Origin of the sequence: Promicromonospora iranensis (assembly GCF_028994775.1) — a bacterium.
GTDB lineage: Bacteria > Actinomycetota > Actinomycetes > Actinomycetales > Cellulomonadaceae > Promicromonospora > Promicromonospora iranensis_A.
Genome location: NZ_JAJQMN010000008.1, coordinates 112325 through 169995, shown reverse-complemented (window position 1 = coordinate 169995; position 57671 = coordinate 112325). Strand labels below are relative to the sequence as shown.

50 protein-coding genes (2 of these 50 running past the window's edge) are annotated in these 57671 nt (G+C 71.9%); 22 read left to right on the top strand and 28 right to left on the bottom strand.

Going from position 1 to position 57671, the window contains the following annotated elements:
* Both cobA and LUU90_RS16535 read left to right on the top strand, forming a co-directional pair.
* Nucleotides 1–963, top strand: partial view of a uroporphyrinogen-III C-methyltransferase gene (gene cobA / locus LUU90_RS16540; protein WP_275004660.1) — the 3' portion only. Its footprint begins 321 nt before the window's first position; only the last 963 of its 1284 coding nucleotides appear in the window; its start codon lies off the left edge, out of view; it ends in the stop codon at nt 961–963.
* A 240-nt stretch (nt 964–1203) separates the two neighbouring features.
* A complete protein-coding gene (locus tag LUU90_RS16535) occupies nt 1204–4053 on the top strand; it encodes an immune inhibitor A domain-containing protein (RefSeq protein WP_275004658.1) in 2850 nt (949 codons plus the stop codon).
* Nucleotides 4054–4195: 142 nt separating this feature from the next.
* Here the strand turns inward: LUU90_RS16535 and LUU90_RS16530 are convergent, their stop codons facing one another.
* The 3 genes from LUU90_RS16530 to LUU90_RS16520 form a co-directional block, all read right to left on the bottom strand.
* On the bottom strand, nt 4196–5074 hold the full coding sequence (locus LUU90_RS16530; RefSeq protein ID WP_275004657.1) for a hypothetical protein: 879 nt from the start codon (nt 5072–5074) through the stop codon (nt 4196–4198).
* A 205-nt stretch (nt 5075–5279) separates the two neighbouring features.
* Nucleotides 5280–5975: a LuxR C-terminal-related transcriptional regulator gene (locus LUU90_RS16525; protein WP_275004655.1), complete on the bottom strand. Its 696-nt coding sequence runs from the start codon at nt 5973–5975 to the stop codon at nt 5280–5282.
* Nucleotides 5972–7390 carry a sensor histidine kinase gene (locus LUU90_RS16520; protein WP_275004654.1) on the bottom strand — a complete coding sequence of 473 codons (1419 nt, stop codon included), beginning with the start codon at nt 7388–7390 and terminating at the stop codon, nt 5972–5974. Before LUU90_RS16520 ends, LUU90_RS16525 begins: the two co-directional genes overlap by 4 nt.
* Nucleotides 7391–7525: 135 nt before the next feature.
* Between LUU90_RS16520 and LUU90_RS16515 the strand changes: the two genes are divergently transcribed.
* Together LUU90_RS16515 and LUU90_RS16510 are read left to right on the top strand one after the other, a co-directional pair.
* The gene (locus tag LUU90_RS16515; RefSeq protein WP_275004652.1) at nt 7526–9205 is read left to right on the top strand and encodes a PspC domain-containing protein; all 1680 of its coding nucleotides are present in this window, start codon (nt 7526–7528) and stop codon (nt 9203–9205) included.
* A gap of 11 nt (nt 9206–9216) precedes the next feature.
* Nucleotides 9217–9873 carry a hypothetical protein gene (locus tag LUU90_RS16510; RefSeq protein ID WP_275004651.1) on the top strand — a complete coding sequence of 219 codons (657 nt, stop codon included), beginning with the start codon at nt 9217–9219 and terminating at the stop codon, nt 9871–9873.
* Nucleotides 9874–9897: 24 nt separating this feature from the next.
* On the opposite strand, the gene LUU90_RS16505 is transcribed toward LUU90_RS16510, so the two are convergent.
* Nucleotides 9898–10104, bottom strand: coding sequence for a hypothetical protein (locus LUU90_RS16505; protein WP_275004650.1), 207 nt, complete (start codon nt 10102–10104; stop codon nt 9898–9900).
* On the opposite strand from LUU90_RS16505, the gene LUU90_RS16500 reads away from it, so the two are divergent.
* The gene (locus LUU90_RS16500; protein WP_275004649.1) at nt 10094–11311 is read left to right on the top strand and encodes a glycosyltransferase family 4 protein; all 1218 of its coding nucleotides are present in this window, start codon (nt 10094–10096) and stop codon (nt 11309–11311) included. The two genes, LUU90_RS16505 and LUU90_RS16500, sit on opposite strands and share 11 nt — an antisense overlap.
* 104 nt (nt 11312–11415) lie before the next feature.
* Nucleotides 11416–12042 (top strand): prepilin peptidase, encoded by a 627-nt coding sequence (locus LUU90_RS16495; protein ID WP_275004647.1) that lies wholly within the window; start codon nt 11416–11418, stop codon nt 12040–12042.
* 54 nt (nt 12043–12096) lie between these two features.
* Here LUU90_RS16495 and guaA read toward each other — a convergent pair whose 3' ends face one another.
* From guaA to LUU90_RS16475, 4 genes are all read right to left on the bottom strand, one after another.
* The gene (guaA, locus tag LUU90_RS16490; protein WP_275004645.1) at nt 12097–13707 is read right to left on the bottom strand and encodes a glutamine-hydrolyzing GMP synthase; all 1611 of its coding nucleotides are present in this window, start codon (nt 13705–13707) and stop codon (nt 12097–12099) included.
* A 76-nt stretch (nt 13708–13783) separates the two neighbouring features.
* The gene (gene dgoD, locus LUU90_RS16485; protein WP_425596246.1) at nt 13784–14917 is read right to left on the bottom strand and encodes a galactonate dehydratase; all 1134 of its coding nucleotides are present in this window, start codon (nt 14915–14917) and stop codon (nt 13784–13786) included.
* A gap of 49 nt (nt 14918–14966) precedes the next feature.
* On the bottom strand, nt 14967–15575 hold the full coding sequence (locus LUU90_RS16480) for a 2-dehydro-3-deoxy-6-phosphogalactonate aldolase (protein ID WP_275004641.1): 609 nt from the start codon (nt 15573–15575) through the stop codon (nt 14967–14969).
* Nucleotides 15572–16579 carry a 2-dehydro-3-deoxygalactonokinase gene (locus LUU90_RS16475; protein ID WP_275004640.1) on the bottom strand — a complete coding sequence of 336 codons (1008 nt, stop codon included), beginning with the start codon at nt 16577–16579 and terminating at the stop codon, nt 15572–15574. The genes LUU90_RS16480 and LUU90_RS16475 overlap by 4 nt, the downstream gene beginning before the upstream one ends.
* 69 nt (nt 16580–16648) lie before the next feature.
* Here LUU90_RS16475 and LUU90_RS16470 point away from each other — a divergent pair, with 69 nt between their 5' ends.
* A complete protein-coding gene (locus tag LUU90_RS16470) occupies nt 16649–17446 on the top strand; it encodes an IclR family transcriptional regulator (protein ID WP_275004639.1) in 798 nt (265 codons plus the stop codon).
* Here the strand turns inward: LUU90_RS16470 and LUU90_RS16465 are convergent.
* The 4 genes from LUU90_RS16465 to LUU90_RS16450 form a co-directional block, all read right to left on the bottom strand.
* Entirely contained in the window at nt 17425–18084 is a 660-nt protein-coding gene (locus LUU90_RS16465; RefSeq protein ID WP_275004638.1) for an OmpA family protein, read from the bottom strand. The genes LUU90_RS16470 and LUU90_RS16465 overlap by 22 nt on opposite strands.
* Complete coding sequence (locus LUU90_RS16460) at nt 18081–18710, bottom strand: hypothetical protein (RefSeq protein WP_275004636.1); 630 nt, start codon at nt 18708–18710, stop codon at nt 18081–18083. The genes LUU90_RS16465 and LUU90_RS16460 overlap by 4 nt, the downstream gene beginning before the upstream one ends.
* Before the next feature lie 115 nt (nt 18711–18825).
* Nucleotides 18826–20571 carry an ABC transporter ATP-binding protein gene (locus LUU90_RS16455; protein ID WP_275004634.1) on the bottom strand — a complete coding sequence of 582 codons (1746 nt, stop codon included), beginning with the start codon at nt 20569–20571 and terminating at the stop codon, nt 18826–18828.
* Complete coding sequence (locus LUU90_RS16450) at nt 20568–22409, bottom strand: ABC transporter ATP-binding protein (RefSeq protein WP_275004633.1); 1842 nt, start codon at nt 22407–22409, stop codon at nt 20568–20570. Before LUU90_RS16450 ends, LUU90_RS16455 begins: the two co-directional genes overlap by 4 nt.
* 68 nt (nt 22410–22477) lie before the next feature.
* Between LUU90_RS16450 and LUU90_RS16445 the strand changes: the two genes are divergently transcribed.
* Nucleotides 22478–22891: a DUF3817 domain-containing protein gene (locus LUU90_RS16445; protein ID WP_425596245.1), complete on the top strand. Its 414-nt coding sequence runs from the start codon at nt 22478–22480 to the stop codon at nt 22889–22891.
* A 73-nt stretch (nt 22892–22964) separates the two neighbouring features.
* On the opposite strand, the gene LUU90_RS16440 is transcribed toward LUU90_RS16445, so the two are convergent.
* Entirely contained in the window at nt 22965–23777 is an 813-nt protein-coding gene (locus tag LUU90_RS16440) for a hypothetical protein (RefSeq protein WP_275004631.1), read from the bottom strand.
* A gap of 152 nt (nt 23778–23929) precedes the next feature.
* Here LUU90_RS16440 and LUU90_RS16435 point away from each other — a divergent pair, with 152 nt between their 5' ends.
* Entirely contained in the window at nt 23930–25096 is a 1167-nt protein-coding gene (locus LUU90_RS16435) for a MalY/PatB family protein (protein ID WP_275004630.1), read from the top strand.
* Here the strand turns inward: LUU90_RS16435 and LUU90_RS16430 are convergent.
* Complete coding sequence (locus LUU90_RS16430) at nt 25093–25995, bottom strand: SURF1 family protein (RefSeq protein WP_275004629.1); 903 nt, start codon at nt 25993–25995, stop codon at nt 25093–25095. The genes LUU90_RS16435 and LUU90_RS16430 overlap by 4 nt on opposite strands.
* A 178-nt stretch (nt 25996–26173) precedes the next feature.
* Here LUU90_RS16430 and LUU90_RS16425 point away from each other — a divergent pair, with 178 nt between their 5' ends.
* The 6 genes from LUU90_RS16425 (at nt 26174) to LUU90_RS16400 (ending at nt 37333) form a co-directional block, all read left to right on the top strand.
* A complete protein-coding gene (locus LUU90_RS16425) occupies nt 26174–28657 on the top strand; it encodes a phosphoketolase family protein (protein WP_425596251.1) in 2484 nt (827 codons plus the stop codon).
* A gap of 49 nt (nt 28658–28706) precedes the next feature.
* Nucleotides 28707–30884 (top strand): phosphate acetyltransferase, encoded by a 2178-nt coding sequence (gene pta / locus LUU90_RS16420; protein ID WP_275004625.1) that lies wholly within the window; start codon nt 28707–28709, stop codon nt 30882–30884.
* A complete protein-coding gene (locus LUU90_RS16415) occupies nt 30881–32098 on the top strand; it encodes an acetate/propionate family kinase (RefSeq protein WP_275004624.1) in 1218 nt (405 codons plus the stop codon). The genes pta and LUU90_RS16415 overlap by 4 nt, the downstream gene beginning before the upstream one ends.
* 173 nt (nt 32099–32271) lie before the next feature.
* Nucleotides 32272–35562 carry an RICIN domain-containing protein gene (locus LUU90_RS16410; RefSeq protein WP_275004622.1) on the top strand — a complete coding sequence of 1097 codons (3291 nt, stop codon included), beginning with the start codon at nt 32272–32274 and terminating at the stop codon, nt 35560–35562.
* Between the two features lie 118 nt (nt 35563–35680).
* On the top strand, nt 35681–36592 hold the full coding sequence (locus LUU90_RS16405; RefSeq protein ID WP_275004621.1) for a DUF4031 domain-containing protein: 912 nt from the start codon (nt 35681–35683) through the stop codon (nt 36590–36592).
* Nucleotides 36593–36709: 117 nt separating this feature from the next.
* Nucleotides 36710–37333 carry a SanA/YdcF family protein gene (locus LUU90_RS16400; protein ID WP_275004620.1) on the top strand — a complete coding sequence of 208 codons (624 nt, stop codon included), beginning with the start codon at nt 36710–36712 and terminating at the stop codon, nt 37331–37333.
* 42 nt (nt 37334–37375) lie between these two features.
* Here the strand turns inward: LUU90_RS16400 and LUU90_RS16395 are convergent, their stop codons facing one another.
* The 4 genes from LUU90_RS16395 to LUU90_RS16380 form a co-directional block, all read right to left on the bottom strand.
* On the bottom strand, nt 37376–37858 hold the full coding sequence (locus LUU90_RS16395) for a hotdog fold domain-containing protein (RefSeq protein WP_275004618.1): 483 nt from the start codon (nt 37856–37858) through the stop codon (nt 37376–37378).
* Nucleotides 37859–37897: 39 nt separating this feature from the next.
* A complete protein-coding gene (locus LUU90_RS16390; protein WP_275004617.1) occupies nt 37898–39532 on the bottom strand; it encodes a succinic semialdehyde dehydrogenase in 1635 nt (544 codons plus the stop codon).
* A 104-nt stretch (nt 39533–39636) separates the two neighbouring features.
* The gene (locus tag LUU90_RS16385; RefSeq protein WP_275004616.1) at nt 39637–40116 is read right to left on the bottom strand and encodes a GNAT family acetyltransferase; all 480 of its coding nucleotides are present in this window, start codon (nt 40114–40116) and stop codon (nt 39637–39639) included.
* Nucleotides 40113–41237, bottom strand: a complete 1125-nt coding sequence (locus tag LUU90_RS16380; protein WP_275004614.1) for a GuaB3 family IMP dehydrogenase-related protein — start codon at nt 41235–41237, stop codon at nt 40113–40115. Before LUU90_RS16380 ends, LUU90_RS16385 begins: the two co-directional genes overlap by 4 nt.
* 172 nt (nt 41238–41409) lie before the next feature.
* On the opposite strand from LUU90_RS16380, the gene LUU90_RS16375 reads away from it, so the two are divergent.
* Nucleotides 41410–42132 carry an exonuclease domain-containing protein gene (locus LUU90_RS16375; protein WP_275004612.1) on the top strand — a complete coding sequence of 241 codons (723 nt, stop codon included), beginning with the start codon at nt 41410–41412 and terminating at the stop codon, nt 42130–42132.
* Nucleotides 42133–42151: 19 nt separating this feature from the next.
* On the opposite strand, the gene LUU90_RS16370 is transcribed toward LUU90_RS16375, so the two are convergent.
* Nucleotides 42152–42790: a Rid family hydrolase gene (locus tag LUU90_RS16370; protein ID WP_275004610.1), complete on the bottom strand. Its 639-nt coding sequence runs from the start codon at nt 42788–42790 to the stop codon at nt 42152–42154.
* 349 nt (nt 42791–43139) lie between these two features.
* Here LUU90_RS16370 and LUU90_RS16365 point away from each other — a divergent pair, with 349 nt between their 5' ends.
* Nucleotides 43140–44753: a flavin monoamine oxidase family protein gene (locus LUU90_RS16365; protein ID WP_275004608.1), complete on the top strand. Its 1614-nt coding sequence runs from the start codon at nt 43140–43142 to the stop codon at nt 44751–44753.
* Nucleotides 44754–44890: 137 nt separating this feature from the next.
* Here the strand turns inward: LUU90_RS16365 and guaB are convergent, their stop codons facing one another.
* Together guaB and LUU90_RS16355 are read right to left on the bottom strand one after the other, a co-directional pair.
* Complete coding sequence (gene guaB / locus LUU90_RS16360; RefSeq protein ID WP_275004607.1) at nt 44891–46405, bottom strand: IMP dehydrogenase; 1515 nt, start codon at nt 46403–46405, stop codon at nt 44891–44893.
* Between the two features lie 67 nt (nt 46406–46472).
* Entirely contained in the window at nt 46473–47690 is a 1218-nt protein-coding gene (locus tag LUU90_RS16355) for a MerR family transcriptional regulator (RefSeq protein WP_275004605.1), read from the bottom strand.
* 191 nt (nt 47691–47881) lie between these two features.
* Between LUU90_RS16355 and LUU90_RS16350 the strand changes: the two genes are divergently transcribed.
* A complete protein-coding gene (locus LUU90_RS16350; RefSeq protein WP_274993201.1) occupies nt 47882–48169 on the top strand; it encodes a WhiB family transcriptional regulator in 288 nt (95 codons plus the stop codon).
* Between the two features lie 216 nt (nt 48170–48385).
* Here LUU90_RS16350 and groES read toward each other — a convergent pair whose 3' ends face one another.
* Nucleotides 48386–48682 carry a co-chaperone GroES gene (gene groES / locus LUU90_RS16345; RefSeq protein WP_253869104.1) on the bottom strand — a complete coding sequence of 99 codons (297 nt, stop codon included), beginning with the start codon at nt 48680–48682 and terminating at the stop codon, nt 48386–48388.
* 333 nt (nt 48683–49015) lie between these two features.
* Between groES and LUU90_RS16340 the strand changes: the two genes are divergently transcribed.
* Both LUU90_RS16340 and LUU90_RS16335 read left to right on the top strand, forming a co-directional pair.
* Nucleotides 49016–50284 carry a class I SAM-dependent methyltransferase gene (locus LUU90_RS16340; RefSeq protein ID WP_275004604.1) on the top strand — a complete coding sequence of 423 codons (1269 nt, stop codon included), beginning with the start codon at nt 49016–49018 and terminating at the stop codon, nt 50282–50284.
* Nucleotides 50281–51456, top strand: a complete 1176-nt coding sequence (locus LUU90_RS16335; RefSeq protein WP_275004603.1) for a glutamate--cysteine ligase — start codon at nt 50281–50283, stop codon at nt 51454–51456. Before LUU90_RS16340 ends, LUU90_RS16335 begins: the two co-directional genes overlap by 4 nt.
* A 93-nt stretch (nt 51457–51549) precedes the next feature.
* Here the strand turns inward: LUU90_RS16335 and LUU90_RS16330 are convergent, their stop codons facing one another.
* Nucleotides 51550–52164 (bottom strand): malonic semialdehyde reductase, encoded by a 615-nt coding sequence (locus LUU90_RS16330; protein WP_275004602.1) that lies wholly within the window; start codon nt 52162–52164, stop codon nt 51550–51552.
* 111 nt (nt 52165–52275) lie between these two features.
* Between LUU90_RS16330 and tsaD the strand changes: the two genes are divergently transcribed.
* On the top strand, nt 52276–53319 hold the full coding sequence (gene tsaD, locus LUU90_RS16325; protein WP_275004601.1) for a tRNA (adenosine(37)-N6)-threonylcarbamoyltransferase complex transferase subunit TsaD: 1044 nt from the start codon (nt 52276–52278) through the stop codon (nt 53317–53319).
* A gap of 87 nt (nt 53320–53406) precedes the next feature.
* Nucleotides 53407–54129, top strand: coding sequence for a hypothetical protein (locus tag LUU90_RS16320; RefSeq protein WP_275004600.1), 723 nt, complete (start codon nt 53407–53409; stop codon nt 54127–54129).
* A 15-nt stretch (nt 54130–54144) separates the two neighbouring features.
* On the opposite strand, the gene LUU90_RS16315 is transcribed toward LUU90_RS16320, so the two are convergent.
* The 5 genes in view from LUU90_RS16315 to alr are tightly spaced (at most 35 nt apart) and all read right to left on the bottom strand, a layout consistent with a single transcriptional unit that may run on beyond the window.
* Complete coding sequence (locus LUU90_RS16315; RefSeq protein ID WP_275004598.1) at nt 54145–55098, bottom strand: sulfurtransferase; 954 nt, start codon at nt 55096–55098, stop codon at nt 54145–54147.
* A complete protein-coding gene (gene rimI / locus LUU90_RS16310) occupies nt 55095–55658 on the bottom strand; it encodes a ribosomal protein S18-alanine N-acetyltransferase (RefSeq protein WP_275004596.1) in 564 nt (187 codons plus the stop codon). Before rimI ends, LUU90_RS16315 begins: the two co-directional genes overlap by 4 nt.
* On the bottom strand, nt 55655–56422 hold the full coding sequence (gene tsaB, locus LUU90_RS16305) for a tRNA (adenosine(37)-N6)-threonylcarbamoyltransferase complex dimerization subunit type 1 TsaB (protein WP_275004594.1): 768 nt from the start codon (nt 56420–56422) through the stop codon (nt 55655–55657). Before tsaB ends, rimI begins: the two co-directional genes overlap by 4 nt.
* A gap of 35 nt (nt 56423–56457) precedes the next feature.
* The gene (gene tsaE, locus LUU90_RS16300) at nt 56458–57030 is read right to left on the bottom strand and encodes a tRNA (adenosine(37)-N6)-threonylcarbamoyltransferase complex ATPase subunit type 1 TsaE (protein WP_275004593.1); all 573 of its coding nucleotides are present in this window, start codon (nt 57028–57030) and stop codon (nt 56458–56460) included.
* A protein-coding gene (gene alr, locus LUU90_RS16295; RefSeq protein WP_275004591.1) for an alanine racemase crosses the window boundary here: on the bottom strand, nt 57027–57671 show its 3' portion. Its footprint extends 591 nt past the window's final position; the window shows 645 of its 1236 coding nt (coding positions 592–1236); the start codon falls outside the window, past its right edge; its stop codon occupies nt 57027–57029. Before alr ends, tsaE begins: the two co-directional genes overlap by 4 nt.

Sequence of the window (57671 nt, the reverse complement as noted above, 5' to 3'; positions counted from 1 at the left end):
CATCAGGTGTCCGACGACGCCGAGCGCGCCCGGGTCTTCTGCGTCACCGCGGGCGACGCCTCGGTGGGCAGCGCATGGGTCCCGGCAGTGGCCCGCACCACCCTGACCGACGACGCCGAGGTGACCGTCTCGGTGACCGCCGGCCGCGACCCACGGCGCGCGACGGCGATCCGGGACGCCGTGTCGGCGGCCCTGCAGTCCGGCGATCTGCCGCTGCGCCGGCGCCGTCCGACACCGCAGGCCCTCGGCCGGGTCTGGCTCGTCGGCGGCGGTCCCGGCGACACCGGCCTCGTCACGGCGCGCGGCCGCACGGTGCTCGCGCAGGCCGACATCGTGATCATCGACCGGCTCGGCCCACGCGCGCTGCTCCACGAGCTCTCGCCCGACGTCGAGGTCATCGATGTCGGCAAGACCAGCGGCAACCATCCGGTGCCGCAGCACGAGATCAACGCGCTGCTGATCCAGCACGCCCAGGCGGGACGCGACGTCGTGCGCCTCAAGGGCGGGGACCCGTACGTCTTCGGGCGCGGCGGGGAGGAGCTCGCGGCGTGCCGCGCGGCCGGCATCGAGGTCGAGGTGGTGCCGGGTGTGACCAGCGCCGTCTCCGTCCCCGCGGCGGTGGGCATCCCGGTCACGCACCGCGGGGTCGCCCGGGGCTTCAGCGTCCTGACCGGGCACGACGGCGCGGCCGAGGTGCCGGGCGGCGCCGACCACACGCTCGTGCTGCTCATGGGCGTCACCCGGCTGGCCGAGACCGCCGACGCGCTCGTGACCGCCGACCGCCCCGCCGCGACCCCGGCCGCCGTGATCGAGGACGGTTTCGGGGCCCGCCAGCGCGTCACCGTCGGCACGCTGGCGGACATCGCCGAGCGTGCCGCCGCCGTAGGCGTCCGACCGCCCGCGGTGGTCGTGGTGGGCAACGTGGTCCGCCTCTCGCCCGCCTGGGCGACACAAGCTCGTTGAGTGCTGGGTAGCTGCCGGCGCGAAGGCCATCAACCCGGCAGCTACCCAGCACTCAACGTAACTCCGCCGTTTTCGCCCGAATTCATTCTGTGGGTGAATTCGGCCGCCAAAGACAGAAAAGATTCCAACGCCCCTTTCGTCGCCGGTCGAGTTCCGGTAGGCATGCAGACGCCGCCATCTTCGCGGCCTTCTGCCGTGCCGTCACGCGACCAATGTTGACGGCCTGATCGGGGAGAACGCATGAGAACACAGAAACGACGTGCGCTGCGGTGCACGGTGGCCGCGATGCCTGCCATCGCGCTCGCCGTCGCCGGGCTCGCCGCGACCGGAGGAGCGACGACGGCGTCGGCCTCCGGCAGCAGCGCACCGGCCATCCAGCGCTCCGAGCACTACATCAACTATGCGGATGTCGCCGCACAACCCGAGATCGACGACGACGTCGAGATCACGCCCGGCGGCCGCACCATCGTCCACCAGGCCGAGGGCGAGACCGGCGTCGGCGTGGACGCCTCCGTCCAGGCCGCCTCCGACGAGGTCGACAAGAAGTTCGCCGGCGGCAACCCCGCGGCCGCACAGCAGCTGGCCGAGCTCGAGAACCAGGCGGTCGTCACCGGCTCCAGCCCCAAGAAGATCAAGGAGTCCCGGTACAAGCGGGCTCCGAAGACCCAGGAGGCCAAGCTCCTGACGATCCTGGTCGAGTTCAACGAGAACGCGAACGACGACTTCACCGACCAGATGGTGCCCACCTACTGGGGCTCGTCGGAATGCATGCCGGGCAACGTCCAGAACGGCCCGCTGCACAACAACATCCCGAACCCGGCCGACGCATCGCAGCCGGACAACAACACGATGTGGGTCGAGGACTTCTCGTCCGAGCACTTCGACGACATGCTCTTCACCGAGGAGGGCATCACCGAGCGCGTCCGCACGGACCTCACCGGGCCGGACGGCAAGCCGGGCTTCGACATCTCCGGCTACACCATGAAGAACATGTACGAGGAGATGTCCCGCGGCGCCTACACCGTCTCGGGCGAGGCCACGCCCTGGGTCACGGTGCCGCACTCCGAGGGCTACTACGGCGCTCAGCGCTGCTTCCAGAACGACGAGGGCGAGTGGGAGGCCGGGGCCTACCAGTCCATGAACGGCCACCCCGACAACCCCCTCGGACCGGGCCAGCTGCCCATCGACGCCGTGGCGGCGCTCGCCGAGATGCGGCCCGACTTCCCGTGGGCCGACTACGACATCGAGGACCAGGCCGACCGTGACAACGACGGCAACCTCCTCGAGCCGGACGGCGTGATCGACCACGTGGTGCTCGTCCACGCGGGCGAGGACAAGTCGGGGGGCGGCGGCGAACAGGGCACGTACGCCATCTGGGCCCACTCGTCGGCCGTCGCGGGTGGCGCCTCCATCCCGGGCACCGACCTGAAGCTGTCCAACTACATCGTGCAGCCGGAGGACTCCGGCGTGGGCGTGTTCGCCCACGAGTACGGCCACGACCTCGGCCTGCCCGACCTTTACGACACCGCCAGCGGCGGCGACTCCGACGTCGACTTCTGGGACCTGATGAGCTCCGGCTCGCACGCGGGCCCCATCTTCCAGTCGATGCCCACGCACATGGGCATCTGGGACAAGTGGGTGCTGGGCTGGGTGGACCCGGTCGAGGTGAACCCGGGAGACGACAGGACCGCCGTCAAGGTGGGCCAGGCCTCCCGCCCGCTGCGGGGCACCGAGGACGGCGTCAAGGTCAACCTGCCGGACAAGGAGATCACGCTGGGCACGCCGCACAGCGGCGAGAACATGTGGTACTCCGGTGCCGACCAGGACTGGGCCGACGCGCGCCTGTCACGCACCATCGACGTCCCGGTCGACGCGACGTTCTCCTTCTGGGCGGACTACGTGATCGAGGAGGACTGGGACTACGGCTTCGTCGAGGTCTCCACCGACGGTGGCGCCACCTGGGAGGAGCAGAAGGTCCTCGACGACACGGGCGCCGAGGTCACCACACCGGACGGGTACGCGGACCCGAACGGCCGCATGGCCGACTTCGGCCAGAAGAAGTACGGCCTGACCGGCACCACCGAGGGCTGGGCCCACCTGAACGTGGACCTGTCCGCGTTCGCCGGTACCACGGTGGACGTCCGGCTGCGCTACGCCACGGACGCGGCCTTCGTGGAGCGGGGCTGGTTCTCCGACGACTTCGAGCTCACGAGCGGTGACACGGTCGTGTGGAGCGACGACGTGGAGACGACCGACCCGGGCTGGACCGCGGAGACGACGACGTTCGTCGACACCACCGGTGCCGGCTGGCACACCACCTCGGGCTCGTCGGTCCAGGCGCAGTACTACCTGGTCGAATGGCGCAACCTGGACGGCTTCGACGAAGGACTGAAGTACGGGTACGACTCCACGTACGCGGCACCGCAGTCCGACGCGTGGAAGGTCGAGAAGATCGCGTACAACGCGCCCGGCATGCTCGTCTGGTACCGGGACACCACGTACGGCAACGCCAACCACGTGCTGAGCAACCTGTCGGCGCTCCCGAGCACCGGGCCGAAGGGCGGTCTGCTGCTGGTGGACAGCCACTTCGACCCGCTGCGCCGCGACGACTCGGCCACGCCGGACACGTCGGTGCTGAAGAACGTCCCGTCCCGTGCGCAGTCGTCGAACGTGGCGTTCGGCCTCCGGCCGACGTACCCGTTCACCGAGTGCATCACGGGTACGGACACCACGGAGGAGTTCTGCACGGACTTCGGGGCGCAGGCACCGGTGCGCACGTTCACGGACGATTCCGGCTGGTACCCCGGGCTCGAGCTGAACGACAACGGCGGTCTGTACTACCGCGACAACGACGCGTCCACCGTGGTGCCGTCCGTCGACAACTCGCCCTACACGGTGCGGATGGTCGACGAGCGCGGTCAGCTCCTGCCGGACGAGTTCGGGAACGACTACGGCATCGGTGCCATCACCGGCACCGGAGACCCGGAGGACGACGGGGTCGGCTACGGCACCGTGATCCATCTCAAGAAGGCGTTCAAGGGCAACACCTCGGCGCTGATCCAGATCACGCCGCCCCTCTCGGGGCAGTGATCCGCACCGCCGGGCAGGCAGCACCGCTGTCCGGACAGCAGTAGTCACGCACAGAGGGCGGGGCCACCAGCCAGGTGGTCCCGCCCTCCGCTGTGCTCAGCCTGCCTGTGCTCAGCCTGCCTGTGGCTCAGCCTGCCTGTGCTCAGGGGACCTCGTCCGCTCGCGCGAGGACGTACCGCAGCAGGTCGAGGTCAGCCGTCGGTACCGCGATGCTCCAGGCCCCGGACCGTGAGGCGCCTTCGAGCTGCGTGTACGCGGACCGGTCGAACCTCCCGCGCGCGGGCTGCTGCGTACCGAACACCCGGTGCGGCGCGGCGCCCAGCGCCGCCTCCAGGGACGCCACCGACACCGCGTCCAGCCCGACGCGGACCACCACCCGCCGGACCTTGCGCTCCATCAGGTACGCGACGACCAGCACGGCACCGCCGCCGGCGACCAGCGCCAGGTCCTGCGCCGGCACGCGACGGCGACCGAACACCGACAAGAGCTTGTCGACCACCGTTGCGGAGCCGGCGCTGCGCCGGACGGCGGACGCACGGCCGGGCGCGTACGCGGCGGCGCCCGGCGGCATCGACGTCGGCACCACCGGGTCGGGGCCTGGCGCTGCCGGTTGCGGGCCTGGCACCATCAGATCCGGGACCGGCGCGGCCGGTTGCCGGCCCGGCACCACCGGATCCAGACCTGATGCGGCCGGTTCAGAGAGGGGCACCACCGGCTCGTGGATCGGCTCCGCCGGTGTCGGGCCCTGCTCCGCCGGAGCCCCGTGCCGGGCCGCCTGCCTGCGAGGGCCACCCGCGTGGAGGCCCGTCGTCCGGCCGGAGCGGAGGCCCTCCCTGCGGCTCTCGCGGACGCTCAGCACGAGCCACTCCGCGGCGGCGGCTATCGTCACGGCCCCCGCCGCGATCCGCAGGACGAAGTTCAAGGGGTCCCAGGAGTTCGATGCGTTCGCGTAGGTGCTCACCATCCAGATGATGGCGGCGATCAGCGCGATCATGAGGCTGATGAGTCGACTCGTCCGCATGGAGGTTGGTTTCTTCGTCTCGAATCGGTCGGGTCAGCCGTCATCAGCTCGGCACGAGGAACAACCCCCGCCGATGCCCCCTCCGACAAACGCTCCCCCGCTGGGGCACAGCAGCGTATCAATGCGAACTAGCAGGTGGGACCGGTTCGACCATCTTCATCCGCTCGGCGACCCGCACGAGCGAGGTGGGCGGCTGTCACTCAGGTCAGAGCAGCCGGCGGGCCACCGCCCAGCGGGTCAGCTCGTAGCGGGACGAGAGCTGCAGCTTGCGGAGCACCGCGCTCACGTGGGTCTCCACGGTCTTGATCGAGATGAACAGCTCGCTCGCGACCTCGCGGTAGGAGTAGCCGCGCGCGATGAGGCGCATGACCTCCTGCTCCCGCTTCGAGAGCCGGTCGAGCTCGTCGTCCGCGACGGCGATGTCGTTCGCGGAGGCGCCGAACGCGTCCAGCACGAACCCGGCCAGCCGCGGCGAGAAGACGGCGTCGCCGCCGGCCACCTGTACCACCGCCGACGACAGCTCCGACGGAGCGATGTTCTTCGTGACGTAGCCTCGCGCACCGGCGCGGATGACGGAGACGACATCCTCCGCGGCGTCGGACACCGACAGCGCGAGGAACCGCACCCCCTCGGCCAGCAGGTCGGTGCAGCGCTGCACCACCTCGGCACCACCACCGCCGTTACCGCCGGGCAGGTGCACGTCGAGCAGCACGACGGGCGGACGGTGCTCGTGCACCTGGGCCACCGCGGAGTCGACGTCGGACGCCTCGCCCACGACGGTCACCCGGTCGTCCAGCGAGGCACGCACGCCCGTGCGGAACAGATGGTGGTCGTCCACGAGCACCACGGGCACCGGGAGCGGCACCAGCCCGCCGCCTGCCGCCGTCGCCTGGGTTGTCATCTCGTCGCACCTTCCGCCGTGGTGGGCGCAGCACCCGGGCCCGCCGTGGCCCGCGCCCTGCCGTTCTTCTCGTTCTTCTCGGTCTTCTTGTCGCCGTTCGCCGGCTTGTCCACCGGCATCCGGAGCCGCACCTCGGTACCCCAGCCGGGCCGGCTGACCACCTCGGCGGTGCCGCCCCGACGGCGGACCCGGCCGAGGATCGACTCCCGGACGCCGAACCGGTCCTGCGCGATCTCCTCGAGGTCGAAGCCGTCGCCGCGGTCGCGGACGAACACCTCGGCCACGGCGTCGGTGACCTCAAGGTATACGGACACGGGCGGCGCACCGTGCTTGAACGCGTTGAGCAGCGCCTCGCGAGCCGCCTGCAGCAGAGCCGAGGTGGCCTCGGTCGGCGGGCAGTCACCCACCACGACGGTCTCCACGGTGAGCGGCGCCACGGCGTCCTCGATCTCGGCGACGAGCTCCTTCAGCTCGGCGGCCACGGACGTGCCCGGCTCCTGCCGGTCGTCGTAGAGCCAGCCACGGAGCTCACGCTCCTGGGCGCGGGCCATGCGGGACACGGCCTCCGGGTCGGACGCCTGAGCGCGGATCAGGGCGAGGGTCTGGAGCACCGAGTCGTGCAGGTGGGCGGCGATGTCGGCGCGCTCGGCCTCGCGGGCGTGGGCGGCACGCTCGTCACCGAGCTGGCGCACCAGCCGGAACCACCAGGGCAGCGAGACGAGTGCGATGCCGGCCACCATCGCCACCGACGCGATGGTGGCCTGCATCAGCACGCTCGCGGGAGTGTCCTGCCCGACCAGCATCAGGACACCTAGCATGGTCAGCACGACGCCGCCGGCGAGCCGCAGCAGCGCCGTCCGCGACCGCAGGCCGGTGCTCGAGCCACCCACCCAGCGGTCCCGCTCGGTCGCGTCGACCTGGCTCCAGGCCAGCGCGACGCCGCCCAGGCCGATGAGCGCCGGCAGCACCCAGGATGCGACCGGGTCCCAGTCCGCGCGGAGCGCGATCATCAGCGCGGCGCTCGACAGCAGGACCACACCGATCCAGATGTCGCGGACCGCGAGCCGGGACACCGGCCCGGAGAGCCGCAGCCGGTCGACGAGGGATGCCGCACGGTCGGCGGCGCCGGCGTCGGCGTTCGCGTCGGTGGTCAGGCGCGGCGCGAGCCGGCGCCGGTCGACGGGGACCGTGTCGTCGGGCACCGTGGGGACCCCGGCGGGCACGGTGGCCCACCAGAAGACGTAGGCCACGAGGCCCGCGCCCGCGAACCACACGAGGACCAGGAACCCGAGCCGGACCAGCCACACGGGCACGCCCGTGTGCGCCGCCAGGCCCGCGGCGACGCCGGCCACCCAGCGGCCGCTGTATCCCGGTCCGGCCTTGCCCGGCCGGCGGAGGGTAAGTCTCTGGTTCACACCCTGATCGTCACATGTCCAGGCCCCCCTGAACACGGATGAGCCTCGATCTCAGGGTGCCGAGCAGGGGGAACCAGGGTTGGTTCAGGGCAGGTCCCGATGCCGGAGCGAGCGCCCGTCGACCAGCATGGAGGCATGAGCACCGACGAGACGCGTCCTGAGGGCGCCACGAACCAGCCGGGCGGTTCGGCCGACGCCAGACCGGTCGGCCCGGACACCAACTACGCCGGCCCGGCCTTCGAGCCGGCTGCCGATCCAGCGACCGACCCGACGGTCGATCCTGCACCCGCCACCTCCGGGCAGAAGCCCTACCCGGAGTCCGGCTTCTTCGCATCGATCCGCCGTGCTCTGTTCCCCCGCTCCGACCAGCGCTGGGTGGGCGGCGTCGCCGGCGGCGTCGCCGAGCGGATCGGCTGGGACCCGCTGCTGGTCCGCGGCATCCTGATCGTGAGCTTCTTCCTCGGCGGGCTCGGCCTCATCCTCTACGGCATCGGCTGGGCGCTGCTCCCCGAGCGCGACGGCCGCATCCACCTCCAGGAGGCGGCCCGCGGCGACTTCGACGTGGCGATGCTCGGCTCGGTGGCCGTGTTCCTGACCGGCTTCGCCTGGGGCGGCCCGGGCGGCTGGTGGGACGACGGCGGCTGGGAGTGGCTCGGCTTCTTCTTCTGGCTGGCCGTGCTGGGTGTGGTCTTCTACCTGATCGTGCAGGGTGTGCAGCGGCGCCGCGACACCTCCGCGGCCCGTCGCGGCCTGGTCCCCGGAGCACCGGGCGTACCCACACCCGGCATGCAGGCACCTGGGACGTTCGCCGCCGGTACGCCGGCTCCGGGAGCTCCTACCCCGGGTGCACCGACCCCCGGTACGCCGACCGGTCCCGCTGCGCCCCAGCGTCCCGGTGACCCCGGCGCCACCGCCCACTTCACGCCCGCACCGCCGGTGGACTACCGCAGGTCCGACGGCCTGGTCTACGCGACCGGCGCGAGCCCTGCCCCCTACCGCCCGGCGCAGGCGCCGTACCGGTCCGGGCCGACCCCGACGTCCCCGCCGCAGCCGACCTACACCCCGCCGCCGGCCCGTGCCCACCGTGGCCCGGGCGGCACCACCGTCGGGATCACGGTGGGTGTCATCCTGCTGACCGGCGCACTGCTCCTGGGCCTGCACCGGCTGAACGCCTCCGGCCTGCCGGACGACGCCGCCCAGGTCGCGGCGGTCTGGCTGGGTGTCGGGACCGTGACGCTCGGTATCGCGATCCTCGTCTCCGCCATGCGCGGTCGTACCAGCGGCATCCTCGGGTTCTTCGCGATCGTCGCCATGCTGTTCGGCTTCACCTACGTGATGGTCGCCGGGGCCGTCGGCCCGTACTGGGCGGACGACGCGATCTCGAGCGGTCGTGCGATCGAGGGCAGCATGTCGGGTCCCGACAACCCGGACGCGGTCACCATCACCGAGGGCACCGTCACGGTGCAGACCGTGCGGGAGGCGGAGAACGGCTTCTACGTCCAGTGGGGCGACCCGGTCATCGACCTCACGGAGCTCGACCTGGCCGAGGTCGAGCCGGGTGCGCCGGTGGTCGTGCCGATCCAGCTCGGCGCGGGCCAGACCGTCGTGATGGTGCCGGACGACGTGGCGGTGGAGGCGGACGCCTACGTCGCCGCGGGCACCGTCCAGTGGCGGGTCGACGACCAGGACCGCGCCGCCAGCGGCATGAACAGCAACAACTACTTCGCGAGCGACGAGGTCGGTGAGGACGGCGCGGTGCTCAGCCTCCAGATCGAGGCCGGCGCGGGCGAAGTCATCGTGAGCGAGACCAAGTGAGGGAGCGCGCCATGACCGAGCACACGAGCGACCACAAGAACCCGAGCAAGACCCCGAGCCGGCCCGAGGGCCAGGACACGAGCGAAACCATGGACAACAAGAACCCGCAGGACCCCGACACCACCGAGGTGCTGCCCGCGGCGGAGACCCCGCCCACGCAGGAGATCGCCCAGGCCACCCAGCAGCTCCCCCAGGGACCCGCACCCGAGGGCGAGGTGCACCCGGCCTACGGCGTCGCCGCGGCACGGGCACAGGAGCAGGAGGCGGCAGCGGCCGCCGTCCAGGACGCCCCGACCCACGACGACTCGGACCCGCTCGCCCCGCTGCGCGACCCCGCGCCCGAGGTGCCGGACACGCCCGAGGCGACCGCTCCGCCGTCGGGCACCGAGACCGGAACCGCACAGACCGCGCAGCCACGACCGGCACAGTCCCAGCCCGCCCAGGGGCAGGCCGTCCAGCAGGTCCAGCCCGCGCAGGCCTCCGTGCGGCGCGGCCCGCGGGTCGGGACGGCGGTGTGGGGGCTGATCGTGATCGCGGTCGGGCTCGGCATCCTCGCAGTCTCCGCGGGCGTGATGTTCGACCTGGGCGTCGCGCTGATCGTGCTGCTGGGCGCGGCGGGCGTGATCCTCGTCGTCGGTTCGGTGGTCTCCAGCCTCCGCCGGCGCTAGGGCGGCCCGGCCCGCCCGCGGTGCTCACCGGACCGCTCGCCGCCGCACCCCGCGGCCCCGAGCCGGACCCCGCAGGACGCAGATCCCGGACGCGACCACCGACGTGCCGAGCGACGCCCTCGCCGAGGGCCCGCTCGGCCAGGTGTCGCGGACGGGATCTTCCTGCGCCGGCTCCCGGTACGCCGCACCCGCGGACGCCCCGGGTGCGAGGATGACCAGCGTGCGTATCACTCACGTGTCGGACACCTATCTCCCGTTGCTCGGCGGGATCGAGGCCCAGGTGAGCCGCCTCGCCCGCCAGCAGGCGGCGGCCGGCCACGACGTGGAGGTCATCACCACCACGCCGGCCGCGCCCGGCGCGCACGGAGTGAGCACCACCGTCCAGGACGGCGTCACCGTCCACCGCATCGCCGCGCGCATCCCGGGCGGCTGGCCGATCCACCCCCGCTCCACCGCCCACCTGACCGCCCGCCTCCGGGCGGCGATCGCACGGGGCGAGCGGCCCGACGTCGTGCACCTGCACATGGGCGTGCTCGCACCGACCGTGCAGGCCGCGCTGCGACCCGTGACCCGGCTGGGGCTGCCCGCGGTGCTGACCGTGCACAGCGTGTGGGGCGGCGCCTGGCGCCTGTTCGCCGCGGCCGACGCCGTGGTCCGCTGGTCGCGCCTGCCCGTGCGGTGGTCGGCGGTGAGCGAGCTGACGGCGGCGCCGCTGCGGCGGCTCGTGCGCCGGGGCACCGGCGCGACGGGGGCAGGGACAGGAGCCGGCGGGACGAGGGCCGGCGGCGCCGACGTCGCGATCCTGCCCAACGGTCTCGACCTGGATGCCTGGCGGGTGCCGCGTACCGAGCGCCAGGCGCGGCCCGAGGGTTCAGGCGTGCACTTCGTGGCTGCTGCCCGGTTCGCCCCGCGCAAGCGGATGCTGCCGCTGCTCGCCGCGGTCGCCGACGTGGTGCCCCGGCTCCCCGACGGAGCACTGTTCGTGACGCTCGCCGGGGACGGCCCGGAGCGGGCGGCCGCACGCCGGTTCGTCGCGGAGCACGGGCTGCACGACGTCGTCTCCCTGCCCGGCCGTCTCAACAGCACGGAGCTCAAGCGGCTCTATGCGCGCGCCGACGTCTTCGTCGCACCCTCCCCGGCCGAGGCCTTCGGGATCGCCGCGCTCGAGGCGCAGGCCGCGGGGCTCGGCGTGATCGCCCACAGCGACTCGGGCGTGGCCGAGCGGGTGGTCGACGGCGCCACTGGCCTCCTCGTCCCCGACGACGCCGCACTCACCTCGGCACTCGTGCGGCTCGTGGCCGAGCCGGGCCTGCTCGACGGGCTGCTGGAGCGAGCCGCGATACCGCCGTCGGGCGTGGACTGGCCGGAGGTGCTGGTCGCGACGGAGCGGACCTACCAGGAGGCGGCGGCCCTGACAACAGCCCCCGGCCGAACGTAGGCCTGGTCGCACTCTCCGCCGTCATGCGACGATCACCCCTACGTTCGGCCCATCCCCTCGCCCGGTGTGGTGCGGGGCCGGACGGGCGCCGGTAGCCTCGGCCGGTGAGCCCCACCGAACCCCCCGCGACCAGCCCGGCCGCGCCCTTCGCCGTCCGGCTGTACCGGCGGGCCCGGGGCGAGGTGCTGCCGTACGCGGGAACCATCGCGGTGGTCGCCGCACTGGCCGTGGCCTGGGCGGTCTGGGCGAGCGGTCCGGGCTGGCTCACGCCCGCGTACGTCGTGCTGGCCGTCGTGGGCGCGGCGCTCGGCGTCATCGACGCGCGCACCCACCGGCTGCCGAACGCCCTGGTCTATCCCCTCACCTGGGCGATGGCGGCGCTGCTCGCCCTGGCAGCGCTCGGCACCGGCGACTGGGCTGCGCTCGGGCGGGCGGCGCTGGGCGGTCTGGCGTTCTTCGCCGTCTACCAGCTGCTGTACCACGTCGCGCCGCGCGGCGGCATCGGGTACGGGGACGTCAAGCTCGCCCTCAGCCTCGGCGTGGTCCTGACCTGGCATTCCTGGACCACGCTCCTGGTCGGCGTCTTCGCCGCGCACATCCTGGCCGGTGTCGTCGCGATCGTCCTGCTGCTCGGGCGGCGGGCGGGCTGGAAGACCGGCATCGCCTTCGGGCCGTACATGCTGCTGGGCGCCGTCGTCGGGCTGAGCTGGGCACGGCTCAGCGGCGGATGAGCCTCCGCACAGCACCGCGGCCCCGCCCCAGGAGAGGGACGGGGCCGCAGGAGATCACTCCCACTCGATGGTGCCCGGCGGCTTGCTCGTCACGTCGAGCACCACGCGGTTGACCTCACGCACCTCGTTGGTGATGCGCGTCGAGATCGTCGACAGCACGTCGTAGGGCAGGCGGGTCCAGTCCGCGGTCATCGCGTCCTCGGACGACACCGGGCGCAGCACGATCGGGTGACCGTACGTGCGGCCGTCACCCTGGACGCCGACGCTGCGCACGTCGGCGAGCAGCACCACGGGGCACTGCCAGATCTCCTTGTCCAGCCCGGCCTTGGTGAGCTCCTCACGCGCGATCGCGTCGGCCCGCCGCAGGATCTCGAGTCGCTCGGCGGTGATCTCGCCGACGATCCGGATGCCCAGGCCCGGACCGGGGAACGGTTGGCGGGAGACGATCTCCTCGGGCACGCCGAGCTCGCGGCCCACCGCGCGGACCTCGTCCTTGAACAGGGTCCGCAGGGGCTCGACGAGGTCGAAGTCCAGGTCGTCGGGCAGGCCACCCACGTTGTGGTGGCTCTTGATGTTGGCGGCACCCTCGCCGCCGCCGGACTCCACGACGTCCGGGTACAGGGTGCCCTGCACCAGGAACTTCACGTCCTCGCCGTGCTCGCCGGCCTCGGCGACGATGTCCCGCTGCGCGTCCTCGAAGACGCGGATGAACTCGCGGCCGATGATCTTGCGCTTGGTCTCCGGGTCGCTGACGCCCGCGAGCGCCGTCAGGAAGCGCTCCTTCTCGTCGCGGACGATGAGGCGCACGCCGGTCGAGGCGACGAAGTCGTTCTCGATCTGCTCGACCTCGCCGGCCCGCATGAGGCCGTGGTCGACGTGCACGCAGGTGAGCTGGTCGCCCACGGCCCGCTGCACGAGCGCCGCGGCCACCGCCGAGTCGACGCCGCCGGACAGCGCGCAGATGACGCGGGAGCTGCCGATCTGCGCCTTGATGGCGGCGACCTGGTCGGCGATGACGTTGCCGGGGGTCCAGTCGGGCCGCAGCCCGGCGCCCTCGTAGAGGAAGTGCTCGAGCACGGTCTGGCCGTGCGCCGAGTGCTTCACCTCGGGGTGCCACTGCACGCCGTACAGACGACGGCTGGTGTCCTCGAAGGCCGCGACGGGCGAGCCGCTCGACGTCGCGAGGACCTCGAACCCGACGGGGGCCTTGTGCACGGCGTCGCCGTGGCTCATCCACGCGGTCTGGTGCTCCGGTGTGTCGGCGAGCAGCACGCCGGAGGCGCAGACCTCGACCTCGGTGCCGCCGTACTCGCTCAGACCGGTCTGGGCCACCTCGCCGCCCAGTGCCTGCGCCATGGCCTGGAACCCGTAGCAGATGCCCATGACCGGCACGCCGGCCTCGAACAGCTTGGGGTCCACGAACGGGGCGCCCGCCGCGTACACGGAGGAGGGGCCGCCGGACAGGATGATGGCCGCCGGGTCCTTGGCGAGCATCTGCTCGACCGTGAACGTGTGCGGCACGATCTCCGAGTACACCTTCGCCTCGCGCACCCGGCGCGCGATGAGCTGGGCGTACTGCGCGCCGAAGTCGACGACGATGACCGGGCGGGGGGTCTGGGGCTGGCTCTCTGGCTGGCCTGAACCAGCGGTGGCGGGTGACGTCACCCGCCAAGTCTATGTGCCGGACGGCGGCCGGGCGCCCCGCACCTGTGTAATGTCCCGCACCTCCGAGGCCGCCCCGTCACCACTCGGCGAACGAGCCGTCGGCGTGCCGCCAGACGGGGTTGCGCCAGCGGTGCCCTTCCGCGGCGCGTTCGCGGACGTAGTCCTCGTTGACCTCGATGCCGAGGCCTGGCCCCTGCGGAATGGCCACGGAGCCTGCCTCGTAGGCGAAGACCGTCGGGTCGGCGATGTAGTCGAGCAGGTCGTTCGAGGTGTTGTAGTGGATCCCGAGGCTCTGCTCCTGGATCACCGCGTTGTAGGCGACGGCGTCGAGCTGGAGGCACGCGGCCAGGGCCACGGGGCCGAGCGGGCAGTGCGGGGCGACGGCGATGTCGTAGGCCTCGGCCATCGCCGCGATCTTGCGGACCTCGGTGATCCCGCCGGCATGGGAGAGGTCGGGCTGGATGATGTCGACCACGCCCGAGGTGATCACGTCCTTGAAGTCCCACCGCGAGTACAGCCGCTCCCCGAGTGCGATCGGCGTGGCCGAGCTCCGCAGCACGTCCGCGATGCCGTCGACGTGCTCGGACAGCACCGGCTCCTCGACGAACATGAGATGGAAGGGCTGGAGCGCGTCGAGCAGCACGCGCGCCATGGGGCGGTGCACGCGTCCGTGGAAGTCGACGCCGATGCCGATGTCGGGCCCCACCGCTTCGCGCACCGCCGCGACGTTGGCGACCACCTTCTCCACCTTGTCGCGCGAGTCGAGGTACTGGAGCTCCTCGGGACCGTTCATCTTGACCGCGGAGAAGCCCCGCTCGACGGCGTCCTTCGCGGCGGCCGCCGTCTCGGCGGGGCGGTCGCCGCCGATCCACGAGTAGACCTTGATGCGGTCGCGCACCCGGCCGCCGAGCAGGTCGTGCACGGGCACGCCGAGCGCCTTGCCCTTGATGTCCCAGAGCGCCTGGTCGATACCGGCGAGCGCGCTCATGTGGATGCCGCCGCCGCGGTAGAACCCGGCGCGGTACAGCACCGTCCAGTGCTCCTCGATCCGGCGGGGGTCCTTGCCGATCAGGTAGTCCGACAGCTCGTCGACGGCGGCGGCGACGCTGGCGGCCCGGCCCTCGAGAACCGGCTCTCCCCAGCCGACGATCCCTTCGTCGGTCTCGATCTTGAGGAAGAGCCACCGCGGCGGCAGGGCGAATGTCGTCATCGACGTGATCTTCACGGCGTGCCTCTCAGTCTGTTCAGGTGGTGCGGGTTCAGCGGTCGTGCCAGATCCGGACGAGCTCCGCGGCTCGCGCGCCGACCGTCGCCGGCGCGTCGCCCGGCCGGTAGAGGGAGGTACCGACCCCTGCGCCGGCCGCGCCCGCGGCCGCCCAGGCAGCGAGGTTGGTGGTGTCGACGCCACCGACGGGCACCAGCTCCGTCCCGGGCGGCAGCACGCTCGCCCAGGCCCGCATGCCGTCGATGCCGATGGTCGTGCTCGGGAACAGCTTCACGGCGCGCGCACCGGCGTCGAGCGCGGCGAACGCCTCGGTCGGCGTCGCCGCCCCGGGGTAGCTCCCCAGGCCGAGCCGCACGGTCTCCGCGACGACGTCCGCCCGGGTGTTGGGGGAGACGATGAGGGACGCGCCCGCGTCGGCGGCCCGGCGCACGTCGTCCGGGGTGAGGACGGTGCCCGCCCCCACGCGGCGGTCTGGCGGGCCGGCCGCCCGGATCCGCCGGATGGACTCGAGCGGCTCCGGGGAGTTGTACGGCACCTCGACGGCGTCGAAGCCGGCGTCGAGGACCGCCTCAGCCACGGCGACCGCGTCGTCGGGCGTCACGCCGCGAAGGATGGCCACGAGGCCGGTGGGCTGGGTGGTCATGCGGGCTGCTCCTCGGTGCTCGGGGTGGACAGGTTCGGGCCTGCCGGCGCCAGGCCGGCGTCCAGTGCGACGCGCCAGAGCCCGTGGGCGGCGGCGTCCTCCCCGACCGTGCGGACGGTCGCGCCGCCGCGCTCCAGCGCGCAGCGATAACGATGCTGGGTCGCCGGTGGCCCGCACAGCGCGACGACGCCGGACGAGGCGCCGCGCAGCGAGTGCCGGACCTCGGTGCCGATGAGCAGGCCGGAGACGTAGTCGGCCACCTCCGTGGGGTCCAGCCGGCCGGCGAGCACGAGCGGCCGCGCCGTGAAGAGCAGAGCGGTCAGCGCGCGTTCGTCCCCCTGCGCGGCCTCGGTGTCGAGCCCGCGGGTGAACGCGTCGGTGACCTCGGTGCCGGGCTCTCCCGTCGCGAGCCGCGCGAGGATGCTGTCCCGCATCAGCAGGGCGTAGAGCTCGCCGGTCATCGCGGTGGTGAAGCCGGTGACGCGGGAGCCGTCCAGGCGCACCCACTTGGAGTGCGTGCCCGGCAGCACCACCGTCTCCGGCCGGTCGGCCGTCACGGCGAGCGCGCCGGCGAGCTGGACCTCCTCGCCGCGCATGACGTCCGGGTCCGCGCCGGTGGCCCGCAGCCCGGGCACGATGTGGACCACCGAGTCCCCGGCCGGCACGACGGTCAGCCGCCCGGCGAGGTCGCCGAGCTCCGCAGGGACGTCGAGATACCCGGCCTCGGCCCAGCCGTGGTTCGAGCCGGCCATCCCAGCGCACAGCGCCGGCACGCCGGGGTGCTCGTCGAGCCAGGGGCGGCACAGGCGCGTGAAGGTCTCCTCGAACGCGGCGGCCCGGTCCTGGGGGGAGTCCGTCCGCCCCGAGACCGTGAGGGCGCCGTCGTCCGTCCGGACGCCGTCGAGCACCGACCCCGTGCCGTCCATGAGCCAGGCGCGGAACGAGGTGGTGCCCCAGTCGAGGGCGACCAGCGCGGCGTCGCGCGGCGGTGCGTCGTGAGCCATGTTCCGGACGTTAGGGCCAGCGTCCCGATTATTCGCACCGCGTCCCTATTATCGGGATAGCCTGACCCGATGGCCGTACTGTCCGACCCTCCTCCGGGTACGCAGACGCTCGCCCGCGGCATCGCCGTCGTCAACGCCGTCGCATGCGGCCGGACACGGCTGCGGGAGATCGCGGAGGAGACAGGGGTGAGCCGCAGCACCACCCACCGCCTGCTCCAGCTGCTCCTCGCGACGCGCTATCTCCGCCAGCTCGACGACGGCGCGTACGCGCTCGGTCCCGCCCTGATCGAGCTCGGCTACCAGGCCTTGCAGGAGAACCCGGTGACGGGGGTGGCCGCACCGGTCCTGCGCGCCCTCGCCGAGCGGGTGCACGACACGGTCCACCTCGCGATCGAGGACCGCGGACAGGTGCTCTACCTCGACAAGATCCCGGGGACGCGCGGGGCGGTGATGCGCTCCCAGATCGGGCATCGCATGCCGCTGACCCGCACCGGCATCGGCAAGGCGTTGCTCCTCGACAGCCCGGCACGGTGGCGCGCCCAGTTCGTCGCCGAACGTCCCGCCGGGGCGACGGCCGACGGCGGCGACGGCCTCGCGCGAGACGTGCTCACCGCCGACACGTTCGTCCGGGTCATGGAGATCTCGGCCGGACGAGACGTCACCTTCGACCTCGAGGAGAACGAGCCCGGGATCCTCTGCGTCGCTGCCCCGGTACGGGACGCGTCGGGTTCGATCGTCGCGGCCGTGAGCGTCACGGCGACCCGCCCGTACATGCCGCCCGAGCGGCTCGAGGCCCTCGTGCCCGTGGTGCGGGACGCCGCCGCCCGTATCTCCACGGGCCTCGGTCAGCCCGTGGGCGCGTCGTAGCTGATCTCGACCCGTCGGTTCTTGGCCCGCCCCACCGGGTTGTCCTTGCCGTCCACGATGTTCTCCGCGATGGGCCGCCCCTCGCCATGGCCCTTCACCGTCAGGCGCAGGTCGGGGCGGGCGGTGCGAAGAACGTCGGCGACGGCGTCGGCACGGCGTTCCGACAGCTCCTGGTTGAACCGGTCCTCACCGATCGAGTCGGTGTGACCGTCCACGGCGACCTTCGCGTCCTGGGGGATCTCGTCGAGCAGGTCACCGACAGCCGCGCCGGCGGTTCGCGTGATCTGGTGCTTGCCGAACTGGAAGAGGAGGTCGGACGTCAGGCGGACCGTCGTCGTCTCGTCCTCCTCGATCACCGTCTCGAGCGGGGTCGTGGAGTCGTCCGGACGCAGGTCCCAGGTGGCGTCCTCCGCCAGGAGATCCCAGGTGGCGTCCTCCTCCACCAGGTCGAGGGTCGCGGCGGCGCGCATCGCGTCCGTGACCGTCACCGACGAGAGCTCCTCGAGGTCCGCCTGCTGCCGCTCGGCGATCTCCGCCATGAGGGCCGGGTCGGCCGACGGCGTGGGTGCCGCCGTCCCGTCCGTCCCGGCCACGCCGAGGGCGAGCACCGCCGCCAGCGCGCCTGCCGCCAGGGTCACGAGTCACCGTCCAGGTAGGTCACCTCGGCCTGGGTGAATCCGGGCAGGCCCTCGATCGGCATCACGTCGACGGTCGCCGGACGACCCTCCGGCGCGGGCAGCGACGCCCACCCCTCGACCGTGCCGTGGTTCGGGAACTTGCTGCCCACCTCGTCACGTGCGGAGGCGAGCATCGAGGCCTTGCACCGGACGGCGTCGACCGCCTCGCCCTTCCATGTGCCGTCGGTGCAGAACGGCCGGTACGCCTTGAGGTTGGTCGGGTCGATCACGCTCACCGCCGTACCGAGGCCCATGTCGTAGTAGGACAGGGCCGCGTCCGGCTCGGCGTCGTCACCGTCCCACCGCAGCGCCCAGCGCACCGTCATGGTCTGCTCGGACACGTCGACCGCACGCAGGGTGAGGGTCAGCGTGCCGGGCATCCCCGCGTCGCCGGGCACGTCCGCCGTCGTCTCGGCCATGGATCCGGTCACGGTCCGTGCGGAGCCGGTCGCCTCGACAGGGGCCGCCGGCTCGCCGCCCGCTGAGCCGTCGCCCGCCGCGTCGTCCCCTGATCCGGTGGTGCACCCGCTCAGTGCGAACACCCCCGCCACCAGCAGCGCGACAACCCGACCCGACGTTCGCCTCATGCGACTCCCTCTCGTGAGATGCCGGCCCTGTGGCGGCCGACCGGGAGAAGGTTCCACATCCGGCGCCCCGACGCACGGAAACCGAGTGGGGACCTCTCCCCTGGACACCGCCGCGTCACTCGTGCTGCCAGCTGTGCCAGAGCTTCGCGTACTCGCCGCCTGCCGCGACCAGCTCGTCGTGCGGGCCGATCTCGGTGATGCGGCCACCGTCCAGCACCGCCACACGGTCGGCGTCGTGCGCCGTGTGCAGGCGGTGCGCGATGGCGACCACCGTGCGCCCCTCGAGCACCGCGTTGAGCGAACGCTCCAGGTGCCGGGCCGCGCGCGGGTCCAGCAACGAGGTGGCCTCGTCGAGCACGAGCGTGTGTGGGTCGAGCAGCACCAGGCGCGCGAGCGCGATCTGCTGCGCCTGCGCCGGAGTGAGCTTGTAGCCGCCCGAGCCGATCTCCGTCGCGAGGCCGTCGTCGAGCGACTCGACCCAGCCGTGCGCGTCGACCGCCCGCAGCGCACCCATCAGCTCGTCGTCATCCGCGTCGATCTTCGCGAGCCGCAGGTTCTCCGCCAGTGACCCGACGAACACGTGGTGCTCCTGGGTGACGAGCGCCACGTGCTTGCGCAGCTCCTCCAGCGGCAGGTCCACCAGCGGGACGCCACCGACCAGCACCTGCCCGCCGGTGGGCGGGTGGATGCCGGCCAGCATGCGGCCGAGGGTCGACTTTCCCGAGCCGGACGGCCCGACGATCGCCAGCCGCTCCCCCACCCTGAGGTCGAGGTCGATGCCGTGCAGCACGTCCGTGCCCTCGCGGTAGGCGTAGCGCACCCCGGTGCCCTGGACGTGCTCGTCGGTGGGCTGCGCGTCGCCGGCCGTCCGGTCGGCGGGCACCAGCCGGACGCCGATGATCCGCGACAGGGACGTCGCGGCCACCTGGATCTCGTCGAGCCAGAAGATGAGCTCCCAGATCGGGCCCTGCAGCTGGTAGGCGTACATGACGATCGTGGCGACCATGCCGATGGTCACCGTGCCCTCCGAGGCGAGGAACCCGCCCCACACGAGGACCGTGATGGGCGCGAGCATGAACGCGAAGTCCACACCCGGGAACAGCACGGTCCGCAGGTTGAGCGTGCCGATCTCCGCCTCGAACGCCTCCTGCAGGTCGTCGTCGCCGCGCGTGGTCCGCCGGCGGCCGATCCGCAGAGCGTCGATGGTGCGTGCGCCCTCGACGGACTCGGTGACGGTGCCGTCGAGCCGGGCGTACGCCGCGGACTCCCGCTGGTAGGCAGGCGTTGCTCGTTTGAGGTACCAGCGCGCCACCGCGACGAGCACCGGGACACCGACGAACATGCCCAGCGCCACCAGCGGTGACACGACCATGCTCATCACGACCGTCAGCACGAGGGTGACCACGGCGATCACCAGGCGCGGCACGCCGAAGCGCACCGCGTTCTGGATCCGGCTGATGTCGCGCGTGGTGCGGGCGATGAGGTCGCCGGTGCCCGCGGTCTCGACCGTGGACAGCGGCAGCGCGGTGACGGTCTCGACGAACTCCTCACGCATGTCGGCGAACACGGTCTCGCCGAACACCATGGCGCGCCGCTGCGCGAACCGGGTGATCAGCGCCTGCAGCACCACGGCCGCGACCGCGACGAGCACCAGGTTGCGCGCCACCTCGATCGTGGTCCCGCCGATGACCGCGTCGACGAGCTTGCCCAGCACCAGCGGGCCGACCAGGCCGGCCAGGGCAGCCACCGTGTTCGCCACGGTGATGATGATCAGGGGTGACTTGTGGCGCGCGAGCAGCGTGCGGGTGTACCGCCAGGTCTCGGCGGCATCGGCGATCGGCAGGATCTTTCCCGTGCTCATGCCGTGCCTCCTTCCTGTGCGTTGGCTGCGTCCAGCAGCTTGTCGAGCTCGGCGTCGAGGTCCTCGTCCAGCGACCGGCCCACGACGCGGCGGTAGCGGGCCGCTTCCTGCCCGCCCTCCGCCGTGGTGGGCAGGTCCAGCAGCTCGCGGTGCGTCCCGTGCGTGACGACGCTCCCGTCCTCCAGGAAGATGACGTCGTCGACATGGTCGAGCACCAGAGGGCTCGCCGTGACGATCAGGGTGGTCCTGCCACGACGCCACTCGGTGAGCCGCTGCGCGATACGCGCCTCGGTGTGGGCGTCGACCGCCGAGGTCGGCTCGATCAGCACCAGGATCTCGGGATCGGTGAGCAACGCCCGGGCCAGTGCCACCCGCTGCCGCTGGCCGCCGGACAGCGAGCGCCCCTTCTCCGGGATCTCGCCCTCGATGCCGTCGGGCAGCGAGTCCAGCACGTCGTGCGCGTCGGCGATGTGCATGGCCCGCAGCAGAGCCTCCCGGTCCGCGGAGTCCCGTACGTCGAGCTCGCCCGCGAGCCTGCCCGAGAACAGCGACGGCGTCGCGTCGGCGACGACGATGCGCTCCCGCAGCTCGTCCTTGTCGAGATCGGCCAGCCGCACGCCGCCCAGCGTGACCGGGGTACCGGCCTCCCCCTGGTCGTCGAAGCGGCCCATCCGGATCGCGACGTCCGCCGACTCGTCCGGGTCCGCGCTCACCAGGGCGACGATCCGACCGGCACGGAGCGTGACGCCGGTCGTCTCGTCGACCAGCGGGACGCCGGCCGGCGGCATGGGCGCCGTCGACCCGTCCGCGCCGGTGGCCGGCACGACCTGCAGCACCTTGACCACCTTGCCGGCCGCGACGTGCGCCTTGGTCACGACGTTGACCGACTGCACGAGGAGGTGCACCGGCCACGACAGGAACGACGCGTACCCGTAGAAGGCGACGAGCTGACCGGTGGTGATGCGCCCGGCGATGGCCTCGACCGCGCCGAGGTACACGACGAGCGCGATGAAGAGTCCCGGCAGCAGGATCTGCAGGGCGTCGAGCACCGACTGGGTGCCCGCCACGTCGACGCCGGCCTGGCGCACCTTCTGCGACTGCGTCCGGTACCGGCCCGTGAAGACCTTCTCGCCGCCGATGCCGCGCAGGATCCGCAGACCGGAGACCGTGTCCGCGCCGAGCGTGGTGAGCCGCCCCTGGGCGTCGCGCTGGTCCTTCTGCCGCTTCTGCAGCGGCTTGACCAGCAGGGCGAGGATGGCGGCGACCACCGGCAGGCCGAGCGCGATGACGAGCCCCAGGGTGAGCGACTGGTCGAGCATCAGCACCACGACGATGCCGTAGGTGGTGATGCTGCCGATCGTCTGCCCGGCGATGGCGAAGACCTCGCCGATGCGCATCGTGTCGTTGGCGACCGATGACACCACCTCGCCCGTGGGCAGCTCCTTGGTGATGTTGTGCCCCGACCGCGACACGGTGCGCGTCACCAGCTGGGACGTGCGGAACGCCGCCTGCATCCAGGCCGCGATGTCCCACCGGTGCCCTATCGCGTTGGACGCGATCCACACCAGGCCGACGCCGAGCATCACGCCGGCCCAGGTCCACGTGGTCCGGTCCAGCCCGGACGCGGAGGCGCTGTCGATGATCCGGCCCAGGAAGAACGGCTGGAAGGCGCTGCAGGTGAACCCCACCACGCCGAACAACATCGCCCCGAGCAGCACCCGCACCTGCTTCCGGGCAAGCCACAGGAGCAGGGTGAGTGGTCCGCGCAGCGGCGGGGTGCCGGGATCGGCGAAGGGGAGGGAGCGCACGAGCAACACCGTACGGAGGACCACTGACATCGATCCACGCTTTATCCACCGGCTTGTCCGCCGGCGGCAGGACCACCCTCGGGAAAGGCATATCCTCGATGGTTGTGAGTACCCCTCAGACCGCTCCCGAGATCTCCGCCGAGGCCGCCGCCGCCGCGATCCGCAAGGCGCGCGGCGCCATGGCGCGCTACCGCTTCATGGCGCTCGTCACCGGTGTCATGCTGCTGATCCTCTGCGTCGAGCTGGGCATCAAGTACGGACTGGGTGCGCTGACCGACGTCGAGGGCGTCATGCCGTTCATCGCCTGGGTGCCGTTCGCCCACGGCTGGATCTACGTGGCGTACCTGGTCACCGTCGCCGACCTGTGGTCGAAGATGCGCTGGGGCTTCGGCCGCCTCGTCACGATGGTGCTCGCCGGCGTGGTTCCGGTGATGTCGTTCGTGCTGGAGAAGAAGATCCACGGCGAGGCCGACGCGAAGCTCGTCGCGCTGGAGAAGCGCTACCTGGCCTGACGCCGTCGGCCGGGCCTGAGCCCGGCCGCGTCACGTCTCCCTGTGCCACGTCCTGTGTCGCTTCCCCCTGCCGTCACGCCTTCCGCTGCGCGGCCAGCTCCGCCCGCAGGCCGGGCCCGAGCAGACCGACGATCTCGGTGCCCGGCTCGTCCTCGTAGGGCAGCATCTCGACGAACGCCGTGGTGATGAGCCGGTCGACGTCGGGATCCGCCCCGAGCTCCGCCTCGAGGAGGTCGAGGACCGCCCGCACCTCCGCCGCGGGATCCGGGTCGTCGGACGTGAACAACCGGAGCGCCTCCGCCCGGTCCTCCTCGGACCAGTCGTCGTCGATCTCGAGGGACGCGCCGCCGGTGAGCAGCGCGATCTCGCGCTCGGCGACGTCGCCGAGGAACGGGTACGCCAGCACCTCGTCGTGGTAGCCGTAGCGTTCGGCGTCGGCGAGCGGCCGGAGCGCGGGCACCGCCTGGATCAGCCGCCCGAGGAACGCGGTGACCGCCGGCTCGTTCCGGTGGTCGCGGTCCTGGTCGAGCGCGGCCCGCACCCGCGGCCCCAGCCCGTCGGCGATCTCCCCGCCGCGCTGGCCGGGCGACGGGACATGGATGAGGTAGGCGCTGACGACGTCCTCGCTGACGACGGGCGGCCCGGCCTCCAGCTCCGTACCCAGCGTGACCATGGCCTCGCGAGCAGCGGCGTCCCCGGCCTGGACCCGCTCCATGAGCTCCGCCGAGACCAGCTCCATCACGAACCCGTCGGTCATCAGCGCGGCCTCGAGGCCGGCGTCGAGCCCGGCACGTACCTCGCTGTGCGCGACCTCTCCGGCGAGCGGCACCGCGCGCACCAGGTGCTCCCACCAGGCGGATCCGGTCCAGGGTCCGGCGTCAGTCATCGTCGTCCTCTCGGTTCAGGGCTTATCGCGGGTCACCGACCAGAACGGTCCGGCACGAGCCGAGGACCAGCGCCGACGGTGGTCGTCCGCCCATCCTTGCGCATCCCTGGACCCATGAACGGGAGCCGTGGCGCACCTGATTCAATGCGAAGGTGAACGCCCACGCTTTCGACTCCCTCACTGCCGACCGGCTCCGCGAGAACGGCAGCCTCAAGTGGACGGCCTTCCCCGGCAAGATCGGCGCCTGGGTCGCGGAGATGGACTTCCCCGTCGCGCCCCCGATCGCCGCCGCGCTGCACGACGCCGTGGACCGCAGCATGCTCGGCTACCTCCCGACGTCCCTGGTGGCCGGCATGGTCGACGCGTACGCGTCGTTCGCCGCGGACCGGTACGCCTGGAAGGTCGACCCGGAACGGGTGCGCCCGATGCCCGACGTGCTGACCGCGCTCGAGCACACCATCACGCACTTCTCCCGCCCGGGTTCGCCGGTCATCCTGCCCACTCCCGCGTACATGCCCTTCCTCACGCTGCCGGGCGAGATGCGCCGCGAGGTCATCCAGGTCCCGATGCTGCGCGACGCCGACGGCCGGTACGGCTACGACCTCGACGCGCTCGACGCCGCGTTCCGCGCGGGGGGCCACCTGCTGGTGCTGTGCAACCCGCACAACCCGATCGGCCGCGTGCTGGAGCCCGACGAGATGCTGGCCGTCGCCGAGGTGGTGGACCGCCACGGCGGGCGGGTCTTCTCCGACGAGATCCACGCCCCGCTCGTCTACCCGGGGCGTCGGCACGTCCCGTACGCGTCCCTGAACGAGACGACGGCGGGGCACACCGTCACGGCCACCTCCGCCTCGAAGGCGTGGAACCTGCCCGGTCTCAAGTGCGCGCAGATGGTCCTGTCCAACGAAGCGGACGCGAAAATCTGGCACGAGGTGGGCGAACGGGTCGAGGAGGGCGCGTCGACGCTGGGCGTCCTGGCGAACCGGGTCGCGTACGCCGAGGGCCGGGACTGGCTCGACGACACCATCGGCTACCTGTACGGCAACGTCACCCGGCTGGGCGAGCTGCTCGACGGGACGGGGATCGGCTACCGCGCCCCCGAGGGCACGTACCTGGCCTGGCTGGACTGCCGGGGCCTGGACCTCCCGGGCGGAGCCGACGGCATTGCCGGCTACTTCCGCGAGCACGCGGACGTCGTCCTGGTCGACGGCGGCCAGTGCGGCGGCGCGGGCCACGGCTTCGTCCGGCTCAACGCCGGGATGCCGCGTCCGATCCTGGAGCAGGCGGCCGCCCGGATGCTGGAGAGCCTGGACCGCTAGGCGGACGGCAGTCCGGCGATGCCCGTGTCGGCGTCGGTGGGTGCGCCGCCCCGGCGTCCGCCGGCCATCTCGTCGCGGACCAGGCGGATCCACAGGAGCACGGCGAACCCGCCGAACACCCACCACTGGAGCGCGTAGAACACGTTCTGCAGGTTGGCGCCCGAACCGCCGTCGATGGTGGGGCGGGGCAGGGCCGCGACTCCCCCGCTCTCGGGCGAGCCCGGCCCCTGGGTCGCCACGAGGTAGCCCGTGTAGATCGGGCCGCCCCACTCGTTGACGAGCGCGCTGAGGGCGATCTGCTCGGTCTGCCCGTCCACCACGGCCGCGCTGCCCGACGTCGACTCGCCCACCTGCAGCCAGCCCGTCAGCGTCACCTCGCCCTGCGGGTGGGCCAGCGCCGCGGCGTCGGCGGGGGTGGCCACCCAGCCCTGGACGACCGCGAGCACCGGCGCGCCGGACAGGTCGGCCCAGGACTCGCCGCCCGTGCCGTCGTCGGACACCCGGAAGGGGGTCAGGACGAGGTAGCCGGTGTGCCCGTCCAGGGCACGGCCGGGCACCAGCAGGGAGCCGGCGGCCTCGAACTCGCCGGCCACCCGGACCTCGCGTCCCACGAGCTCGCCGGGAAAGCTCTGCTGCGGCGCCAGCACGTCCCCCAGCCACGACGGGCCCGCAGCGGCGGCCTCGGCGGCCTCCTGCTGCGCGGCCAGCTCCGCACGCTCGTAGGCGCGGTCCAGCTGCCACGCGCCCAGCCGGCCGCACACGAACGCCGCCAGCACGAACACGAGCAGGAGGCCGATCATGCGGGGCTGCCGGGCGACCTGGAGGAAGGTGCGGCGCTCGGGGGGCGGATCGGTGTCGATCACCCTCGACTCGGGTGTGCTGGGGGCACTGACGGGCATAGCCTCAACGGTAACCGCCGGGGGCGTGTCCGGCGCACGGGTCGCCCGGGTGACTCCGGGTCAGACTCGTCACAGACCGCACGTCTCGCGTGCCCAGCCGTTCTGCGTTCGAATGAACTGGCAGCCAACCCGGCACAGATCCCGCACGTCACTCCCCGTAGGAGCGTGAGCGATGACCATGACCGCAGCCAACGACGCCCCGGCCACCGCATGGCGGGCCACCGGTGTCGCCGAGCTCGAACCTGCCGACCTGGAGCGCATCCATGCCTGGTGGCGGGCCGCGAACTACCTCTCGGTCGGCCAGATCTACCTGCTGGACAACCCCCTCCTGCGCGAGCCCCTCACCCGGGACCACGTGAAGCCGCGCCTGCTGGGCCACTGGGGCACGACGCCGGGCCTGAACTTCCTGTACGCGCACCTGAACCGGGCGATCAAGGAGCGGCAGCAGGAGACGGTCTACGTCACGGGCCCCGGCCACGGCGGTCCCGGCCTGGTCGCCTCGGCGTACCTGGACGGCACCTACTCCGAGGTCTACAGCGACATCACCGAGGACACCGAGGGTGTCAAGCGCCTCTTCCGGCAGTTCTCCTTCCCGGGCGGCATCCCCAGCCACGTCGCGCCGGAGACGCCGGGGTCGATCCACGAGGGCGGCGAGCTCGGCTACTCCCTCAGCCACGCCTACGGCGCGGCCTTCGACAACCCGGACCTGCTCGTCGCGGCGGTGGTGGGTGACGGCGAGGCCGAGACCGGTCCGCTCGCCACCTCCTGGCACTCGAACAAGTTCCTCAACCCGGCCCAGGACGGCGTCGTGCTGCCGATCCTGCACCTCAACGGCTACAAGATCGCCAACCCGACAGTCCTGGCGCGCATCCCGGAGCAGGAGCTCCGCGACCTCATGGTCGGTTACGGGCACAAGCCGTACTTCTTCGAGGGCGGGTACGACCAGGACGAGCCGCCGCTCGAGACGCACCGCCGGTTCGCGGCCCTGCTCGACGAGGTGCTCGACGAGATCGCCGCGATCAAGGCGCGCGCGGCGAAGGGCGACCTGAGCCGACCCGCCTGGCCGATGATCGTGTTCCGCACTCCCAAGGGCTGGAGCGGCCCGGAGGAGATCGACGGCAAGAAGACGACGGGGTCGTGGCGCGCGCACCAGGTGCCGCTCGCGAGCGCCCGCGACACCGACGAGCACCTGAAGGTCCTCGAGGCGTGGCTTCAGTCGTACCGCCCGGAGGAGCTGTTCGACGACGACGGCCGTGTGCTGCCCGAGATCACCGGGCTGGCGCCCGAGGGCGACCTGCGGATGAGCGCGACGCCGCACGCGAACGGCGGGCTGCTCCTCAAGGACCTGCGCCTGCCGGACTTCCGCGAGTACGCGGTGGACGTGCCGTCACCGGGCGGCTCGACGTCGGAGGCGCCGCGCGTGCTGGGCCAGTGGCTCACCGACGTGATCCGGCTGAACCCGAACAGCTTCCGCATCTTCGGCCCGGACGAGACGGCGTCGAACCGCCTGCAGGCCGTGTACGACGCGACGGACAAGCAATGGAACGCCGAGTACATCGGGCCGGAGGTGGACGAGCACATGGCCCGTGCGGGCCGGGTCATGGAGATGCTCAGCGAGCACCAGGTGCAGGGCTGGCTCGAGGGTTACCTGCTGACCGGCCGGCACGGGCTGCTGACGAGCTACGAGGCGTTCATCCACATCGTCGACTCGATGTTCAACCAGCACGCCAAGTGGCTCAAGGTCACCAACCACATCCCGTGGCGACGACCGATCGCCTCCCTGAACTATCTGCTCTCCAGCCACGTGTGGCGGCAGGACCACAACGGGTTCAGCCACCAGGACCCGGGGTTCATCGACCACGTGGTGAACAAGAAGGCGGAGATCGTGCGGGTCTACCTGCCGCCGGACGCCAACACCCTGCTCAGCACGTACGACCACTGCCTGCGCAGCCGCCAGTACGTGAACGTCGTGGTGGCGGGCAAGCAGCCGGCGCCCAACTTCCTCGACATGGAGTCCGCGATCGAGCACTGCACGCGCGGGCTCGGCATCTGGGAGTGGGCGGGCACCGAGAAGCCCGGTGAGAAGCCGGACGTCGTCCTGGGCTGCGCCGGTGACGTGCCGACGCTGGAGGTGCTCGCCGCGGCCGACCTCCTGCGCCGGGAGCTGCCCGGCCTGAAGGTGCGCGTGGTGAACGTCGTCGACCTGATGCGGCTGCAGGACGCCACCGAGCACCCGCACGGTCTCACCGACTCGCAGTTCGACGGCCTGTTCACCAACGACCGGCCGATCATCTTCGCCTACCACGGCTACCCGTGGCTCATCCATCGCCTCACCTACCGTCGCGCGGGCCACCCGAACCTCCACGTGCGCGGGTACAAGGAGGAGGGCACGACGACCACGCCGTTCGACATGGTCATGCTCAACGACCTCGACCGGTACCACCTTGTGATCGATGTCATCGACCGGGTCCCGTCGCTCGGGAGCGCCCAGGCCGGACTGCGTCAGCGCATGCAGGATGCGCGGCTCCGCGCGCGTGCCTGGACCCGTGAGCACGGCGACGACATCCCCGAGGTACGGGACTGGGTGTGGCCGGACGCCCAGGACCTGGCGGACGGCGGCCAGGTTGACGCTACGCTCGGCACCGGTGGAGACAACGAGTAGCAGCAAATATCGCCATGCGAGATCTGGCACAGTGAACACGGAGCAGCATGTGACCGGCGCAACCCGCAGCATCGTCATTGCATCCCCCGAGGGCGAGAGCGGGAAGTCGACGGTCGCCCTGGGCGTCCTCGACCTGCTGGTCCGCCAGGGCCAGCGGGTCGGGGTCTTCCGGCCCGTGTCGCGCGCCACCGAGGCCGAGGACACGAGCGGCCGGCGCGACCACGTCCTGGAGCTCCTCCTGGAGCACGACGGCGTCGACGTCGGGTACGACGAAGCCGTCGGAGTGACCTACGCCGACGTGCACGCCGACCCGGACGCCGCGCTGAGCCGCATCGTGTCCCGGTTCCACGACCTGGCCGCGCGGTGCGACTCGGTGGTGGTGCTCGGCACGGACTACACCGACGTCGCCGGGCCCACCGAGCTCTCGTTCAACGCGCGCATCGCGGCGAACCTCGGTGCGCCCGTGCTGCTCGTGGTCTCGGGCCGCGAGCGCACCCCCGAGAGCGTCCGTGCCCTGGCCGACGTGAGCCTCGCCGAGCTGGCGGCGCACCACGCCCAGGCGATCGGGCTGGTCGTCAACCGTGCGGAGACGCACAGCGCCCTGGAGGTGCGGACCCTGCTGGCGCAGGCCCAGCCCGACCTGCCCGTGTGGACCATCCCGGAGGAGCCGTTCCTGCAGGCCCCGACGGTGGGCCAGCTCCTGGAGGCCGTGGACGGCACGCTCGTGCTCGGCGACCCGGAGCTGCTCGGTCGTGAGGCGCTGGAGCTCCAGGTCGGTGCCATGAGCTTCGAGCACCTGCTCGAACGGCTGACCGACGGCGCCGTCGTCATCACCCCCGGCGACCGCATCGACCTCCTGATCGGCCTGCTCGCCACCCACATGACGCCGTCGTTCCCGTCGCTGGCCGGGATCATCCTCAACGGTGGGTTCTACCCCCAGGGCCGCCCCGCCGAGCTGCTCGAGGCGATGCGCCCCAGGCTGCCGATCATCACCACCGAGCTCGGGACGTACCGCGCCGCCCGCCAGGCGGCCACCACGCGCGGCCGGGTGGACAAGGGGTCCGTGCGCAAGGTCGAGACGGCTCGTGCGCTGTTCGAGCGCAACGTGGACTCGGCGGCGCTCGCCGCCCGGCTCGACCTGCCGCGGCCCCAGGTGGTCACACCGCTCATGTTCGGGTACCAGCTGATCGAGCGGGCGCGGGCCGACCGCCGCCACATCGTGCTGCCCGAGGGCTCCGACGACCGCATCCTGCGTGCCGCGTCGACGGTGCTCGCCCGCCACATCGCGGACCTCACGATCCTGGGGTCCGAGGAGCCGGTCCGTGCCCGCGCCGCGGAGCTGGGGCTCGACATCGAGGCCGCCCGCGTGCTGTCGCCGCACGACCCCGAGTACGTGGAGAAGTTCGCGGCGGAGTACACCCGGCTGCGCGCCCACAAGGGCATGACCGTCGAGCGGGCGCGGGAGATCGTCACCGACGTCTCCTACTTCGGCACGATGATGGTGCACCTCGGTCTCGCCGACGGCATGGTCTCCGGAGCCGCCCACTCGACGGCCCACACCATCCGGCCGTCGTTCGAGATCATCAAGACCAAGCCCGGCACGTCAGCCGTGTCCTCGGTGTTCTTCATGTGCCTCGAGGACCGGGTGCTGGTCTACGGCGACTGCGCCGTCATCGTCGATCCGACGTCGGACGAGCTCTCCGACATCGCGGTCTCCTCGGCCGCCACCGCCCGGCAGTTCGGCGTGGAACCGCGCATCGCGATGCTCTCCTACTCCACCGGCACGTCCGGCACGGGTGCCGACGTGGACAAGGTGCGCACCGCGACGGAGCTCGTCCGCGAGCGCACCCCCGAGCTCGACGTCGAGGGCCCCATCCAGTACGACGCCGCCGTCGACGCCTCGGTCGCGGCGTCCAAGCTGCCCGAGTCTGACGTCGCCGGGCGGGCCACCGTGTTCGTGTTCCCCGACCTGAACACGGGCAACAACACGTACAAGGCGGTGCAGCGGTCGGCGGGTGCCGTCGCCGTCGGGCCCGTGCTGCAGGGCCTGAACAAGCCGGTGAACGACCTGTCCCGCGGCGCGCTGGTCCAGGACATCGTGAACACGGTGGCGATCACCGCGATCCAGGCCCAGACCGCGTCGGAGGACGAGCCTGCCGCCCCGCCGGTCGCGCCTGTCGAGCCTGTCGAGCCTGTCGAGCCTGTCGAGACCAAGGAGTCCGCATGAGCACCGTCCTCGTCCTCAACTCCGGGTCCTCCTCGCTGAAGTACCAGCTCGTCGACCCCGCCTCCGGCGAGGCCCTCGCCGCTGGCATCGTCGAGCGCATCGGCGAGGCTTCCGGAACGGTCAAGCACGAGGCCAAGGGCGAGAAGCTGGTCCGCGACCTGCCGGTGCCCGATCACGGTGAGGCGCTCCGGATCGTCATCGGCCTGTTCGACGAGGTGGGCCCGTCCCTCGCCGAGGCGGGCATCGCCGCCGTCGGGCACCGGGTGGTGCACGGCGGCGAGGTGTTCAGCGCCCCCACCCTGATCGACGACGACGTCGCGGCCGGCGTGCGCGACCTGATCCCGCTGGCGCCGCTGCACAACCCGGCCAACGTGACCGGCATCGAGGTGGCCCGCGAGCTGCTGGACGTGCCGCACGTCGCCGTGTTCGACACTGCCTTCTTCACGACGCTCCCGCAGGCGGCCTCGACGTACGCGCTGGACCGCAAGGTCGCCGCCGAGCACGGCGTGCGCCGCTACGGGTTCCACGGCACGTCGCACCAGTTCGTGTCGTCGGCGGTGGCCGGGCACCCCGTCGTCGTCGAGAAGCTGGCGGCCGAGGGGCGCGGCCCCGAGACGCTGCGCCAGGTCGTGCTGCACCTGGGCAACGGCGCGTCGGCGTCGGCCGTGCTGGGCGGCGAGCCGGTCGACACCTCGATGGGCCTGACGCCGCTCGAGGGCCTCGTCATGGGTACCCGTTCCGGTGACCTGGACCCGGGCATCGTCTTCCACCTGGTGCGCGGCGGGATGTCCGGCGACGAGGTCGACACCCTGCTCAACAAGCGCTCCGGGCTGCTGGGCATGTCCGGGGTGGGCGACATGCGCGAGCTGCAGAAGCTCGTCGCGAGCGGCGACCCGGACGCGCGCCTCGCCCTGGACGTGTACCTGCACCGGCTGCGCAAGTACGTGGGCGCGTACGCGGCGGTGCTCGGCGGCATCGACGTGCTGACCTTCACCGCCGGTGTCGGTGAGAACGACCACCGCATCCGTTCGGGAGTGGTGCGGGGACTGAAGTTCCTCGGCCTGACGATCGACCCGGCGGCCAACGAGGCCCGGTCGGACGAGGCGCGCGTGATCTCGGCCGGGCACGGGGCGGAGGCGCCTCTCGTCATGGTCGTCCCGACCGACGAGGAGCTGGCGATCGCGCGCCAGGCGATGGCGCTCGTCGAGGGCTGAGCCCTCCGGGTCGCCAGAGGACGACGGCGGAGGCTTGACGTCCACGGCATCGCCGAGGAAGATCACCTAGATCCATGTTGACGTGAACAACGGCGCGCACGCGTGGTTGTTTACGTCAACATCCGGGCGGCACGTTGCCGACCGTCGCACCGACGCGAGAGGAGGGCTCAACGATGAGCTCGATCAGAAGGAACGCAGGACGGCGGCGTGCAGGCGTCGTCCTGACGGCGAGCGCGCTGCTGGCGGCCGGCATGCCCCCGGCGACCGCCGCCACGACCGCCCAGCCCGACACCGGCCCGGTCGCCGCCGCGTCGGTCGCCGCCGCACCGGGAGTGACCGTGCGCCCGGACCCGTCGTACGCGGGTGAGCCGTTCGAGGGCTGGGGAACGAGCCTCGTATGGTTCGCCAACGCGACCGGCGACTATCCGGACGAGGTCAGGAACGAGCTCGCCGACATGCTGTTCGGCGAGAACGGGATGAACCTCAACATCGCCCGGTACAACATCGGCGGCGGCAACGCCCCCGACGTGCCCGACTACCTGCGCGCGGGCGCCGACGTCGAGGGATGGTGGAAGGCGCCCGAGGGCACCACCCGCGAGGACGACGACTGGTGGGACCCGGAGAACCCCGAGCACTGGAACCCGGACGCCGACGCCACGCAGCGCTGGTGGGTGGACCGCATCAAGGACGACATCACCCACTGGGAGACCTTCAGCAACTCCCCGCCCTGGTTCCAGACCGTCAGCGGGTACGTCTCCGGCGGGTTCGACGCGAACGCCGACCAGCTCAGGCCCGAGAGCATCGAGGACTTCGCCGCCTACGTCGTCGGCGCGACCGAGCGGCTCGAGGACGCGCACGGCATCGACGTCGACACGATCGACCCGTTCAACGAGCCGAACACGAACTACTGGGGCACCCAGCTCGGCGCCGACGGCAACCCGACGGGCGGCCGCCAGGAGGGCGCCCACATGGGTCCGGACCTGCAGCAGCGGGTGATCCCGGCCCTCGCCGACGCCATCGGCGGCTCGACGACGGACGCCGCGATCTCTGCGATGGACGAGACGAACCCGGGCACGTTCGCGCGGAACTGGAACACGTACCCCGACGCGGTGCGTGACCAGGTCTCCCAGCTCAACGTGCACACCTACGGCACCGGGCAGCGCACCACCGTGCGCGACATCGCCAAGGGCGAGGACAAGCCCCTGTGGATGAGCGAGGTCGGCGGCTCCTGGTCCACCACCGGGCAGAACTTCGAGTCGATGGAGTCCGGCCTGGGCAGCGCGCACCAGATCGTGGACGACCTGCGCGAGCTCGAACCGTCCGCGTGGGTGTTCTGGCAGCCCGTCGAGGACTACGACAACATGGCGCCCGGTGGCGAGAGCCCCGAGGGCGGCAACTGGGGCGAGATCCAGATCCCGTTCTCGTGCACCGCTGAGGACACGCTGGAGACCTGCCCCATCTACACGAACACCAAGTACTGGGTCACCCAGAACTTCACGCACTACATCACGCCGGGTGACCGGCTGATCGGCGTGGACGACACCGACAGCACCGCGGCCGTGTCCGCCTCCGGTGACGCCGCGACCGTCGTGCACGTCAACGACACCACAGCGGACCGCGACGTCACCCTCGACCTCTCCGATTTCGGCGCCGTCGCCCCTGGCGCGACGGTCACCCCGGTCGTGACCAGCGTCGACGGGTACCTCGTCGAGGGTGAGCCCGTTGCGGTGCAGGACACCGCCGCGACGCTCACCGTGCCGGCGGAGTCGGTCACGACGTTCCTCGTGGACGGCGTGTCCGGTGTCGCGGACGACGCCCCGCTGGCGCAGGACAGCCACGTGTTCCGGATCGACGGCGTCCAGTCCGGCCTCTCGCTGGCCCCCGACGGCGACGGCGGCGTGCAGATCTCCACCGATGACCCCGCCGCCCCTGAGCAGCTGTGGACGCTCACCGACCTCGGCGCGCCCGAGGGCTCCGGCACGCACCGCACGCGCTACGCGGTGACGAACGTCGGCACCGGTGAGCAGCTCGCGGTCAGCGCGGACACGTCCGCGGTGCTCGCCGACGCCCCGGCCGACCCCGCCGAGACACCCGACGCCGCCCGCTGGGTGCTGTCCACCACGGGGGACGACACGTACACGCTGGTCAACGCGGTATCGCGCACCCTGCTCGAGGTCGGCGGCGAGGCGAGGGCCGACGGCTCGCCCGTCGGCACGTATCTGGCCAACTCCAACGCGAACCAGCGCTGGGCGATCGTCGACGAGACCGTGCTGGGCACCGAACCGGTCGATGTGTTCACCGTCCCGGGCACCACGCCCGAGCTGCCGCAGACCGTCACGCCGGTCTACCCGGCCGGGCCGCGCGGCGCACTGCCCGTGACCTGGGACCTGCCCGGCGACGATACGTGGGCGCGGGCCGGGGTCGTCGAGGTCACCGGCACCGTGGCGGTTCCGGCCGGTGGCACGGTCGAGGCCATCGCGACCGTCGTCGTCGACACCCTGGACCGGACCCTGCCCGCCCGGGGTGAGGCATACGTGGGTGGCTCGGCGGTGCTGCCGGCTGTGGTCACCGCTGTCGCGGCCGGCGGTGCGAAGGTGGAGCGTCCGGTCACGTGGGACGAGGCTCCCGACGGCGCCTTCGACGAGATCGGCGTGGTCGAGCTGACCGGGGCCGCCGACGCCGGGGACGGCACGACACTGCCCGCGACGGTTCGGGTGCTGGTCACCGAGCCGGGCGAGGCGAACGTGGCTCTTGCGGACGGCACCACGGCGTCAGCCACCTACACCGAGCCCGGCTATCCGGCCGAGCGAGTGATCAACGGCGACCTGAGCGACAAGGGCTGGTCCAACTGGCGCTCCGACGCCAAGAACACGCAGGACACGCTGACCGTGACCCTGCCCGCGGAACGCGACGTCACCCGCGTCGTCACCCGCTTCTTCCGGGACGGATCGCACCTGAGCTGGGCGAGCGCCGTGGCGCTCGAGGCCCGAGTCGGCGGCGAGTGGCAGTCCGTCGGGGAGTCCGTTCCGGTGACCTCCGACGGCGCTGCGCCCGTGGTCGACCTGCCCGCCGGGGTGCGCGCCGACGCCGTCCGGGTGGTCATGACCGCCCGGGACAACACGCACATGATCGTCAGTGAGATCGAGGTGCTGGCGAAGGTGCCGGGCGAGCCCGCGCCGGTCTGGGACGGGTCGGTGCGGTACCGCGCCGGTGACGAGGTGTTCCACGAGGACGCCTTCTACCGTGCGGTCCGGTCCACCCAGAAGGAGCCGGGCACGTCAGTGCGCGGCCCCTGGCAGGAGATCATCCGGTCCGGTGACGGCACGGCGGTCTGGACGGTGTCGCGGATCTTCGCGCGCGGCGACGTCGTGGTGCACGAAGGCGACCGGTACCGGGCGACGCGGGTCACCCGCGGCGAGGAGCCCGGGAGCCGGCACAGCCCGTGGCGGCTCGTCCAGCCGTGACCTGACCCGATCCCCATGAGCTCGCGCCGGGCTCGTGGTGAACGGCCCCGCCGGTTCTCCGGCGGGGCCGTTCCGTCGTTGGGAGGCGACTGGTCGGACCGCGCGTAGGCTCGCCCTCGTGACCGTCTTCATCGACCCGCCGGCCTGGCCCGCGCACGGGACTCTGTTCTCCCACCTGGTCTCCGACGGGTCGCTGCAGGAGCTCCGCCTCTTCGCCCGGGCCGCCGGCGTGCACGACCGCGCGTTCGACCTCGACCACTACGACGTCCCGGCGGAGCGGTACGACGAGCTGGTCGCGGCGGGCGCGGTAGGCGTCGAGGGCGGGGATCTGGCCCGGCGGCTGGCGGGCTCCGGCCTGCGGGTCTCCGGAGCCGAGCGGAACCGCGCCAAGCGAGCGGCCCTCCTGACTCGCTGGGACGGTCTGTGGGCCGATCCGGGCCTAGCCCGCAAGGCCGGCGAGAACCTGGTGGACCGTTGGCGCGAGCCGCACCGGGTCTACCACACGACCCTGCACCTGGCCGCCGCCCTGGACGCGCTCGACTCCATCGCGGTCGAGGCGCACGTCTCCGAGCGCTCGCTCTGGCGCGCCCGCCTCGCCCTGTGGTTCCACGACGCGGTGCACGACGGCGTCGCGCAGCAGGACGAGGAGCGGTCGGCCGAGCTGGTGGCGGAGCTCCTCGGGCCGCTGGCCGGGTCCGGCGTCGCGGGCGAGGACGTCAACGAGATCGTGCGCCTGGTCATGGTCACGGCGGACCACGATCCCGCGCCCGACGACGTCGTCGGCGGCCTGGTCAGCGACGCCGACCTGGCGGTGCTCGGCGGGAACCCCGCCGTCTACACGCGGTACACACGCCAGGTCCGCGCCGAGTACTGCGACGTGCCCGAACCCCTGTTCCGCTCCGGCCGTTCCCAGGTGCTGCACACGCTCCTGGACGGCGGCCCGCTGTTCCGCACCACACCCGGCGCCGCCCGCTGGCAGGCGAACGCGCAAGCAAACCTAGCCGCGGAACTGTCGGCTCTGGCGGCGTGACGCCCCGCATGGTGCCGTGTGGTCGACAAGGCGTCAGGTGGTCGGCAGTCCGAGCTGCCGACCTTGTGACGAACTGCCGACCACATGCCCCTGTCCGGACGCGGTAGCGTTCCCCGCGTGACTCCACTCAAGGTCGCGGCCGTCGTCGCGGGTGTGCTCGCCGTCGCCTTCGTCGTCCCGGTCGCCGTCGTGCAGGGCACCGGCCACGCCCGCGTGCGGCACGACGCGAACGAGGTCGAGAAGGCCGACGCCGTCATCGTGCTCGGGGCCGGGCTCCGCAGCGACGGCACACCCTCGACGTACCTGCGCCGCCGCGTCGAGGGCGGCGCCGAGCTGTACCGCGCCGGTATCGCGCCCACGGTCATCCTGAGCGGCGACGCGCACGACAACGCCGACGGCACGCGGTACGACGAGCCCGGCTCGATGCGCAGCTGGCTCCTGGACAACGACCTCGGTGTCCCCGACGACGCGATAGTGCTGGACCGCGAGGGCTTCAACACCACCGCCACGTGCCGCCGCGCCTACGACCTGTTCGGGGTGCGCACCGCCGTCGTCGTCACGCAGGACTACCACCTGCGCCGCACCCTCTACTCCTGTGTCGAGGCCGGCCTGGACGCCGTCGGCGTGGGGGTGAGCGCGGCGAGCGCGGTGCCCGTCCAGGCTGCCTGGTGGCACGTGCGGGAGCTGCCCGCGAGCTGGAAGGCGGCGGTCCGCTCCCTCGCCCGCCGCCGCGATCGCTGACCGCGCCAACTTCGCGGTCCCCGCGGCCCCGTCAGGACCGGGTCACTTCTTCTTCGGCGTGACCCACAGGTGGATGGTGCCCTCGACCACCACGGTCCCGTCGGCCAGGACGCCGCGCACCCGGACCGCCAGGTCCCGCTCGTCGCCGTCCCACTGGGCCTGGTCCGTCTCGGCGATGCAGGTGACGTCGCCGGTCGACTTCGCGAGGTAGGACACCTCCATGCCCTTCGGCAGCCAGCGCTTGTTGTCGGGCACGGTGGCCTCGGCGAGCGAGCCCATGGCCATCTCGAGCCCGTTGCAGACGGCGATCGCATGCACCGTGCCGATGTGGTTGCGGTTGCGCCACCGGTTGGGCACCACCACCTCGGCGTGGTTCGGCCGCATGTCGACCACGCGCGGGGCGAAGGTGCCGAAGTACGGCGCCTTGAAGGAGTAGACCAGGGAGAAGATCCGCTTGCCGAGCAGCCCGCCGATGACCGGTAGGGCGTTGGCGGACTTCCAGAGGGCATGGAGCTGCGTCGTCATGCGCGCGAGCGTACCCGGGCGCGGTGACGACCGTTCACATCACGGCATGCGCAGCCTGCGCATCGCCTCCAGGGCAGTGGTCAGCACGCGGCTCGGGGTGTCACCACCCAGGCCGTAGAGGCTGTCGAGCGTGGCACCGAACCGGGCACCCCGGGAGGTCACGACCGTCTGCTGGCGGGTGAGGCCGTCGATGGACGCGGTCCCGTGCCGGGCGCCGACACCGGAGGCCTTCCAGCCGCCGAGCGGCGCGGACACCGAGCCCCAGGTCATCGTGTACCCGTCGTTGATCGCCACCGATCCCGCCTCGATCCGCGCGGCGACCCGGCGAGCCCGGCCGACGTCGCGGGACCAGACGGCGGAGTGCAGGCCGTACTCGGTGTCGTTCATGACGGCGACGGCCTCCTCGTCGCAGTCAACGCGCGTGATCGTCACGACCGGCCCGAAGGTCTCCTCGCGGGCGACCACTGCCTGCGCCGGCACGTCGTCGAGCACCGTCGGGGCATAGAAGTACGGGCCGACGTCGGCGCGGTGCACACCGCCGGCGAGCACCCGTGCGCCCCGGGCGAGCGCGTCGTCCACGTGCGCCGTCACCTTGTCGAGCTGCGCGGCGGAGGTGAGCGAACCGACCTCCGCCGAGTAGTCCAGGGCAGGGCTGAGCCGGAGGTTCCGCACGGCGCGCACGAACTTCGCGACGAACTCCTCCGCGACCGCCTCGTGCACGACCAGACGCTCGACGGACACGCACAGCTGGCCGGCGTTCGAGAAGCAGGCCCGCACGATCCCCGGGACGGCCGCGTCGACGTCGACGTCGTCGGTCACGTAGAGCGCGTTCTTGCCGCCGAGCTCGAGCGTGGCGCCGATGAGGCGCTCGCCCGCCCGCGCGGCGACCTTGCGGCCCGTGGCGGTGGAGCCGGTGAACGAGATGTGGTCCACGTGCTCGATCAGTGCCTCGCCGACCTCGGGACCGCCCGCGACGACCTGGAAGAGGCCGGCAGGCAGGCCCGCGTCGTCCAGGGCCTCGGCGGCCCAGAGTGCGGTGAGGGTGGTCTGCGGGTCCGGCTTGAGCACCACCGCGTTGCCCGCGAGGAGCGCGGGCAGCGCCTCGGAGAGCGCCAGCACCAGCGGGTAGTTCCACGGCGCGATCGCGCCGACCACGCCGACCGGCCGGCGGTGCACCTGCGCTCCGACGAGGAGCGGGACCATGCCCGGGACCCGGCGCGAGGCGAGGTAGCGCGCACCCCGTACGGCATAGTGCCGGGCGACCTGCGCGATGTCCGCGATCTCCTCGAAGGCGGCACGGCGCGACTTGCCGGTCTCGAGCTGGATCAGGTCCAGCGCCTCGGACTGCCGCTCCAGGACGATCCGGCCGAGCCGCTGAAGGACTCCGGCCCGGTCACGCACCGACAGGCGTGCCCAACTTCGCTGCGCAACCCGCGCCCGGACGGCGCACGCGGCGACGTCCTCGGCGGAGGAGATCGGGAACGTCACGAGCGGAGCGCCCGTGAACGGGCACATGGACCGGTGCGTGCCCGATCCCTCTGAAGTCGCGATCCGAGCCACCAGCGGGGCCATCACCCCTGGCTCGAGGACGAATGTCCCCTGCGGGTGCTCCGGGTCGAGCACACCGCCGACCGCACCACTAGCCGCTGCGTCGGCTGCTGCGTCGTCGATCATGGCCGCCACCCTACGCGCAAAACCCTGCACCACGTATTGATAGGTGTGTGAAACTGACTTTCACGGCATGGGCCGCGCAGCGCGTTCACCTCGCACGACGCACCTCAGTCGGACTCGACCCAGCGCCCCAGAACAGCGCACTCCTGGTCGGTGTAGCCCAGCCGTCCGTAGAAGTCGAGCACCTCGGTGTTCGCGGTCCGCACCATGAGCTGGATCTTGCGCGCACCTCGTGCGACCAGCCACGCCTCGGCCGCGACCACCGCGGACCGGCCGAGGCCGGTGCCCCGCAGCTCGGGCGCGACCGCCACGTAGTAGAGCCAGCCGCGGTGGCCGTCATGCCCGGCCATCGCGGTGGCGGCCACCCGGCCGCCGGCTCGTGCGGCCAGGACCGTCGAGCCCTCACCGGCGAGAGCGTCGGCGATGTCGACGTACGGGTCGTTCCACGGCCGGGTCAGCCCGCAGGTCTTCCACAGCTCGACGACCTGCTCGATGTCGGCATCGGTGATCTCGACGAACTCGCCGTCGGCAGCAGGAGCCGCGGCCAGGACGGGGGCGAGCTGCTCGCCCTCGGACACCGCGCTCATCGCGGCTGGTACGGCGACACGACGACCTCGACCCGCTGGAACTCCTTGAGATCGGAGTAGCCGGTGGTGGCCATGGCGCGCCGCAGCGCGCCGACGAGGTTCAGGGTGCCGTCGGCCTGCTTGCCCGGCCCGAAGAGGATCTCCTCGAGCGTGCCGACCGTGCCCACCTCGACGCGCTCGCCGCGGGGCAGCTGCGGGTGGTGCGCCTCGGGACCCCAGTGGAAGCCCCGGCCCGGCGCCTCCGCCGCACGCGCGAGCGCGGCACCGAGCATCACGGCGTCGGCACCGCAGGCCACCGCCTTGACGATGTCGCCGGAGTGGCCCACGCCGCCGTCGGCGATGACGTGCACGTACCGGCCGCCGGACTCGTCGAGGTAGTCGCGCCGGGCCGCCGCGACATCGGCCACCGAGGTGGCCATGGGCGCGTGGATGCCGAGGCTGACGCGGGTGGTGTGGGCGGCGCCGCCGCCGAACCCGACGAGCACGCCCGCCGCGCCCGTGCGCATCAGGTGCAGTGCCGCGGTGTACGTCGAGGCGCCGCCCACGACGACCGGCACGTCGAGCTCGTAGATGAACCGCTTGAGGTTGAGCGGCTCGGCGTTGCCGGAGACGTGCTCGGCCGAGACGGTGGTGCCACGGATGATGAACAGGTCGACGCCGGCGTCGACCACCGTCTTGTAGAACTCCTGCGTGCGCTGCGGGGTCAGCGCACCGGCGACCGTGACACCGGCCGCCCGGATCTCCTTGAGGCGCTGCGTGATGAGCTCAGGCTTGATCGGCTCCGAGTAGATCGCCTGCATCCGGCGCGTCGCCTCGTCAGCCGGCAGGGCCGCGATCTCGGCGAGGAGCGTCTCGGGCGACTCGTAGCGGGTCCACAGGCCCTCGAGGTCGAGCACGCCGAGGCCGCCGAACCGGCCGAGCGCGACGGCGCTGTCCGGGGTCATCACGGAGTCCATCGGCGCCGCGAGGATCGGCAGGTCGAAGTGGTAGGCGTCGATCTGCCAGCCGACCGAGACGTCCTTCGGGTCACGCGTACGACGGGACGGCACCACCGCGATGTCGTCGAAGGAATAAGCGCGCCGCCCGCGCTTGCCGCGTCCGATCTCGATCTCGTTGCTCACCCGCCAAGCCTACCCATCCGACCTGATGAAGCGCGCCGCATCCCGTGATCTGCACCGGTGGGACGAACCACAGTGTCGGTGAGCGGTGGCAAGGTTCTCCATGGACGCACCGGGCGACCGGGAAGTGCTGGACGACACGGCCCGGAAAACCCGGACGAGCAGGGAGGACACCATGAACGAGACCTGGATCGACAGGCCGCTGCTGGGCTTCGACACCGAGACCACGGGGGTGGACGTCGCGGGCGACCGCATCGTCACGGCAGCCCTCGTGCTGCGCACACCGGGAGTAGCCACCGAGATCCGCACCTGGCTGATGGATCCGGGCGTGGAGATCCCGGAGGAGGCCGCGGCCATCCACGGGATCTCCACCGAGCACGCCCGCGCGCACGGCGTCCAGCCGCGGGAGGCGCTCGAGGAGATCGCCACCGAGCTCGCGAAGCATCTGGCGGAGGGCGTCCCCGTGGTCGCGTACAACGCCGCGTTCGACCTCTCCTTGCTCGACGCCGAGCTGTCGCGCCACGGGCTCAAGACCCTCCCGCAGCGGCTGGGCCACCCGGTCGAGCCGGTCGTCGACCCGCTCGTGATCGACCGCTGGTTGGACCGGTACCGCGTGGGCAAGCGACGCCTTGGCGACCTGTCCCAGTGGTACGGCGTCACCTCCGACGGCGACCTGCACACCGCCGAGGTCGACGTGCTCGCCACGCTCGACGTGCTGGAGGCGCTGGCCCGCCGGTTCCCGCAGCTGGCGCGCATGTCGCTGACCGACCTGCACCAGCAGCAGATCGGTGCGCACCGGCAGTGGGCGGTGAGCTTCAACGAATGGCGTCGCGAGCAGGGCCTCGGCGGGCCAGGCGCGTCGGGGGTGTGGCCGGTGCAGTACTCGGCCGGGTTCTGACCCCGGCGCACGGCGTCGGTCAGCGGGAGTACACGGCGTCGACCTCCACCTCGACGAGCCACCCGTCCACCGGCAGGTTCTCGACCTCCAGGGCGAACCTCGACGGACGAGCCTCGTTGACGACCATCGGCTCGGTCGTCGCCGATCCGAGCTGGACGTCGAGCGCCTCGCCGGTGGACAGGTTCGTGTTGGCGAAGAACTGGCGGTAGGCCCGGTTCCACCCGGCGAAGTCCATCTTCTCCTCGCCCTCGGGGTTCTGCAGGAACACGCGCATGGAGACGACGTCGTCGTAGGACAGGCCGGCCTTGTCCAGGTTCTCGCCGATCCGGGTGAGCGTGTTGATGCCCTGGGCCTCGGTCAGGGTCACGCCGTCGGGCAGCTCGCCGCCCGGGAAGACGTCCGTCGGGATGTAGCGCTCCTCCGCGGACGCGCCGGGTGCGGTGTTGCGAGCTGCCGGGCCGAGGCCCGAGGACTTGTACCAGGAGACGTTCTTGCCGATCGCCACGCCGTCGGCGATGAGCGGGGTGTCCCCGGTGACGAACGAGTGGGCGCGGCCCGGGTCGGGCCGGAAGACGTGCGTGGCGGCGACGGCGGTGCCGGGGACCGCTACCGCCGCGGTGAGAACGACTGCGGCGACGAGCTTCGTACGGTTCTTCATGGTGCTCCTCCATCTGGCCGGCCGGGCGCCCGACGGTGCCCGGAAGCGGTGGCCCGGTGGTCGGCACCGGGTGGCGCGTGACGCTAGCCACGAGGCGTTTCCGCGGCATGAACATCGCGGGTCGTACCGGGAACATGCCGGACGCCGTCGCCGGTATCGCCCCTGGACGGGCGCTGACCTGCGGGAAAGCCCGAAACAACATGGTTACCGCGGGCAATTGCACAGAAACGGCACAGACCCGTCCCGGTGATCTGCCCTCCCTAGCGTCCGTCGCGGTACTGACGGCGGTTCCTGGCTCCAGGCCGGGGACCGTAGCGCGTCAGGCCTGTCGATACGAGAGGTAGGGACCGTGGTCACCGAGAAGAGCACCTCCGGCGTCTCCCGCCGCAACTTCCTGCAGGCTGTCGGCGCGGGTTCCAGCGCCGGTGTCATGTTCGCGACCATGGGCGCGATGGGCCTGGCCCCCAGCGCCGCCGCCCAGCCGAGGGCCGAGTCCTGGGTTCCGCCGCGTGGCAGCGACTTCACGCTGACCGGCCGTTCCACGAGGAAGGTCGTCGTCGTCGGAGCGGGCCCGGCGGGCCTCGCGACCGCCTACGAGCTGCAGAAGGCCGGCTACCGGGTGACCGTGCTCGAGGCGCGCCACCGGCCCGGCGGGCGAACCCTGACGATCCGGGGCGGGGACTCCGAGACCGACATCGACGGCGTCACGCAGACCGCGAGGTTCGCCGACGGCGTCTACATGAACGCCGGCGCGGGCCGGATCGCCCAGTGGATGGTCACCATGGACTACCTCCGCGAGCTGGGTGTGCCGTACGAGGTCTTCACGAACGCCAACGCCGACGCCTACCTGTACAACGAGAAGTCCGGTGCGACACCCGGCCGCCCTGTCCGCTACCGCACCGCCAAGGCGGACGTCTTCGGGTACACCTCGGAACTGCTGCACCACGCCACCGACCAGGGCGCCCTCGACCAGCGGCTGACCGCCGAGGACAAGCAGCACCTGCGCTCCTTCCTGCGCAGCTGGGGATCGCTCAAGTCCGACGGCACGTACGCCGGCGGCAACAACCGCGGCTACGAGGTCTATCCGTCGGCATGGAACGAGCACGGCACGCCCCTGTCCGGACCCGGCACGGTCTCCGAGGTGCTGGCCTCGAAGGTCGGCCAGTACTTCCCGTTCGAGGTCAACTGGGAGCAGTCGATGCTCATGTTCCAGCCGAAGGGCGGCATGGACACGATCTGCCGCTACCTGGTCCGGGCCATCGGCAGCCAGAACGTCCACCTCAGCTCGCCGGTCACGGGTGTCGAGAACACCGGCAGCGGGGTGAAGGTCACCTACACCGCTCGGAACGGCCGAGAGCGTCAGATCGAGGCGGACTTCGCCGTCGTCTCGGCGCCGGCGGGGCTCATGCGGCGGTGGGACACCAACTGGGGCCCTGAGATCGACGCGGCTCTGGGCGAGTTCGCTGTGGGCTCCCCCGCCGGCAAGATCGGCCTGCAGTACCGGTCACGGTTCTGGGAGGACGACCACCGGATCTTCGGCGGGATCACCGAGACCGACATGGACCTCGCCCACGTGTGGTACCCGTCGTACGGGTACGGCGAGAGGAAGGGCCTGGTCGTCGGCTACTACAACACCGGCGCCAACGCCCGCGCCTACGGCGACCTGGCGCCGAGGCAGCGAGAGCTGCGTGCCGTCGAGCAGGGTGTGAAGATCCACGGGGAGAAGTACCGCACCGAGCTGGACAGCTCGTTCTCCATCGCCTGGCACAAGGTGCCCTACATCGAGGGCGCGTGGGCCTACCCGAACACCGCTTCCTCGGGCTTCAAGCGGTTGCAGCAGGGCACCGGCAACGTGTACTTCGCGGGCGACTGGATGTCGGAGATCTCCGCGTGGCAGCACGGCGCGTTCTGGTCGGCGCGCTATGCGGTCCAGTCCCTGCATCAGCGCGTCATGTCGAGCTGACGCCTTCCGGCGAACCGATCCGGCCGAACTTGTTCACGTTGTTCAACCATTGGTCGAGTTCAACCGTGGGTCGAGCTCGTCGAGAGCTGGTCTCGACGAGCTCGGCCCACGGGGAACGAGATCGGCCGGTACGGGACTCAGAAACCGCTGTAGTTCGGCGACTCGACGGTCATCTGCACGTCGTGCGGGTGGCTCTCCTTGAGCGACGCCGACGTGATGCGGATGAACCTGCCGTTGGCCTGCAGCTCCGGGACGGTCCGTGCGCCGGTGTAGAACATCGTCTGGTGCAGGCCGCCGATGAGCTGGTGGGCCACCGTGGACAGCGGGCCCTTGTAGGCGACCTGCCCCTCGATGCCCTCGGGCACGATCTTGTCGTCGCTCGTGACCTCGGCCTGGAAGTACCGGTCCTTGGAGTACGACTTCTTGCCGCGCGAGGACATGGCACCCATCGAGCCCATGCCGCGGTACGTCTTGAACTGCTTCCCGTTGACGAGAACCAGGTCACCCGGGGTCTCTTCACAGCCGGCGAAGAGTGAGCCGAGCATGACGCTGTCGGCGCCGGCCACGAGGGCCTTGCCGATCTCGCCGGAGTGCTTGAGCCCGCCGTCGGCGATGACGGGCACTCCAGCGGGCTTACAGGCGAGCGACGCCTCGTAGACGGCGGTGATCTGCGGGACGCCGACCCCGGTCACGACACGCGTGGTGCAGATCGAACCCGGTCCGACGCCGACCTTCACGGCGTCGGCACCCGCGTCGACGAACGCCTGAGCGCCCTGGCGGGTGGCGACGTTGCCGCCGATCACCTGCACGTCCTTGGTGGCCGGGTCGGTCTTGAGGCGCTTGACCATGTCGATGAGCATGCGGACGTTGCCGTGCGCGGTGTCGGCGACGAGCACGTCCACGCCGGCCTCGATCAGGGCCGTCGCGCGCTGCCACGCGTCACCGAAGTAACCGATCGCGGCGCCGACCATGAGCCGGCCCTGGCCGTCCTTGGACGAGTCGGGGAACTGCTCGGACTTCACGAAGTCCTTGACCGTGATCAGTCCGGTGATGCGGCCGTCGGGGTCGATCAGCGGCAGTCGCTCGAGCTTGTGCTTGCGCAGCAGCAGCGTGGCGTCGTCACGCGAGATGGTCGACGGACCGGTGATCAGCGGCTGCGGCGTCATCACCTCGTCCACCTTGGTGGTCCCCCACTCGGCGACGGGCGTGAAGCGCAGGTCGCGGTTGGTGACCATGCCGATGAGCTTGTTCTCGAGGTCGACCACCGGGAAGCCGGAGATCCGGAACTGCCCCGCGAGCGTGTCGAGCTCCTCGAGCGTGGCGTCCGGGCCGATGGTGACGGGATTCGTGATGATGCCGGTCTGCGTCCGCTTCACGAGGTCGACCTGGTAGGCCTGGTCCTCGATGGAGAGGTTGCGGTGCAGGACACCGAGGCCACCCTGGCGAGCCATGGCGATGGCCATCGCCGACTCGGTGACCGTGTCCATCGCCGCTGACAGCAGCGGAATCTTGAGCGAGATCTCGCGCGTCAGGCGAGAGGTCGTGTCGATGTCCGACGGCGCCAGGTCGGAGTAACCCGGCAGCAGCAGGACGTCGTCATAGGTGAGCCCGAGGAAACCGAACGGGTCGGCCGGCGAGGTCTGGTCCGTCATGCAGCAAGTCTACGGCCCGCACAGCAACAGATCCTGGGCGGGCGGGCCGGCCGGCCAGAGGCGTGCGTCACCTCGCCTTGATGACCGCGAGCACCTCGTGCAGCAGCCCCGTGAACGAGCGCACGCGCTGCACGGTCGGACCGAACGGCAGGTCGGTCGCCGCCGCGTCGGCCCGGAGGCCGACGAAGATCGGCAGCTCCGGATAGCTCTCGTTCACCGCGTGCACGACGTCGAGGTCCGGCTTGTTCTGGGTGGTGGCCAGGACCACGGCCGTCGGCCGGACCATCGTCACCAGCTCGACCGAGCGGTGCGTGCTCGCCGGGCCCGTGACGATCCGCGCCATCGAACCCTGGGCGGCCAGCGCCGCGGCGAGGGCGTGCGCCGACAGCGGCACCACCTCGTCGGGCGCCGCGAACACGAGGACGATCTTGCGCATCCGGCTCGGGTGGTTGGCCGGCGGGCCGCCCGCCTCGACCATCACCCGCTCGAACTCCTCGGTGTAGTGCCGCAGCGCGCGCAGCGCGGCGGTCGCCAGCACCACCTCGGGCATCTCGCCCGGCCCGGCGAGGACGGTGCGCTCGGAGAGGCGCAGCCAGGCGGGCTCGACCAGGTCGGTCCACCACGTCGCGGGGTCCCCCTCTGGGCCCAGCGCGAGCAGGTTGTCGCATGCGGTCCTGCTGTAGGCCAGGGCGGCGTCGACCAGGGCGGACACCCGGCCCGACGTCGGTGCGGGAGCCGCACCCGATGCGGGCCGGGGGCCGGCTGCGGCAGGTGTGTCACCACCCGTCGCACCGCCGGGGAGCGCCCGCAGGCGCGCCCGTCCGCGAGGCTCCTCCTTCGGATCCACCCCGTCCTTGCCGGCCGGCGGGTCCTCGGCGCCGGCCTCGGCGGGCGCCTCGACCGTGCCGAGGAACGTCTCGGCGAAGTCCGGCTCCGCACCGTCCTCCGACTCGTCCTCCACCTGCACGGCGGGCAGTGCGGCCGCGGTCCGGGTGGCCACCTCGAGCTCGGCCTCCCCCGCCTCGACCGCGGCCCGCGCGGCGTCCACCGGTGCGACACCCTCGAGCGTGAGGCGCCGCATCACGAGGAGGCGGGCCACGTCGTCCGGCGTGTAGCGGCGGTGCGATCCGGCGGTCCGGCCCGACGGGCCGAGCCCGTACCGGCGGTCCCACGTACGGAGGGTCGCCGGCGCGACCCCGAGGCGTCTGGCTACGGCGGCGACGGCCAGTCCGGGGCTGGACGCACGTGACCCGCCCGAGCTCTGGGCAGGCCGCGAAGATGTCATGGACTCGATTCTGCCGACCTGGGCCTCTCTGCGCCACTGCGAAACCCGGCGTGCCGCCGATCTCGGTGGAATCTGGTCGAGACCGGAACAAAACCGGTCAGCCCTGGCGCGGTTCCCCTGACCCGATTCGAGCCGGGTACGGACAAAACTGCCCCTTGAACAACTTCTGCACAACTTGTAGGTTGTTCGCCATGACGGAGATCTCGAGGCTTCCCGGTCCGGTGATGGAACTGTGGGAATGGCAGTACCAGGGGTCGTGCCGCGACGCGGACGACACCCTGTTCTTCCACCCCGAGGGTGAGCGCGGTTCGACGCGCCGCAGGCGCGCCGAGGCCGCCAAGGCGATCTGCCGCTCCTGCCCCGTGATGATGCAGTGCCGCGAGCAGTCGCTCCGCGTGCGCGAGCCGTACGGGGTGTGGGGCGGGCTCAGCGAGGACGAGCGGTCGGCCATCCTCGCCGGCAAGTCCGTCTCCGCCTGAACCACGCGTCACCTGAACCACTCGTCGTGCCGGAGTAGTCGTCCGGCGACGTAGTCACGCAGCACTGCCGCTGCTGGACTACTTCGCCGGACGACTACTTCGCCGGGCGAAGGCACTGCGCCGGGCACGGTCGCGTTCGACACCAGCGCCGGGCAAGGCAAAGGCCCCGCACCTCTCGGTGCGGGGCCTTCGTCTTCAGGCTGGCGTGAGCTGGGGTCAGCTCACGACCACGGCGAGGACGTCGCGGGCCGAGAGCACCAGGTACTCCTCACCCGCGTACTTGACCTCGGTGCCGCCGTACTTGGAGTAGATCACCTTGTCACCGACGGCGACGTCCAGCGGCACACGGTTGCCGTTGTCGTCGATGCGGCCCTGGCCAACGGCCAGAACCTCGCCCTCCTGGGGCTTCTCCTTGGCGGTGTCCGGGATGACCAGGCCGGAAGCGGTCGTGGTCTCGGCTTCGAGAGCCTTGACGACGATCCGGTCCTCGAGCGGCTTGATGGGGACCGACACGTCGGACCTCCTCTTTCGTGAGCGGATCGAGAGATCAGCTGCGTGATGGACTGAGTGGCTCGAACGTTCGACGGTCCGCCGTCGTCGCGGGTGCCGGCGGGCACGAACGTCTGGGTTCTCCCCCGCGGGCCCGAGAACCGGGATCCCGCGGCGGTGAACAACCCCAAATCTAGGTCGGCGCTAGCACTCGGTCAAGGCGAGTGCCAATCGGGTGGAGTGGATCACACCACGTCCGCCCGACGCGCCGCCGCCACACCGGAATCTCGCCATCTCCACGAAAAGGTTCCGTCGCGCCGCTCGTCACGACCAGGACAAACGTGGAAAGATCTTCCCATGGATGCGGCGATTCTGAGCAAACTGCTCAGCCCAGACGGCTGGGCCCTGCTTGGTGCCCTCCCGCCCTATGACGAGCGACACGCGATGAAGACCGTAACCACCCTGCGGGCCAAGGGAGTGGCCCCGGATCTGGCGGCCGCGGTGGTGACCCAGTCCAGGCTGCGCGCCCGGGCCCGGGCCAAGTTCGGTGACTTCGCCGACGGGATGCTCTTCACCGCCGACGGCCTGGAGCAGGCCACCCGGCTCCTCGTCGCGGCGCTGCACGCCCGACGCTACCTCTCCGCTGGCATCACCGGCATCGCGGACCTGACCTGCGGCATCGGTGCCGACTCGCTCGCCTTCGCCGGGACCGGCCTCCGCGTGGTGGCCACCGAGCTGGACGAGTGCACCGCCGCCATCGCGCAGTGGAACCTGCGCCACTTCCCCGAGGCGGACGTGCGGCACGCCGACGGCCTGTCCCTCGATCTGCGTGCCGAGGGCATCGAGGGTGTCTACGCCGACCCTGCCCGCCGTGTGAGCGGCGGATCGGGCGCACGCAGCCGCCGGATCTTCGACCCACGCGCCTATGAGCCCCCGCTCGACTCCGTCTGGGCGCTGCGCGGGACCGTGGCCGCCGTGGGCATCAAGGTCGGCCCCGGCATCCCGCACGACGGGCTCCCGGACGACGCCGAGACGCAGTGGGTCTCGGTCAACGGCGACGTGGTCGAGGCAGGGCTCTGGTTCGGCCCGCTCGCGCCCGACGGTCCAGGGCGGTCGGCGCTCGTGCTGCGCACCTTCACCGACGACGACGGCAAGGAGCACACCCTGAGCCGCACGGTTCGGGGCGACGACGTCGTGCCGGACGTCGGCGGCGTCGGACAGTACCTCTACGAACCCGACGGGGCCGTCATCCGCGCCGGGCTCGTCGGCCAGGCCGCCGCCGAGCTGGGCGGACGCCTCGTCGACCCGACCATCGCGTACGTCACCACGGACAGCCCCGCCGACCTTCCGCCCGCCCGGCCCGCCGACTCGGTCGGGGCCCGGGCACCGATCGCCACCGGCTACCGGGTGCTCGACACCATGCCGTTCGGCCTGAAGCGGCTCAAGGCGTACCTGCGTGACCGGAACGTCGGACGCATCACGATCAAGAAGCGCGGCACCGCCGTGGTGCCTGAACAACTTCGCAAGCAGCTCGTGCTCACCGGGACCGAGGAGGCGACGATCGTGCTCACACGCGTGGCAGGCAACCAACAGGTACTCCTCGTCGAACCACTGGGACCCGTATGAGCTCGCCGGCTCGACTCGGCTTCGGCGAATCTCCGCGCTCCACCGTCGGCCTGGAGTGGGAGATCGGGCTGGTCCGGTCCGATACCGCGGACCTCGCCCAGTCCGGACCCGAGGTGCTCGAGGCGCTCGCGCGGGACGCCGTCGGACCACCGGAGGGGGCGGCGGTCTATGCCCCGCACGTGGCCGGCGAGTTCATGAAGAACACGGTCGAGCTGGTGACCGGCGTCTGCCGCACCGTGACGGACGCGGGGACCGACCTCACGCACCTCTTCGAACGTGTGCGGGCGGTGACCGACCCGCTGGGGCTCGACCTGATGGGTGGCGGCACGCACCCGTTCGCGCAGGCCGCCGATCAGCTGGTCGGCGAGAAGGAGCGCTACACCCGCATCATGGAGCGCACTGGCGTGTGGGGCGCACAGCTGATCATCTGGGGGCTGCACGTCCACGTCGGGATCGAGCACCGTGACAAGGCGCTGCCGCTGATGCGCGCGATGCTCACCTACTTCCCGCACCTCCAGGCGTTGTCGGCCGGGTCGCCGTACTGGGCCGGCCAGCCCACGGGATACGCGTCCAACCGGTCGCTGCTGTTCCAGCAGATCCCGAGCTCCGGGCTACCGGTCCCGTTCGAGACCTGGCAGGAGCTCGAGTCGTACGCGGGCGACATGCTGCACGTCGGCGCGGTCGAGGCGTTCAACGAGGTCCACTGGGACGTGCGGCCCTCGCCGAAGTTCGGCACGCTCGAGGTGCGGGTCTGCGACGGCCCGACCAACCTGTCCGAGGCCCTCGTGCTGGCCGCGCTGGTGCACTGCCTCGTGGAGCACCTGTCGACCCAGCTGGACCAGGGCCGGACCCTGCCGGTCCTGCCGTCGTGGTTCGTGCAGGAGAACAAGTTCCGCTCGGCCCGCTACGGCCTCGACGCCACGGTGATCCTGGACGCCGACGGCAACCAGGGGCCGATCATCGACGCCATCGGCAAGCTGCTCGTCGAGCTGGAGCCGGTCGCGCACCGGCTCGGCTGCACGGCGGAGCTCGCCGGTGTCCGGGAGATCATCCGCTCGGGCGCCTCGTACCAGCGGCAGCAGGCGGTGGCCGCGGCGCACGACGGCGACCTGGTGCCGGTCGTGCGCTCGATGGTGGCGGAGATGCGGGCGGGCCACCCGCTGACCCCCTGACCGGCCTCACCGTTGGTCGAGCAAGACCAGTGGTCGAGCTTGTCGAGACCTGGTGAGGTCTCGACAGGCTCGGCCGACGGGAGCGACGTCGGGTCAGACGACCTGCGAGACCTCGTCGAACTCGAGGCGCGGAGCACGGGGCCGGCTGGTGTCGGCGCCCTCGGCCGAGCTGACGTTGACGACGAGGAAGCCCTTCCAGCCGTTCTCGCCGAAGAACTCCGCGTCGATACCGTCGTAGATGCCGTGCATCGGCCCGGCCGACAGGCCCGCGGCCCGCAGGCCCACGATCAGGTAGCCGGCCTGCAGCAGCGCGTTGGTCCGCGCGGCGGAGGCCCGCGCCTCGTCGTCGGCCGCGAACATGTCGCGGGCGCCCGGCATGTGCGGGACCAGTACGTCGAGGCGCTCGTGGAATTCGGGGTCGTACGCGAGCACGAGGGTGACAGGCGCGTTCGCCACGCGCTCCTGGTTGCCCTCGGGCATGTTCGCGACGAGGCGCCGACGCGCTTCCGGCGTGCGGACGACCAGCACCCGCAGGGGGCTGACGTTCATCGAGGTGGGGCCCCACTTGATGAGGTCGTAGACGGCAGCGAGCTGCTCGTCGGTCACGTCGGACTCGGCGAACGTCGTCACGGTGCGCGCCGTGCGGAACAGGCGGTCGGCGGTCGCGTCGTCGATGGCGAGGCCTGAAGCCTCAAGAGTCTCGGTCATGCCGGTGCCAACAAGGTTGCCCCTAGCGATAGTTCCGATTTCAACTATGAAGCCGGACACACGACAGGGCGGCACACCACCGAACCACCGCGACCAATTAGGCTGGAGCACATGGCAGAACCCCTGGTCCTCGGCATCGAGACCTCTTGCGACGAGACCGGTGTCGCTCTGGTCCGTGGAAACGAGCTGTTGGTCGACGCCGTCGCCAGCTCGATGGAAGAGCACGCCCGCTACGGCGGCATCATCCCCGAGGTCGCCAGCCGTGCCCACCTCGAGGCGATGATCCCGACCATCCAGAAGGCGCTCGGTGACGCTGACGTCGACCTGTCCGAGATCGACGCGGTCGCCGTCACGGCGGGACCCGGCCTCGTCGGGCCGCTCACCATCGGGGCGTCCGCCGCGAAGGCCCTCTCGATCGGCCTGAACAAGCCGCTGTACGGCGTCAACCACGTCATCGGGCACGCTTGCGTGGACCAGCTCGTCGACGGGCCGCTGCCGGAGCGGGCGATGGCACTCGTCGTGAGCGGCGGCCACAGCTCGCTGCTCATGGTGGACGACATCGCCACCGACGTCACGGAGCTCGGCTCCACCCTGGACGACGCCGCCGGCGAGGCCTTCGACAAGGTCGGCCGCCTGCTGGGGCTGCCCTACCCCGGCGGCCCGCACGTGGACCGGCTCGCACGCGAGGGCGACCCCACCGCGATCCGCTTCCCCCGGGGCCTCACCGCCGCGAAGGACCAGGCCAAGCACGCCTACGACTTCTCCTTCTCCGGCCTCAAGACGGCGGTCGCCCGCTGGGTCGAGGCGCGTACCGACGCAGGGCAGGCCATCCCCGTGCACGACGTCGCGGCGTCGTTCGCGGAGGCCGTCGCCGACGTCCTCACCGCCAAGACCATCGCCGCCTGCCACAAGCACGGTGTGGACACGCTGGTGATCGGCGGCGGGTTCTCGGCCAACAGCCAGCTGCGGGAGATGGCGGCCAAGCGCTGTGCCGAGGCCGGGATCGACCTGCGGATCCCTCCGATCCGCTACTGCACCGACAACGGCGCGATGATCGCGGCGCTGGGCTCCGCCGTCGTGCGCGCGGGGGTCGCGCCGAGCAGCCTGGACATCCCGGTGGACTCGTCGATGCCGCTCACGACCATCACCGTCTGAGCGCGCGGCGACCGCGGGTTGGGCCCGCCCGGAGTCGTCGGCTGAAATGTGCCCGCAGGGCACGCCGATGGCTCTACGCTGCGTCCCGTGCCCGACAGAACGCTGGAGAAGCTCGAGCCCGTCCCTGTCATCGAGACGGCTCGCCGCCTGCGCGACCGCATCGGCGCCCGGTTCCCTGAGCGGGGCATCCACCGGGTCGCTCAGGAGCTCGTCTCCCTGACCGAGCAGGTGGCGGACACGTCCGCCGGGTCCCGCCGGCGCAGCCGCCTCGTCCGCGCCGGGTCCCAGACGGTGATCGGCATCGTGGTGCTGGTCGCCCTGTTCGCCTTCGGCTTCGCGGTCGAATCGGCGTTCACCGACGCCCCGGACAACGGCCTCGACTGGCTCCCGCTCATCGAGAGCGCGGTGAACGACATCGTGTTCGTCGCCATCGCCGTCGTGCTGCTGCACTCGTTCCCGGAGCGCGTCCAGCGGTCCGACCTGCTGGCCAAGCTGCACCGGCTGCGCTCCCTGGCGCACATCATCGACATGCACCAGCTCACCAAGGAGCCGGAGAGCCTCCGGGACGCCTTCTTGGGCGGGACCGACGGCGCCGACGTCGGCCTCACGCCCGAGCAGATCGAGTACTACCTGGAGTACTGCACCGAGCTCCTGTCCCTCGTGAGCAAGGCCGCGGCACTGTGCGCCGAGGAGTCGCAGGACGACATCGTGCTGAACACGGTGTCGACCATCGAGACGCTCACCATGGGCATGTCGCGCAAGGTGTGGCAGAAGATCACGGTGCTCAGCGAGGAGCGCGCCGCGCGCTGAGCACCGGACCGGTCGCTACTCGCCGGTCGCGACCTCGCGCCCCGGGTCGTTCGACCACTGCGACCACGAGCCGGGGTACAGGGCCGCGTCCACGCCGGCGACGGCGAGCGCGGCCACCTGGTGCGCTGCCGTGACGCCGGAGCCGCAGTACACCCCGATGGGCCGGCCGGTCGAGGAGCCCGCGTCGTCGTCGCTGGACCCGCCTGATCCGCCGGTGCCGCCGGACCCGCTGGTCGAGCCCGCCCCACCGCTGGTCGAACCGGTCGAGACCCCCAGCCCGCCGAACCGCCGCTTCAGCTCCGCCGTCGACAGGAAGCGGCCGTCCTCGCGCAGGTTCTCGGTGGTCGGCGCGCTGGCCGCACCCGGGATGTGCCCGGCCTTCGGGTCCACGGGCTCCACCTCGCCGCGGAAGCGCTCGGCGGCACGGGCGTCCAGGAGCACGCCCTCGCCGCCGGCCAGGGCTGCTGCCTCGTCCGCGTCCAGGACGGGCATCCCGCCCGGCCGCACGACGACGTCGCCCGGCTCCGGCGTGACGTCACCCGGTTCGAGGGCGAGGCCCTCCGCGGTCCAGGCCGCGAGGCCACCGTCGAGGATGCGCACGTCGGGTACGCCGAAGTAGCGCAGGAGCCACCAGGCGCGGGCCGCGGAGGTGCCACCGACGGAGTCGTAGACGACGACGCGTGAACCCGCCGAGACGCCCCAGCGGCGCGCGGCCTGCTGGAACGCCGACGCCGAGGGCAGCGGGTGCCGCCCCGCGGCCGGCGACGCGTGCGCGGCGAGCTCGGTCTCCAGGTCCACGTACACGGCACCCGGGAGGTGGCCCGCACGGTACTGGTCGTGACCGTCGGTCATGCCGAGCGCCCACCGGACGTCGAGAACGACGGGGCGCCCCTCGACCGGGTCCGCCCCCGGGCCGATCTGCAGGTCGTCGGCCAGCGCGGCGGCGCCCACCAGAACTCGTTCCCTCATGCCGCGTCGCCCGGTGCGTCGCCCGGTGCGTCGTCAGGAGCGTCGACCGGGGCGCCCACCGGTGCGTCCGCCGTGTCGTCGGCGGCGACGGACAGGTCGAGGCGCATGGTGTACGCGTCCACGTTCTCCGGCTGGTAGTAGCGCTTGCGCACGCCGAGGATCTCGAACCCGAGCTCCCGGTACAGCTCGATGGCCGGCGTGTTGTCGACGCGCACCTCCAGCAGCACCGCCTCGGCCTTGACCTTGCGGGACCGTTCGAGCAGCGCGGCCATGAGCTGCCGGCCCACCCCGTGCCGCTGCGCGGCCGGGTCGACGCCGATGGTCATGATCTGCGTGACGTCGCCGTCGAACCACAGGCCCGCGTAGCCGACGACGGGCTGCTCCCCCGCCCGGTCGAGCCGCTCCGGCTCCGCCACGATGTACCAGCGGCCGAGGCCGGCGAGCTCGTCGGCGAGCATCCCGTAGGTCCAGGCCCCCCGGCCGAACAGCTGACGCTCCAGCTCCAGCACGCGGTCGAAGTCGGCGTTCCGCAGCGGTCGGAGCCGCACCTCGGTGATCATGCGACACCCCCGGCCGCACCGGTGGTCGCACCCGAACCGGTGGTCGCGCCCGTCGGGACCCGTCCCGGCTCGTGCACGTCCGGACGGCGCAGGTACAAGGGCTCAGCGGGCTGTTCCTCGTCCGCCTCGCGACGGACGAGCGCGAGCCGGGCCAGGACCGTCGCGTCGGGGACCAGGGGTGCGTCGTCGGCCACGGGGAGGAACTCCGGGTAGAGCATCGCCCCCTCGCCGACCACGACGGGCAGCTGCCCGTCCTCCGTGTCGGGTGCGGCGAGCTGCGCCTGCGCGACGAAACCCGCCCGGTCGACGTCCGGCCCTGCCAGTCGCTCCACCACCGGGACACCGTGCGGTCCCTCGTGCGAGATCACGCGGTACCGGGCCCAGTAGACCTCCTTGCGGCGCGCGTCGGAGGTCGCGAGGATCTCCGCGCCCGACCGCAGCCCGAGGTCGCTGACGGCCTGCACGGCCAGCGCGTCGAGGCTCGGCACACCCAGCACCGGGACGCCGATCGTGAGCGCGAGCGTCCGCGCCGTGACGAGCCCGACGCGCAGGCCCGTGAACGGGGCGGGTCCCGTGCCTGCGACGACGGCGGTCAGGCCGCTGGGCTCGACCCCTGCCTCGGCGAGAACCTCCTCGATCAAGGGTGCGAGCGACTCGGCGTGCCTGCGGCGCTCGTCCGAGGTGCGGGACGCGAGGCGCGCTCCGTCCTCGTCGACGAGGGAGACGGCGACGGCTGCTGAAGTATCGAGAGCGAGAACGGCCACGTGACCAGGGTATTACGCCGGTCGCGCGACGCGCCTCAGCCCAGCAGGGCGCCCAGATCGATGCCGGCCCAGCGCTGCCCGACGGCGCGGATCGTCGCGGTACGGGTCCCTGCCTCCGGGTCCTCCTCCATGGCGGCACCGGGGTCGAACGACGGCGCGCCCCGCGGGCGTTCCAGGTCGATCTCCAGCCGGTCGTCCGCGAGCGCCTCGGCCAGCCCGCGGCCCCACTCCACCACCGTCACGGTGTCCGCGAGGGACGAGTCCAGATCGAGCGCGTCGAGCTCGCTCAGCCCACCGAGGCGGTAGGCGTCGACGTGCACCAGGCCGGGGCCGCTGGTCCCGTCGGCACGCGGCAGCGGAGGGTGCTCCCGCGCCACGATGAAGGTCGGCGAGGCGACCTGGCCGCGCACGCGCAGCGTGGCACCGATGCCCTGGGTCAGGGTCGTCTTGCCGGCGCCGAGGTCGCCCGTGAGGATCACCAGGTCCCCGGCGCGGAGCTCGCCCGCGAGGGCCGCACCCAGCGCGCGCGTCGCCTCGGCGTCGGGCAGCTCCAGCGTCACCACCTCCGACGTCGTGATGTCGCCCTGTTCTCCTGTTGCCCCGCTCACGCGGTCTCCCTTCCTGCCGTGCCCGCGTACACGCGGGGCACGCGCGCCCCGAGGCGCGTCACGATCTCGTAGCTGATGGTGCCGGCGGCCTGCGCCCAGTCCTCGGCGTTGGGTGCGCCGGCGCGGGCCAGCCCGTCCGACGCCCCGAACAGCGTGACCACGTCACCGGCCTGTTCCGGAGCGTACGGGCCGAGGTCGAGGATCACCTGATCCATGCACACCCGGCCGGCGATGCGCAGCACGCGGGCGGTGCCGAGGCCGGCCCCGGCTGCCGCGACGTCGTCCACGGCCCCGCCCACCAGGACCGGGCCGCCGGGGCCGAGAGAGCCGCCGGACGCGTGCCGCGGGATCCCGTCTCCGTACCCGAGCGGGATCACACCGAGCACCGTGTCCTGCGTGGTGGTGTAGAAGTGGCCGTACGAGACGCCGTGCCCCGCCGGCACGCGCTTGACGGTGGCGAGCCGGGCCTCCAGCGTCATGGCCGGGCGCAGGCCGTAGTCGCCCGGCGCCCCCAGGTGCGGTACCGGCGACAGGCCGTAGACGGCGATGCCGGGGCGCACCAGGTCGTAGTGGGCGGACGGGTTGGTGAGGGTCGCCGCGGAGTTGGCGATGTGCCGCACCTCGAGGGGCATGCCGGCCGC

Excerpts from the sequence above, each read along its gene's own strand:
- LUU90_RS16535 (WP_275004658.1), top strand. The coding sequence starts at position 1,204 with ATGAGAACACAGAAACGACGTGCGCTGCGGTGCACGGTGGCCGCGATG.
- LUU90_RS16530 (WP_275004657.1), bottom strand. The coding sequence starts at position 5,074 with ATGCGGACGAGTCGACTCATCAGCCTCATGATCGCGCTGATCGCCGCC.
- LUU90_RS16525 (WP_275004655.1), bottom strand. The coding sequence starts at position 5,975 with ATGACAACCCAGGCGACGGCGGCAGGCGGCGGGCTGGTGCCGCTCCCG.
- LUU90_RS16515 (WP_275004652.1), top strand. The coding sequence starts at position 7,526 with ATGAGCACCGACGAGACGCGTCCTGAGGGCGCCACGAACCAGCCGGGC.
- LUU90_RS16510 (WP_275004651.1), top strand. The coding sequence starts at position 9,217 with ATGACCGAGCACACGAGCGACCACAAGAACCCGAGCAAGACCCCGAGC.
- dgoD (WP_425596246.1), bottom strand. The coding sequence starts at position 14,917 with ATGACGACATTCGCCCTGCCGCCGCGGTGGCTCTTCCTCAAGATCGAG.
- LUU90_RS16480 (WP_275004641.1), bottom strand. The coding sequence starts at position 15,575 with ATGACCACCCAGCCCACCGGCCTCGTGGCCATCCTTCGCGGCGTGACG.
- LUU90_RS16475 (WP_275004640.1), bottom strand. The coding sequence starts at position 16,579 with ATGGCTCACGACGCACCGCCGCGCGACGCCGCGCTGGTCGCCCTCGAC.
- LUU90_RS16470 (WP_275004639.1), top strand. The coding sequence starts at position 16,649 with ATGGCCGTACTGTCCGACCCTCCTCCGGGTACGCAGACGCTCGCCCGC.
- LUU90_RS16460 (WP_275004636.1), bottom strand. The coding sequence starts at position 18,710 with ATGAGGCGAACGTCGGGTCGGGTTGTCGCGCTGCTGGTGGCGGGGGTG.
- LUU90_RS16455 (WP_275004634.1), bottom strand. The coding sequence starts at position 20,571 with ATGAGCACGGGAAAGATCCTGCCGATCGCCGATGCCGCCGAGACCTGG.
- LUU90_RS16450 (WP_275004633.1), bottom strand. The coding sequence starts at position 22,409 with ATGTCAGTGGTCCTCCGTACGGTGTTGCTCGTGCGCTCCCTCCCCTTC.
- LUU90_RS16445 (WP_425596245.1), top strand. The coding sequence starts at position 22,478 with ATGGTTGTGAGTACCCCTCAGACCGCTCCCGAGATCTCCGCCGAGGCC.
- LUU90_RS16440 (WP_275004631.1), bottom strand. The coding sequence starts at position 23,777 with ATGACTGACGCCGGACCCTGGACCGGATCCGCCTGGTGGGAGCACCTG.
- LUU90_RS16430 (WP_275004629.1), bottom strand. The coding sequence starts at position 25,995 with ATGCCCGTCAGTGCCCCCAGCACACCCGAGTCGAGGGTGATCGACACC.
- LUU90_RS16425 (WP_425596251.1), top strand. The coding sequence starts at position 26,174 with ATGACCGCAGCCAACGACGCCCCGGCCACCGCATGGCGGGCCACCGGT.
- LUU90_RS16415 (WP_275004624.1), top strand. The coding sequence starts at position 30,881 with ATGAGCACCGTCCTCGTCCTCAACTCCGGGTCCTCCTCGCTGAAGTAC.
- LUU90_RS16410 (WP_275004622.1), top strand. The coding sequence starts at position 32,272 with ATGAGCTCGATCAGAAGGAACGCAGGACGGCGGCGTGCAGGCGTCGTC.
- LUU90_RS16395 (WP_275004618.1), bottom strand. The coding sequence starts at position 37,858 with ATGACGACGCAGCTCCATGCCCTCTGGAAGTCCGCCAACGCCCTACCG.
- LUU90_RS16390 (WP_275004617.1), bottom strand. The coding sequence starts at position 39,532 with ATGATCGACGACGCAGCAGCCGACGCAGCGGCTAGTGGTGCGGTCGGC.
- LUU90_RS16385 (WP_275004616.1), bottom strand. The coding sequence starts at position 40,116 with ATGAGCGCGGTGTCCGAGGGCGAGCAGCTCGCCCCCGTCCTGGCCGCG.
- LUU90_RS16375 (WP_275004612.1), top strand. The coding sequence starts at position 41,410 with ATGAACGAGACCTGGATCGACAGGCCGCTGCTGGGCTTCGACACCGAG.
- LUU90_RS16370 (WP_275004610.1), bottom strand. The coding sequence starts at position 42,790 with ATGAAGAACCGTACGAAGCTCGTCGCCGCAGTCGTTCTCACCGCGGCG.
- guaB (WP_275004607.1), bottom strand. The coding sequence starts at position 46,405 with ATGACGGACCAGACCTCGCCGGCCGACCCGTTCGGTTTCCTCGGGCTC.
- LUU90_RS16355 (WP_275004605.1), bottom strand. The coding sequence starts at position 47,690 with ATGACATCTTCGCGGCCTGCCCAGAGCTCGGGCGGGTCACGTGCGTCC.
- LUU90_RS16350 (WP_274993201.1), top strand. The coding sequence starts at position 47,882 with ATGACGGAGATCTCGAGGCTTCCCGGTCCGGTGATGGAACTGTGGGAA.
- LUU90_RS16340 (WP_275004604.1), top strand. The coding sequence starts at position 49,016 with ATGGATGCGGCGATTCTGAGCAAACTGCTCAGCCCAGACGGCTGGGCC.
- LUU90_RS16335 (WP_275004603.1), top strand. The coding sequence starts at position 50,281 with ATGAGCTCGCCGGCTCGACTCGGCTTCGGCGAATCTCCGCGCTCCACC.
- LUU90_RS16330 (WP_275004602.1), bottom strand. The coding sequence starts at position 52,164 with ATGACCGAGACTCTTGAGGCTTCAGGCCTCGCCATCGACGACGCGACC.
- tsaD (WP_275004601.1), top strand. The coding sequence starts at position 52,276 with ATGGCAGAACCCCTGGTCCTCGGCATCGAGACCTCTTGCGACGAGACC.
- LUU90_RS16315 (WP_275004598.1), bottom strand. The coding sequence starts at position 55,098 with ATGAGGGAACGAGTTCTGGTGGGCGCCGCCGCGCTGGCCGACGACCTG.
- rimI (WP_275004596.1), bottom strand. The coding sequence starts at position 55,658 with ATGATCACCGAGGTGCGGCTCCGACCGCTGCGGAACGCCGACTTCGAC.